Here is a 57,671-nt window from a genome sequence, read left to right as displayed (position 1 = left end):
CGGTCGAGTCGCGCCCCTCGGCCTTCTCGCGCTCGACCTCGCGCAGCCCGACGAGCGCGGTGATGGCGGACGGCGAGACGGGGTCGCCGTGCTCGTCGACGACGAAGCAGCGGTCGGCGTCGCCGTCGAACGCGAGGCCGAGGTCGGCGTCGTGCTCGACGACGGCGGCCTGCAGGTCGCGCAGGTTCTCGGGCTCGAGCGGGTTCGCCTCGTGGTTCGGGAACGACCCGTCGAGCTCCCAGTACAGCGGGACGACGTCGAGCGGCAGCGCGGGCAGGCGGGCCCCGGTCCCGAGGACGGCGGGCGCGGTGAACCCGCCCATCCCGTTGCCGGCGTCCACGACGACCTTGAGCGGGCGGATCCCCGCGAGGTCGACGAGCCCGCGCAGGAACGCCGCGTAGTCGGCGAGCGTGTCCTGGTCGCTGACCGTGCCGGGCGTGGGCGAGGCCTCGGGCAGACCGTCGTCGACGTACTGCTGCGCGAGCTCGCGCACCGCGGCGAGCCCGGTCTCCTGGCCCACGGGCCGCGCACCGGCCCGGCACAGCTTGATCCCGTTGTACTCGGCCGGGTTGTGGCTCGCGGTGAACATCGCACCGGGTCGGTTCAGGACGCCGGAGGCGTGGTAGAGCCCGTCGGTCGAGCACAGCCCGATCCGGGTCACGTCGACGCCGGCGGCGGCGACCCCCTCGGCGAACGCGTCCACGAGCGCGGGCCCGGACTCGCGCATGTCCCGCCCGATCACGATCGCCGGGCGCTCGACGTCGAGCGCGTCGTCGGTCGAGACGTCGGCCCACTCGGGGATCACGACGACGCGCGCGAACGCGGCGCCGATCGCGCGTGCGATCGCGGTGTCGAACTGCTCGGGGACGACGCCGCGGACGTCGTAGGCCTTGATGATCTGGGCGAGGTCGGTCACGAGGTCCACCCTAGTGGGCGACCACCGGGAGCACGACGGGCGCTCGATCCGCTCGGTCGACGACCCGCTCAGCTCTCGGCGCGCAGGACCCTCAGGTGTCCGCGGCGCCCGACCTCGGTCACCTCGTCCGGCTCCGCGCCGCCCACGGGCGAGCGTCCCGCCTCGCGGACGGCCTCGGCGAGCGCCGAGAGGTCGTCCGCGCTCGGGCCGGTCTCGACGAAGTGCGGCGAGAGGCGCACGACCTCCCAGCCGCGGGGCGCGGTGAGGCGCTCGGCGTGCTCGGCGCACAGGTCGTAGCTGTGGGGCTCGGCGAGGTGTGCGAGCGGACCGAGCACGGCCGTGGAGTCCGCGTAGACGTAGGTGAGCGTCGCGACCGCGGCGCGCACGCACGCGGTCCTGGAGCACTGCCGGACCGGTTTCACGCGCTGACCTTACGCCCGTGCGCCGACACCCCGGTACCGCACACGCCGTCGGGCGGTGCGCGTGACCGGCTCGTGACCTGCCGGCGGCTAGAGTCGGAGCGTGCCTCCCGCCTCGCACGGCAAGCCCCGCCGCCCCGCGCACGACCTCGCGTTCGTCGTGCCGGACGGCGCCGCGCCGCGCACCCGTCGTCGTGACCGGCGCGGTCGTGGCCTGCGCGGACCCCTGCTGCCGCAGAGCGTGCCCGCGCACGTGACCCGGGGCGAGCGTTTCGACGACTACGTCCTCGCGGCGGTCGAGCGGGTCGAGCGCCGGTGGGAGCGTCAGCTCGGGGGCACCGAGTTCGCGGTCGAGGACGTGCCTCCGTCGGACCCGGCACCGTGGGAGGACGGTGCCGTCCCGCTGGGGCGCTGCCACCCGGCCGAGTCGGGCCGCAGCGCGCGCGTCGTGGTCTACCGCCGGCCGATCGAGGCTCGCGCGGTCACGCCCGACGAGCTGCAGGACCTCGTGCGCGACGTCGTGGTCGAGCACGTCGCACAGCTCCTGGCCCGCAGCCCCGAGGAGATCGACCCGACCTACCGGGACCCCGACGACTGACGCCGTGCCGGAGCCCGTCCCGGACCGTGGCGCGCCGCTCAGGGAGCCGGGCGGACGGCGTCCGCGGGCCCGACCTGGACCGTGACCTCGGCGACGGGGTCGGGCGTGGGCGCGACCCACGAGATCAGCGACCCCTCGGTCGCCCCGGCGGCAGGCTCGCCCGCCGAGACTGCGAGCCCCCAGGCCATCTCGACGCCGGCGGGAGCGTCGCCGGTCACGAGACGCACCCCGGCGACAGGGCCGTCGTCGGCCAGGTCGGCGAGCGCGAGCGTCGTGGTGCTGCCCACGTCGAGGTCGACGTCGCGCGAGGCGAGCTCCGCGCCGTCCGCGCCGTAGGCGACGAGCGTGGCCGCGAGCGCACCGCCCGCGTCGTCGTCACGCGGGACCGCCGACGCCACGAGGGTGCCGACGACGCCCGGCGGGACGGCGACGGCGCCCGCCCCCGGGGCGGTCGCCGGGATCCATGCGCGGTCGCGCTGCAGCGCGTCGCGCGTGGCGTCCGGGTCCTGCTCGCCGTCACGGCGCAGCTCGACGCCCGCGACCACGGGCGCGGTCGCCTCGACGACGGCCGTGTAGGTGCCGGGCGGCACGCCGCCCAGGCCGAGGTCGACCACCGCGCCCGCGGGCAGGTCGACGTCGTCGAGGCCGGGGAGGTCGACCGGACCGTCCGGGCCCAGCAGCGAGACCGTGACCGCGGCGTCCGCGTCGGGCGCGAGCACGCGCAGCACGGGCGCACCCTCGTCGCCGACGTCCTCGCCCCCGCTGACGACGCCGGGGACGACCAGGCGCGTCGACGGGCCCGTGCCGGGCACGACGTCGGCGACGCCCTGCGCGACGATCCCGTCGACCGTGGAGTGCTGCAGGTACGCGCTCACGAGCGCGCCCTCGCTCGTGACGTGCACGACCGTGCGCGCGAGGCCCGGCGCGCCCGCCTCGACGAGCGTCACGACCTGGCTGCCGGGTGCCACCACGAAACGGTCCGAGCCCGAGATCTCCGTCGGCCCGGAGGGGCCCGCGACGGTCATCGTGACCGCCGCGGGGGTCACGCCGGGGTTCTGGAGCACGAGCTGCGTCGAGCTGCCGGCCTCGGTGCTCCCGCCCACGAGCCAGTGGTCGACTCCCGGACTGACGCACGCCGCGGCGGCGAGGCCGCGCAGGTCCCCCTCGAGGGTCGTCGACGCGACGGCCGCAGCGGCCGCCGCGCTCGTCGCCGGGGCGTCGAGCACCTGGGCGACGCCGACGTCGCCCGCGGTCGCGACGCCGTCGACCGTGGTCCCGTCGGCCGTTGTCCCGTCGCCCGTTGTCCCGTCGACCGCGCCCAGCGGCGCGAGGGTCGCCGGCCCGTCGTCGGCCCCCGGCACCACGAGCGCCGAGAGCGTCGTCGTCGTGGGGCTCGGCCGGGCGTCGAACTCCGCGTCGCCCACGCTCTCGGTGTCGCTGAGCCGGGCGGGCGAGGGACACACGAGCGTGCGGTCGGGCGCGGGGACGGTCACGGTCGACCGGGCGGTGCCCGTGGCCGAGGGCTCGCCCGCGACCGTCGTGGCGAGGTCCGGCCCGGCCACCACGACGCCCGCGGTCGCGGCCACGAGGATCACGGCCGAGGCCACGACCCCGGTGCTGCGCGCAAGGCGAGTACGTGCGCTCGTCGTCGTCCTCGTCATCGTCGTCCTCGTCATCGGCGTCCTCCTCGTCGACGCCCGACGGGCAGCGCGAGCAGCACGAGGACGAGCAGCACGAGGCCACCGCCGACGATCCACGGCAGCCGCCACGGCCACGCGTAGGCGATCTCGAGCCGGCCACCGTCCGGGCCGAGCGCGAAGCCCTGCCGCCCGTCCGTCGTGACCGGGGTCAGCTCGCGCCCGTCGAGCGTCGCCACCCAGCGCGGGTCCGCCGTCTCCGCGAGCAGGACGCCGCGGCCGTCGGCCCCGGCCGGCACGTCCGCGTCCACGGCCCTGTCGGCGGCCGGGAGGGACGCGAGCGCGGTCCCGGCGCCGTCGGCGAGGGTCGCCCAGGAGACCTCGACGTCGCTGTTGGCGCGCGCGACCCGCCACACGACGGCCGAACGCCCCTCGGTCGCACGCTCGAGCCCGGGCACGGTGTCGAGCCGGGCCACGAGCGCGGTGCGTGCCGCCGAGTCGTCCCCGGCGGGCAGCAGGACGCCGCCCACGCCGAGGTCGGCGAGCTCGGCCGCGACGTCGTCCGAGCCTCCCGCGGCGAGCGCCGCGACGACCGCGTCGGCGCCCGTGCGCGCGTCGGTCGGCGCGGTGAGGAGCCGGTCGCGCACCACGACCGACGACTCGAGCAGCTGCGACCCGTCGCCGTGCAGCAGCGCGTAGCCGAGCTCCCCGTCGGAGGGGTCGAGCGCGAGGACCGTCGCGAGCCGGGGCGGGGCCTGCATCTGGGCGCCGACGGGCGGGACGACGTCCGCGTCGGTCGCGACGAGCTCGCCGACCTGCCCCGCCGAGGTCGCGTCGTCGACCCACGACCACACGGCACCGACGGGGACGACGACGCACACGAGCACGAGCGCACCGGCCGCGAGGGCCGCGCCCGTGCGGCGGGCGCGCGAGCGGCCCTCGTGCCGCAGCGCCGCGCGCCGCGGGGGCGGCGCCCCGTCGTGGTGGCGGCGCAGCGCGAAGAGGGAGGCGCCCACCAGGCCGAGCAGGAGCAGCGAGATGCCCGGGGTCGCGGACGCGATCCCGGCGACCGCGGCGTCGGAGGCGGCCGTGACCACGGCCGTGACAAGACCGACCAGCACGACGGCCCAGGCGAACCTGGTCGCGCGGGCGCGCCGGGGCCGCACGAGCGAGACGAGGGCGAGCACGACGAGCAGCCCGCCGAGCGCGTAGGGCGCCCACGCGGCGACCGTGCCGAGCGTCCCGTCGGTCGCGGCGAACCACGGGGTCGGCACCGCGGCCCAGCCGAGCAGCATCTGCCACGGGGCCGCCGACGGGGCCGCCCCGCCGAGGGACGGCTCGGCGACCAGCAGGCGCAGGCCGTCGGGCCACGTGCTCGCCGCGTGCACGAGGTAGGGCGCGGCGACGACGAGAGACGGGAGGATCACGAGCACGAGCGAGCGCCGCCCCTGGCGCACGAGCAGCGCGACGACGCCCAGCAGCAGGGCCGACGGGAGCAGGAGCACGGGCTCGGCCGCGACCGCCACGGCAAGGGCGAGGCCGCCCGCGGCGGCGGCCCCGAGCGACGGCGCGGGGCGGTCTGGTCGCACCGGCTCGTCGGCGTCGTCCTCGCGCCGCGGGACGACCGCGACGACACGGTCCACGCTCTGCGCACCCACCGCACGGACCACGCCGAGCACGACCCAGGGCAGCGCTGCGTGCGCGACGACCGCGGGGAGCCGGCCGGCCGCGACGCCCTCGTGCAGCGGCGGGAGGGCGACCCACAGGACCGCCGCCCACGCGCGCAGCGCGGGCGACCGCGTGACCGATCCGGCCGCGCACCACGCACCCCACCCGGCGACGACGAAGGCTCCGACCAGGAGAGCGTCGACCGCGACCTGGAGGCTCCCGCCCGCGAGCACCGTGAAGGGCAGCAGCACGACGAGCCACGGGTCGGCCGGCCCGCGCGCGCCGAGACCCGCTTCGACGTGCCCGGACGTCGCGGCGCGCCAGACGTCACCGATCCCGCCGTCGGCGCTCAGCAGGCTGCCGCCGACCAGCCGGCCCCCTTCGCCGAGCACGCCGAGGAACGGGCCGAAGACCCAGGCGGTGAGCCCGAGCAGCACCACGAGCACGACGCCGAGCGTCGCGCGGCGACGCACCGCGAGGTCGCGCAGCTCCCGCCGCTCGATCTGCGTGGGGGCGCGGTGAGTGCGGTACCGCTCGGCGCGTGCCAGGCGGCGGTCGTGCCGGTCGACGAGCACCTCGCGCCACGTGCCGCTCAGGGGGGCGAGCGCCGCGCGGCGCACCGTGCTCGTGCGTCGTGCGGAACGCCGGGCGCGGGCGACCGCGCGCACCCGGCCGACGGCCACGACGGTCGCGAGGAGCTCGTCGGCCGCCCACCCCGGCTGCTTCTGCGCGAGCTGGTACATCGCGCGCACGGGTGCCCACAGGATCGCGGCGAGCACCGCGAACGGGAGCATCACGGCGCGCACCGAGACGAACCGCAGGTGCAGTTGCGACCGGCGGCGCGCCCGGAACGACGCGGCCACGTCGCCCGTGGGCGGCTCGTCCGGGCCGTCCTCGCTCGGCGCGGGTCGCTGGTCAGCGGTGCTGGGTTCGGATGTGCTCGGCCCGGCGCTGCTCGGCTCGGCGGCACTCGGTTCGGATGTGCTCGGCCCGGTGGTGCTCGGCCCGGCGGTGCTCGGCCCGGCGGTGCTCGGCCCGGCGGTGCCCGGTTCATGGCTCTCCCCCGCGCCGGGTGCGTCCGGACCCGGCCGGCCGCCCGCCGCCGCGCCTCCGGACGCCGCCGCGGGAGCCGCAGCGTCCTGCACGGCGCCGGCGCCGGTGCCGGTGCCGCGCAACCCCCGGAGGCCCGCCTGCGCGTGCCGCACGACGGCGCCGGGGACGACGACGACGCGGTGCCCGGCGAGCCGCACGCGCCGGCAGAGGTCCTGCCCGTCGCCGAACGGCCCTAGCTCGGGGTCCGTGCCTCCGACGGCGGTCCAGACCTCCGTCCGCACGAGGGCCCCGGCGAGACCGACGGCGAGCACGTCGACGCGTGCGTCGTGCTGGCCCTGGTCGATCTCACCGAGGTCGATCCCCGTCAGCCGCCGCCCGAGGGGCGAGACCGTGAAGCCGACCTCGAGCAGCACGTCCGGGTCGTCCCAGCCGCGCTGCTTGGGCCCGGCGACCGCGGTCGCCGACGAGTGCTCGACGGCGTCCACGAGTCGGGCGAGGGCCTCGGTCTCGGGGGCGCTGTCGTCGTGCAGGATCCACAGCCAGGTGGGTGGCCCGGCGTCCGCGAGCGCGGCGTCGACCGCCTGGCCGACGCTGCGGGCATGGGGTGCGGGGACGAACCGCGCGTCGTCGAGGTGCAGACCGCGATGGTCGCGGGTCGAGGGGGACGTGCCGACGTCGACCACGACGACGTCGTCGGGCGGGGACGTCTGGGCGCGCACCGCGGCGAGCGTCTCGGGGAGGTAGGGCGTGCGGCCGCGGGTCACGACGACCGCCGTGACGGTCACCAGTGCGGGGAGGGCTCCTGTGACCGCGGCGACGGTGTCCGAGACCGTGGCCCCGTGGGCCGTGCTGAGGGGCGGAGCCGACCCGGCAGGGGGCTGCGCGTCCGGCGCGATCGCGGGCCGGACGTCTACGGGGCTCTGCTCCTGGGTCGTCATCCTGCGAACATCATGCGTCGGTGCCGACGCGGTCCCGGGGATTTGGGCTCCGGGGTGTGTCGCGGCTCTGACGACGGTCCGGTCACCCGGGGGCGCGGCGCCGGGGGATCAGCGCAGTGATGCCGTGAAGATCAGATCGCGCGACGCTTGAGCTTGCGCCGCTCGCGCTCGGAGAGCCCGCCCCAGATCCCGAACCGCTCGTCGTTCTCGAGCGCGTACTCGAGGCACTCGGCGCGCACCTCGCAGCCCGAGCAGACCTTCTTGGCCTCGCGCGTCGAGCCGCCCTTCTCGGGGAAGAACGCCTCGGGGTCGGTCTGCGCGCACAGGGCCCGCTCCTGCCACCCGAGCAGCGTCTCCTCGAACCCGTCGTCGAACGTGCCGAAGAGCGGCAGCACAGGAGCCACCGTCTCGACCTGTTCCCTGACGTCCGTGGGGAACTCCCCGCCGTCCAGAACGTTCCACATGATGTGCCCCTCACCCTCCGTGTGGAAACTGCATTAGGGAAATTACACGCGTGTCATGCGGGTCCGTCAAGCCGAAATGTGATAGCCCGCGGCGACCGGGGGTGAAATCACGGAAAATCGGTGCGGCACGAAGCGTCGGCGGGGTCAGTAGGCTGGCACCCATGGCTCCCGCGAACCCGACACACGTCGCTGACCTGCTACGTCGACTCACGGTCGACCCCGGCCGACCCCGGCTGACGTGGTACGGGGACGACGGTGAACGCATCGAGCTGTCCGGCGCCGTGTTTGAGAACTGGGCTAATAAATCGCTCAACTTGCTGGTCGAAGAATTCGATGCTAAAGGCGCCACGACGGTCGTTCTCGACGCTCCCGCGCACTGGCGGACCGTCGTCTGGGCGACCGCGGTCTGGCGCGCCGGCGCGACCCTCGCCCCCGGGCTCGCCCCCTCGCCCACGGCGCCGGTCGACGTCGTCGTGACCACCCGCCCGACCGCCTGGGCCTGCACGCGTGCCGAGGTCGTCGCGCTGGCCCTGCCGGCGCTCGCCCGCCGGTTCGACGGCGAACTGCCGCCCGGCGCGCTCGACGCGGCGGGCGCCGTCATGACCTACGGCGACCAGATCGGGTACGTCGCAGACCTCGACCCCGCCGCGCCGGCGCTCCTCGACGGACCGACCCACGCCGAGCTCGTCGACTGGGCGCAGGCCGCGACGGACCCGCACGGCACCGCGCTGCCCACCACCGCCGAGCGCGTGGTCCTGGAGGCCGACGACCTGACCGCGACCCTCCGACGCGCGCTCCACGTCCTCGCCGCGGACGGCTCGCTCGTGCTCGTCTCCCCCGCCACCGCTGCCGCGCTGCGCGACGACCCCGCCCGCCGTGCCCGGCTCGTCACGGGTGAACGTGCGACTCTCGACCTGCTGGGCTGACCCCGACCCCCCATGATGGGGTGCCATGCGAGGAGTCATCCTGGCCGGCGGCTCGGGCACCCGGTTGCACCCCATCACGATCGGCACGAGCAAGCAGCTGCTGCCCGTCTTCGACAAGCCGATGATCTACTACCCGCTCTCGACGCTCCTGCTCGCAGGCGTCCGCGACGTGCTGGTCATCACGACGCCGCACGAGGCGCCCGCGTTCGAACGCCTGCTCGGCGACGGCTCACGGTTCGGCATCTCCATCGAGTACGCCGTCCAGCCCTCGCCCGACGGGCTCGCCCAGGCCTTCGTGCTCGGCGCCGAGTTCATCGGCACCGAGCCCGTCGCCCTCGTCCTGGGCGACAACATCTTCTACGGGCCCGGGCTGGGCACCCAGCTCCGCCGGTTCCGGCAGCTCGACGGCGGCGTCGTGTTCGCCTACCAGGTCGCCGACCCGACCGCCTACGGGGTCGTGGAGTTCGACGCCGAGGGGCGCGCGATCTCGATCGAGGAGAAGCCCGCGGCACCCCGATCCCGGTACGCCGTCCCCGGCCTGTACTTCTACGACAACGACGTCGTCGAGATCGCGCGGACCCTGACCCCCTCGCCTCGCGGCGAGCTCGAGATCACGGACGTCAACCGCACCTACCTGGCCCAGGGCCGCCTGCACGTCGAGGTGCTGCCGCGCGGTACCGCCTGGCTCGACACCGGCACCTTCGACTCCCTGCTCGACGCCTCCGACTTCGTCCGGACGATCGAGAACCGCCAGGGCCTCAAGATCGGTGTCCCGGAGGAGGTCGCCTGGCGGCAGGGATTCCTCGACGACGACGGCCTCCGCGAGCGCGCCGAGCCCTTGCTCAAGTCCGGGTACGGCGCGTACCTGCTCCGCCTGCTCGACGACCCGCGCTGATCACACCACGCCCGCAAGAACCTCGTCCGCGCCGATCACACCACGCCCGCAAGGACTTCGTCCGCGCCGATCACACCACGCCCGCAAGGACTTCGTCCGCGGCCAGCGTCCACCGATCACGCCAGTGACCGATCGGCTCGACTCCCACCGCGCGCAGCCGGTCGTGCCCGAGCACCGACCAGACGGGCCTCGTCGCCGCCCGCCCCGGCAGCTCGCCGTCGAGCGGGCGGACGACGTCCCCGGGCATCCCCGCCGCGCGGACCGCCTCGACGGCCAGGTCGTGCCACGTCGCCACCCCGGACGACGTCGCGTGGTAGACGCCGCCCGGGACCTCGGCGGCCAGGAGCCGCCGCACCAGGTCGGCGACGTCCCGCGTCCACGTCGGCTGTCCCCGCTGCCCGGTCACCACGTCGAGCCCGCCCCGCTCCCGGGCGACGCGCACGATCGTGCGCGGGAAGCACGGCCCGTGCGCACCGTAGAGCCACGCGGTGCGCACCACGACGTGGTCGGACGACGCCGCGAGCACCTCCCGCTCGCCTGCGGCCTTGGTCCGCCCGTACGCCGTGCGGGGATCCGTCGGCGCGTCCTCCGGGTACGGGACCGCAGCGCGCGCGGCGGCGTCGTCGCCCGCGAACACGTAGTCGGTCGACACGTGCACGAGCCTCGCGCCGATCACGGCGCACGCACGCGCGACCACGCCGGCGCCCGCCCCGTTGACGGCCGCCGCCTCCTCCTCGTGCGCCTCGGCGTCGTCCACCGCGGTCCACGCCGCGGCATTGACGACGTACGACGCACCCTCGACCGCAGCGGCGACGGCGCGCGGGTCGGTCACGTCCACGTCGCGGCGCACGCACGCGCGCACCTCGTGGTCGCGCGCCAGAACCGGGACCAGGTCGGCGCCCAGGAGGCCGCCCGCCCCGAGCACCACGACCTTGCCTCGCGGTCGCGGCCCGGGCGCGCCGTCCGTCGTCGTACCCCTGTCGACCTCGCCCACCGCGCACGTCCTCTCCGGAATCACCCGCTCCCGGCTGTCGCCCGGGGCTCTCGCCCGTCACGCTAGACCACCGTGGGCCGCTCGAGGCGGACCGCCGTGCGCGGCACGCACGACGACGACAGGCAGGAGACGACGGTGCAGGTGCGAGAGCTCGCGGTCCCGGGGGCGTGGGAGATCACCCCGACCCAGCACGGCGACGACCGGGGGACGTTCCTCGAGTGGTACGCCGACCCCGTCGTCGTCGAGGCGATCGGCCACCCGCTCCGTCTCGCGCAGGCCAACCTCTCGGTCTCCGCGGCCGGGGTCGTGCGCGGCGTGCACTACGCCGACGTGCCACCGGGACAGGCCAAGCACGTCACGTGCGTCCGCGGCGCGGTGCTCGACGTCGTGGTCGACCTCCGGGTCGGCTCACCGACGTTCGGCACCTGGGACAGCGTGCTGCTCGACGACGTGGACCGCCGCGTCGTCCACATCCCCGAGGGGCTCGGTCACGCGTTCTGCGCGCTCGAGGACGACTCGACGGTCGCGTACCTGTGCTCGACCGGCTACTCCCCCGGCCGCGAGCACGGCATCGACCCGCTCGACCCCGAGCTGGGCATCGCCTGGCCGGACCGGGGGCGCGACGGTGCGCCGCTCGTGCTGCGGCTGTCGGACAAGGACGCGGCCGCGCCCCGCCTCGCCGAGGCCCTCGCCGCGGGCGCGCTGCCGGACGCGGGCGAGGTCGAGGCGTTCCGCGCGTCGCTGCGTGCGGCGCGCCCCGACGCTCAGGGACCGACGGCGTAGCGGGCCTCGGTGACGGCCTTGGCGGGTCGCCACCACGGCTCGTTCGCCCGGTACCACTCGACCGTCGCCGCCAGCCCGGCAGCGAACGACGTGTACCGCGGCTCCCAGCCGAGCTCGGTGCGCAGCCGGGTCGCGTCGATCGCGTACCGCAGGTCGTGTCCGGGACGGTCCGGCACGTGGTCGAAGTCCTCGGGGTCCCGGCCGAAGATCTCGAGCAGCGCGCGCACGACCTCGAGGTTCGACGTCTCGCCGTCCGCCCCGACCAGGTAGGTCTCCCCTGCGAGCCCCCGCTCGAGGATCGTCCACACGGCGCGGTTGTGGTCGTCGACGTGGATCCAGTCGCGCACGTTGAGACCTGCACCGTAGAGCTTGGGCCGGACGCCGTCGACGAGGTTGGTGATCTGCCGCGGGATGAACTTCTCGACGTGCTGGTACGGGCCGTAGTTGTTCGAGCAGTTGGAGATGGTCGCGTGCACCCCGAACGACCGCACCCACGCGCGCACCAGGTGGTCGCTCGACGCCTTGGTCGCCGAGTAGGGCGACGACGGGCGGTACGGCGTCGCCTCGGTGAACCGCTCGACGGGGGCGGTCGCGTCCGCGGCGCGCAGCGGCAGGTCCCCGTAGACCTCGTCGGTCGACACGTGGTGCAGCCGCACGCCGTGCCGACGCACCGCCTCGAGCAGCGTGAACGTCCCGACGACGTTCGTCCGCACGAACGGTGACGGGTCGGCGAGCGAGTTGTCGTTGTGCGACTCCGCGGCAAAGTGCACCACCACGTCGACGCCCGCGACGAGGGAGTCGACGAGCTCGGCGTCGGCGACGTCGCCCTGCACCAGGCGCACGCCGTCGAGCCCCGCGAGAGATCGCTCGTCACCCGCGTAGGTCAGCAGGTCGAGCACCGTGACCTCGACGTCGGGGTGCTCGCGCACCGTGAGCCGCACGAAGTTCGCTCCGATGAAACCGGCACCACCGGTCACGAGGATCCGCATGGGTCTCAGCCTGCCAGAGTCGCCCCGGTCGTGAGGTGCGGCGCGAGGTGGTTGTCGACCATCGAGAGCGCCGAGCCGATCGCCATGTGCATGTCGAGGTACTGGTACGTGCCGAGTCGACCGCCGAACAGCACGTCCTTCTCGCCCTTGGCGAGCTCCCGGTACGCGAGCAGCCGCTCGCGGTCGGTCGCCGTGTTGATCGGGTAGTACGGCTCGTCGCCCTGCTCCGCGAAGCGCGAGAACTCGCGCATGATCACGGTCTTGTCCTTGACGTAGTCGCGCTCGGGGTGGAAGTGCCGGAACTCGTGGATGCGCGTGTAGGGCACGTCGGCGTCCGCGTAGTTCATGACCGGGGTGCCCTGGAAGTCGCCGACGGGCAGGACCTCCTCCTCGAAGTCGAGCGTGCGCCAGGACAGGTCGCCCTCGGCGTTGTCGAAGTACCGGTCGACGGGTCCCGTGTAGACGACCGGCACGTTCCCCACGACGTTCCCCTTGTTGACGGGCTGCGACGCGTCGAAGAAGTCCGTGCCGAGGCGCACCTCGATGTTCGGGTGGTCGGCCATGCGCTCGATCCACGCGGTGTACCCGTCGACGGGCAGACCCTCGTGCGTGTCGTTGAAGTACCGGTTGTCGTACGTGTAGCGCACGGGCAGGCGGGAGATGATCGACGCCGGCAGCTCGCGCGGGTCGGTCTGCCACTGCTTCGCGGTGTACTCGCGGATGAATGCCTCGTACAGCGGGCGGCCGATGAGCGAGACGCCCTGCTCGTCGAGGTTCTCGGGGGTCTTGCCGCCGAGCTCCGCCGACAGCTCCTTGACCAGCGCTCGTGCCGCGTCAGGACCATGGGCCGACCGGAAGAACTGGTTGATGGTCCCGAGGTTGATCGGCATCGGGAACACCTCGCCCTTGTGCGTCGTGTACACGCGGTGGACGTAGCTCGTGAACGCCGTGAACCGGTTGGCGTACTCCCACACCCGCTCGTTCGACGTGTGGAACAGGTGCGCGCCGTACCGGTGCACCTCGATCCCCGTCTCGGCCTCGGCCTCGGAGTAGGCGTTCCCCCCGATGTGCTCGCGCCGGTCGATCACGAGCACCTTGCGCCCGTGCTCGGCGGCGACCCGCTCCGCCACGGTCAGGCCGAAGAAGCCCGATCCCACGACCACCAGATCAACGTCCACGCGATTGCTCCCTCAGTCCTGTCCTGCATCGGTCGTACCTGGCTGGTCGGTGTGCTGGTCGGTGTGCGCCTCGCGCTCGGCGTCGCGCCGCACAGCGGCACGGTAGGCGCGGCGGCGCACCGGCTCGGGCGTGACGCGGTAGACGCCGCGGACCGCGACGTTCCGGCTGAACGACCAGAACGACGTCATCCCCGCGCGCCACATGCGCCGCTGCAGCTCGACCTCGGACTGCAGCAGCCGGGTCCCGCCGCGCCGCGCGTACGCCCCCGCGCCCACCCGGTACAGCACGAGGGGCTCGACGACGTTCTCGGCCCACGCGCCCGCGTGGATCATGCGCGCGAAGAGCCAGTAGTCCTCCATGAGCGGCAGCTCCTCGTACCCTCCGACGGCGCGCACCGCCGAGCGTCGGTACACGACCGACGGATGGTTGAAGGGCGACCGGAACCGAGCGTAGCGCTCGATCTCCTCGTGCCCCACGGGCGGGACCCGCACGAGGCCGCCGTCCCCCTCGACCACGAACTCCTCGATGGCCGACCCGACGACGTCCGCGCCGCCCTCGACGATCGGCACCTGGACGGCGAACCGCTCGGGCACGGAGATGTCGTCCGCGTCCTGACGCGCGACGATCTCGTGCGAGCAGCGCTCGAGCCCGAGGTCGAGCGCACGCGCGAGCCCGCCGTTCACGGGGATCTCGACGAGCACCACGGGGACGTCGCTGCGGTCGACGAGCCGCGCGAGCATGCGGGTCAGCTCGGGCCGCACGGGGCCGTCCTGCACGATCACGACCTCGGAGGGCGGGCGCGTCTGGTCGACCGTGACCGAGTCGAACGAGCGCTCGAGGAACTCCGGGGAGTCGCCGTCGTAGACGGGCAGCAGGACCGAGAAGCCGCTACCCACGCCTGGCCTCCCGCTCGACCGCGGCGACGTCGTCCGACACCGGGCCCAGCCCGGCCAGGACCTGCGCGGTGGGCCGGGGGCCGCGCAGCAGGCCGTCGCGCAGGCCGCGCGCCCCGGCGCGCACCAGCACGCCGCGGCCCTGCGAGCGGGCGAAGGTGCGCGCCCAGCGCACGAGCGACGAGCCCGTGTAGAGCACGCGCTCGGACGGCGAGACCGACCGGGTGCGCGTGAGCATCCAGATCTTGTTGCGCACCTCGTAGTAGAAGCGCGGTCCGGGGTCGACGTCGGTCGCGCCGAACTTGGCCGTGCGGTGCTCGACGACGCTCGCGGCCACGTGCAGGCCCGTGGCCCGGCGCAGCAGCCGGCAGGAGTACTCGAAGTCGTCGTTCCAGATGAAGTAGTCGGCCACGGGCAGGCCGTGCTCGCGCACCGCGGCCGCGTCGATCAGCATCGAGACGAACGACGACGAGCGCACGGGCGTGCCCCCGGCAGCGGCGGCCGCGGCGACGGCCGCGTCGTCGGCACCAGGTCGCCGGCGCGGGGTGTTCATGGGGTGCTCGCGCCCGTCGTGCCACTCGACGCGGCTGCCGAGCACCACGGCGTCGGACGACGCCCGGGCCCGCAGGAGCTCGGAGAGCGCGGTCGGCGTGGGGATCGTGTCGTCGTCCATGGCCCACACGAGGTCGGCGTCGAGCCGCCGCACGGCGTGCGCGATGCCCGCGGCGAAGCCGCCCGCCCCGCCGGTGTTGCGCGCGAGCGAGACGAGGTCAGGCCGTGACGGGTGCTCGACGACGACGCTCGCGGTGCCGTCCGTCGACGCGTTGTCGACGACGACGACCGCGTCGAGCGGGCGGTCCTGCGCGGCGAGCGCGTCGAGGGCCGCGCGCAGCAGGACCTCGCGGTCGTAGGCGACCACGACGGCGACCACACGGGGCGTGGTCGGGTCGCGAAGGTCTGCGGACGGCGTCGGTTCGGGCGTGGCAGGCACGGTGGAAGGCTACGCGATCGGACACCGGCCCCGGGCGGGGCCGAGCGGGGGTGGAGATGCACCCTGCACAAACCCTCCACCGCTCGGCCCCCTGGACGCCCCCGAACGACGGGCGACGCCGCCTATGCTCTACTCCCGTGACTGTCACCCATCGATCGCCTCGTGCGAAGGGGTCCGACGACCCGACACGCGGCCCCGCGCACGCCCGCGCCGCCAAGGGATCCCTGCTGCGCACGGTCGGCCTCGTCACGACCGGCGTGCTCGTGTTCGGCACGACCGCCGCGGCCGCGGTCGCCGCGACCCTCTACGACAACGTCACCGTCGGCGACGTCACCGGCCTCACGGGCGACCTCGAGAAGCCCGAGCCTGCCGACCCCAGCGCGGGCGAGCCGCTCAACGTCCTGCTCATCGGCTCCGACTTCCGCGGCGGCGAGAACACCGACTTCGCGGTCTCCGGCGTCGAGGGCATGCGCTCGGACACGTCGATCGTCGCGCACGTCTCGGCCGACCGCAGCCGCGTCGAGCTCGTCTCGATCCCCCGCGACTCGATGGTCGACCGGCCCGAGTGCACCATGAGCGACGGCACGACCGTCGCGGGCGAGCACGCGATGTTCAACACGGCGTTCGCCGTGGGCGCCGACCACGGCGACGACATCGCCTCGGCCGCCGCGTGCGCCATCAACACCGTGCAGTCGACGACCGGCGTGTACATCGACGACTACGCCGTGGTCGACTTCGCCGGGTTCGAGAAGATGATCGACGCGATCGGCGGGGTGCAGATGTGCATCCCCGAGCCGATCGACAACCCCAAGGCCGACCTCGTGCTCGAGGCGGGGAACCAGACGCTCGACGGCGCGGAAGCCCTCGGCTTCGCGCGCGCACGCTACGGGATCGGCGACGGCTCCGACCTCAGCCGCATCGGCCGCCAGCAGCAGCTGCTCGCCGCGACCATGAGCCAGGTGCTCTCCCAGAACCTGCTGACCGACGCCCCCTCGCTCGTGAAGTTCCTCAGCGCGGCGACCGAGTCGCTCACCGTGAGCCCCGGTCTGAGCTCGATCCCCGACCTCACCGGCCTGGCCTACAGCCTGCGCGGCCTCTCGGGTGGGAACATCACCTTCATGACGATCCCCAACGGCCCTGACCCGGCCGACCCCAACCGGGTCGTCTGGACCTCCGACGCGACCGACGTCTGGTCCCGCATGGCGGCCGACGAGCCGATCACGGGCGAGCCGGAGACCGTCCCCGCGAGCGACGCGCCCGCGACGGGTGACGACGCCGGGACGTCGGACGCCGGAACCGGCGACGCCGGCACGGGGACCGACGCGACCGGCACGGACGGGGCCGACGAGACCACCCCGACCCCCCAGCAGACCAAGACCGCCGGCACCGAGGCCTTCACCTCGGACGACGTCACCGCCGTCTGCTGACCATGGCGGGCGACGACAGCTCCCGGGGCGCGATGCCGCCCAGCTTCACCCCGCCGTCCGACGGTCGCGGCGACCGGCCGCGCCCCGACGGCGCGATCCCCGTGGGTGCGAGCGGCGGGCGCTCGCAGCCTCGCGTGCCGCGTCCGCCTCGCCCGGCGGACGACGCGCGCTCGGGTGCACGCATCACCCGGCAGTCGACCCGGAACACGGGCGAGCAGCCCGTCTCCCGGCCGTCGAGCGCCCCGCGCCGCACGTCGGCCGCCCCCGAGCGGACGTCGCGCCCGCCGTCGGTGCCGCCGCGCGACGACCGTCGGACCGCGGTGAGCACGACCGCCCGACCCTCGTCCCGGCCCGCCGCCGGCCAGGCGCCCCGCCCCGCCCAGCGCCCGAGCGAGCCGCCGCGCGGCGGCTCGGACGGGATCCGCATCCGCAAGGGCCGTGTCGTCGCGCTGCTCCTCGTCCTCGTGCTCGTGCTCCTGATCGCCTGGCCCGTCGGCCTGATCATCTGGGCCAACGGCAAGGTCCAGCACGTCGACGCGCTCTCGGGCGCCGCGGGCACCGACGGCGAGACCTACCTGCTCGCCGGCTCGGACGCGCGCGAGGAGGGTGTCTGGGAGGACGGCACGACGGGCGCACGCACCGACTCGATCATGCTGCTGCAGAAGCCCGACTCGGGGCCTGCCTCGCTCATCAGCCTCCCGCGCGACACGTACGTCGAGGACATCCCCGGACACGGGCCGGGCAAGCTCAACGCCGCGTACTCCTACGGCGGCCCGGCGCTCCTGGTGCAGACCGTCGAGGGACTGACCGGGATCACGGTCGACCACTACGTCGAGATCGGGTTCGGCGGTATCGAGGACATCGTCGACGCCGTCGGCGGCGTCGAGCTCTGCCTCGACTACGACGTGGACGACGAGAAGAGCGGGCTCGTGTGGGAGGCCGGCTGCCACGTCGCGGACGGCGAGACCGCGCTCGCGTTCTCCCGGATGCGCTACTCGGACCCGAAGGGCGACATCGGACGCGCCGAACGCCAGCGCCAGGTCATCGGTGCCGTCGCGGACGCGGTCGTCGAGCCGTCGCTGCTGTGGCACCCCGGACGCCAGGTCGACCTCATCGACGCGGGCACCGCGGCGCTCACGGTCGACGAGAGCTCCGGCATGGTCGACCTCGCCAAGCTCGGTCTCGCGTTCCGCGCCGCCACCGGGCCCGACGGGGTGACCGGCACCCCGCCGATCTCGAACCCGGACTACCGTCCCGGCGGGGTCGGCTCGACCGTGCTGCTCGACCCGGAGACCGTGCCGCAGTTCTGGACCGACGTGCTCGAGGGGAACTTCGAGCCCGGCGAGACGGTCGGCGGGCTCCCGGGCGCCTGACCACCCTGCGGTGCAGGCGCCCGCACCGCTCAGGCGCTGAAGCCCGTGGTGCGCGTCCGCGACGCGCGCAGCGCCGCGCCCTTGGCGTGCGCCTGGGCGCTGAGGTCGGCCTGGAACGCCTCCATGCGCTCGCGCAGCGCGACGGACGCGTCGTCGGTGCCCGCCGCGAGGATCCGCGCGGCCAGCAGGCCCGCGTTGCGGGCACCACCGATCGACACGGTCGCGACCGGGACCCCGGCGGGCATCTGCACGATCGACAGCAGCGAGTCCATGCCGTCGAGGTGGCGCAGCGGCACGGGCACGCCGACCACGGGTAGCGGGGTGACCGAGGCGAGCATGCCCGGCAGGTGCGCCGCGCCGCCCGCGCCGGCGATGATCACGCGGATCCCGCGCGACGCGGCCTGGCGTCCGTAATCGATCATCTCGGTCGGCATGCGGTGCGCCGAGACGACGTCGACCTCGACCTCGACCCCGAACTCGCCGAGCGCGGTCGCCGCGGCCTCCATGACGGGCCAGTCGGAGTCCGACCCCATGACGATGCCGACGACGGGGCTCGCGTCCGCAGGGGTGTGGTCGGTCAGGTGCTCGCTCATGCGTCCTCCGGGTGGCTCGCGGTCGTGGTCGGTCTTCTAGCTCGGGGTCTCGCCGCGCAGGATCGCTGCCGCGGCGAGGGCACGACGTCGCACCTCGTCGAGGTCGTCGCCGCTCACGTTCACGTGGCCGAGCTTGCGGCCCGGGCGCACGGACTTTCCGTAGAGGTTGACGCGGGCGTCCGGGAACGCCCCGAGCACGTCCGGGAGCGCGTCGGCGAGGTCGTCGAGGCTCGAGCCGAGCACGTTCGCCATGACGGTCCACGGTGCGCGTGCGCTCGTGTCGCCGAGCGGGAGGTCGAGCACGGCGCGCAGGTGCTGCTCGAACTGGCTCGTGACCGAGCCGTCGATGGTCCAGTGACCCGAGTTGTGCGGGCGCATCGCGAGCTCGTTGACGAGCACGTGCCGCCCGGGCGCCCCGGTCCCGTCCGCCGCGCCCGAGACCTCGAACATCTCGACCGCGAGCACGCCCGTGACCCCGAGCGCCTCGGCGACCTGCACGGCGATCGCGCGCGCCTCGGCGGCCTCTTCGTCGGTCAGGTCGGGCGCGGGCGCGACGACCTCCGCGCACACGCCGTCGCGCTGCACCGACTCGACGACCGGCCACGTGCGCACCTCGCCCGAGGGTCGTCGCGCGACCAGCACCGCGAGCTCGCGCCCGAACGCGACCTTCTCCTCGACGAGCAGCGCGGGACCGCCCTCGGCAGCACCCGCGAACCAGTCGGCGACCTCGCTGGACGACGTCACGACCCGCACGCCCTTGCCGTCGTAGCCGCCGCGCGAGGTCTTGACGACCGCGCTGCCACCGACCTCGGCCAGGAACGCGTCGAGCCGCCGCGCGGCCTCCGACGGGTCCGTCGGGAGCGTCGCCCAGCGCGGGCACGGGACGCCCAGCGCGGTCAGCCGCTCGCGCATCACGATCTTGTCCTGTGCGTGCACGAGCGCGTCCGGGCCAGGGTGCACGGGGGTGCCGTGCGCCGAGAGGTCGGCGAGCAGCGCGTTCGGCACGTGCTCGTGCTCGAAGGTGAGGACCTGCGCGTGCGGCCCGTCCGCCGGGGCGACGAGCGCACGCAGCGCCTCCTCGTCGGACGCCGCGCCCACCGGGGCGTCGACGACGACCTGGGCGGCCGACGTCGTCGGGTCCTCGACGAGCACCCGCAGGTGGACGCCGAGCTCGGCGGCGGCAGGGGCCATCATGCGGGCGAGCTGTCCGCCGCCCACGACTGCGATCACTGGTGCTGGCACGGGACAAGAGCCTAGTCGCACCAGCGCCGCGCGCCCGCACCGGGCCTGCGGCCTGTGGCACGCCTCACGGGCGCCCGAACCACCCCTTGCGGGCCCCGGTCGAGGAGATGCTGCGCCCCGGGGGCAGCACGACCTTCGGGTCGAGCGTGCGCGGCACCCCGGCGAGGAAGTACGAGAAGACCGCGGGCACACGCTGCGACAGGCTGAGCCGCCCGCCGTCCGCGGCCGCGAGGTCCCGGGCCAGGGCGAGGCCGAGGCCCGTCCCGGCGCCCGAGGTCACCTCGCGCTCGAAGATCCGCGGGGCGAGGTCCTCGGGGACGCCCGGACCCTCGTCGGCGACCTCGATGACGACGGCGCCCGACGACCCGCTCGGGCGCGAGCGCACCGTGGTGGTGCCGTCGCCGTGCTTGAGCGAGTTCTCGACGAGGGTCGCGAGCACCTGCGCCAGCGCGCCGGGCGTCGCGAGGACCTGCTCGTCCTCGGGCACCTCGATCACGAGCCGACGCTCGGCCTTGCGGAACGTCGGCACCCACTCGTCCGAGAGCTGGCGCACCACGTCGACGAGGCGCACCGCCTCGGTGGTCCCGCCGCTCGCGCGCCGCGACGAGCGCAGCAGGTCGTCGACGACCGTCACGAGGCGCTCGACCTGCTCGAGCGAGATCCGGGCCTCCTCCTGGACGTCCGGGTCGTCGGAGGCGAGCGAGATCTCCTCGAGCCGCATGCTGAGCGCGGTCAGCGGCGTGCGGAGCTGGTGCGAGGCGTCCGACGCGAACTGCCGCTCGGCCGCGAGCCGGCCCGCCATGCGGTCCGCGCTGCGCGCGAGCTCGGCCGCGACGAGGTCGATCTCCTCGACGCCCGACGGTTCGAGCCGTGGACGCACCTGCCCCGAGCCGAGCTGCTCGGCCGAGGCCGCGAGGTACACGAGCGGTGCGGCGAGCCGGTTCGCCTGCCAGACCGCCACGAGGATCCCTGCCGCGAACGCGACGAACGACGCGACGCCCACGAGCACCACGATCTGCACGACGCGGAACGTGATCTGGGCCGCCGACACCTCGACCGTGACGAGCGCGCCGCTCTCGCCGCGCCGCACCTCGGACCGTGCCTTGCCGTCGATCGGGTCGCCCGCCTCGTGGCGCACACCGTCCGGGGTGACCACCAGGATGTGCGCGGGCAGGCGCCCGGGGGCGCTCGCCGCGTTGTCGAGCGTGCTCTGCGGCACGTCCTCGCCGTTGGCGGCACGGGCGTCGACCGACCGTGCGAGCGTCTCCGTGCGGGCCGCGAGCTCGCGCGCCTCGTTGTCCCGGACATACTGCGCGCCGAAGATCGCGAGCGGGAGCCCCAGCAGGAGCACGGCGACGACGACCGCCGAGACGGTCGCCTGGAGAACCTTGCGACGCATGCGTCAGACCGTTCCTGGATCGTGGCCCGCGCGGGCGGGCCGGTCGGTCGGGGTCAGGCCGCGCCGTTCTCGAACCGGAAGCCGAGACCGCGCACCGTCGAGACGTAGCGGGGCGACGTCGCGTCGTCGCCGAGCTTGCGGCGCAGCCAGGACACGTGCATGTCGAGCGTCTTGGTCGACCCGACCGGCTCCGAGCCCCACACGTCGCGCATGAGCGCGTCGCGCACGACGACGGACCCCGCGTTGGCGACGAGCACGCGCAGCAGCTCGAACTCCTTGGTCGTCAGGTGCAGCTCGCGCTCGCCCTGGAAGGCACGGTGCGCGGCGACGTCGACGCGGACGTCCTGCGCGTGCAGCTCGTCCTCCTCGATCGCGTCGACGTGCGTGCGGCGCAGCAGCGCCCGCACGCGCGCGAGCAGCTCGGCGAGACGGAACGGCTTGGTCACGTAGTCGTCGGCGCCGGCGTCGAGACCCACGACGAGGTCGACCTCGTCGGCGCGCGCGGTGAGGACGAGCACGGGCGTCGTCAGGCCCTGGTGACGGATCTCGCGGGCGACGTCGAGGCCGTCCATGTCGGGCAGACCGAGGTCGAGCACGACGATGTCGGCGAGGTGGGCCGACTCGACCGCCCCTTGACCGGTCCCCTGCACGACGACGTCATAACCCTCACGTGTGAGCGCGCGGGCCAATGGCTCGGCAATTGCGGGGTCATCTTCCGCTAGCAGTACGTGGGTCATTCGCTCATGCTAGGGCATCAGTCTGGCCGCCGTCCCCCTCCTGGCGGAACCGGACGCGGATGTCTCCACCCGTGGACGGACGCCGTGCCCCGGCCCTCCTCCTAGGCTCGGGACATGGGATGGTTCGAACGCGCCGGGGCATGGTCCGAGCGCCACACGACACAGGTCGACGCGCTCACCGCGGCAGGTCTCGTGGTGGTCCTCGCCCCCGTCTCGGCGGTGCTCGGCCTGACGTCGCTCGGCCCCGGGGCGACGGCCCTCCTGACCGCGGTGCTGCTGGCCCCCCTCGCCTGGCGACGCTCGGCGCCCGTGGTGTCGGTCGTGGCCGTCTACGTCGTCGCGCTCGTCTGCCTCGCGCTCGGGTTCCCGGTCGTCGCGGCGGTCGTCGCGGTGCCGGTCGCGTTGTACTCGGTGACCGCCTACGGGCCGACCTGGGCGCACCGCACCGCGATCGCCGGCGCCGTCGTCGGATCGTTCCTCGCGGGCGTCCCGCTCGCGACCGCCGACGGCGTGCTGAGCGTCGCGAGGAGCATGCTGCTCACGGGCGCGTTCGGCAGCGCCGTGTACCTCGCGGTCTGGGCCCTCGGGCTCGTGCGCCGCGCACGGCACGAGACCATCGAGGCGCTGCGCGACCGTGCCCGCCGGCTCGAGGTCGAACGCGACCAGCAGACGCAGATCGCGACCGCGGCCGAGCGCTCACGCATCGCGCGCGAGATGCACGACATCGTCGCGCACTCGCTGTCGGTCATCATCGCGCAGGCCGACGGCGGTCGGTACGCGACCCGGACCGACCCCGCCGCCGCCGGCCGGGCCCTCGAGACCGTCTCCGACACCGGCCGCGCCGCGCTCGCCGACATGCGCCGGCTCCTGGGCGTGCTGCGCACCGAGAGCGCGCACGACCCGCGCACGCCCGGGCAGGTCACGACCGCCGTCCCCGGCAGGGCGCTGAGCTCGGGCTTCTCCTTCCGCGCGGGCCGCCCGGCGCGCGCGGCCGAGGTGCCGGACGACGCCCCCGCAGCCTCCCCCGGAACCCGCCCCGCGCCCGGGCCGGCTCCCGTCGACGGGCCGGCGACCCGCACCGAGCGGCTCGGCCCGATGCCCGGCAGCGAGGACCTCGACGATCTCGTGACCCGCACGCGCGCGGCGGGGCTGCCCGTCTCGCTCGTCACGGTCGGCGCGACGTCCGACCTCCCGCCCGGGCTCGGGCTCACGGTCTACCGGATCGTGCAGGAGGCACTGACGAACGTGCTCAAGCACGGCGGCCCGGGTGCGCGGGCGACCGTGCTGGTGCGCTGGCGCGAGGAGTCGATCGAGCTCGAGGTGCAGGACGACGGGCGGGGCGCGGCCGCGACGTCGAGCACGCCCGGGTTCGGGCTGCTCGGCATGCGCGAGCGCGTCGAGGTCTACGGCGGCACGGTCCGCACCGGGCCGCGGCCCGGCGGCGGCTTCGCGGTCCGCGCGACGATCCCGCGTACGCTTCCCGCGGGACGACGCCCGACGGCGTCCGACGGCACCGCACGATCGACGGAGGACTAGTGGAGCAGCCGACCGGCGTCGTGCGCGTCGCGCTCGTCGACGACCAGCAGCTCGTGCGGGCGGGGTTCCGCATGGTCATCGACTCCCAGCCCGACCTCGAGGTCGTCGCCGAGGCGGGGGACGGCGCCCAGGCGCTGCGGGCCGTCGCCGCGACGGACGTCGACATCGTGCTCATGGACGTGCGCATGCCCAACCTCGACGGCCTCGCCGCGACGGCACGGCTCACGGGCGCGCCCGCCGACCCGGCCCGGCCCACGCCGCGCGTGATCATCCTGACCACGTTCGACCTCGACGAGTACGTGCTCGAGGCCATCCGTGCCGGGGCGAGCGGGTTCCTGCTCAAGGACGCGCCGCCCGAGGAGATGCTCGCCGCGATCCGCACCGTGCACCGCGGCGACGCGGTGATCGCCCCGTCGTCGACGCGACGGCTGCTCGAGCACCTCGTGACCGCGCTGCCTGCCGAGGACGCCACCGCCGGCGTCGTGCACGAGGGCGTCGCGTCGCTCACCGAGCGCGAGCGCGAGGTGCTCGTGCTCATGGCCCGCGGGCGCTCCAACCAGGAGATCGGCGCCGACCTGTTCGTCGCCGAGGCCACCGTCAAGACGCACGTCGGGCGCATCCTCGCCAAGCTCGCGGCACGCGACCGCGTGCAAGCCGTCGTGACCGCCTACGAAGCCGGCCTCGTCCGTCCGGGCGAGTGAGCCGGCCCGGGGCCCGCCCGCGAGGCTGACCCCGCGACCCGCGGGTCCACCCACGGGAGGACACGGGCACGCGCGACGACCCTCCCGTCGTCCGACGCGGCGCGGGGGCACGCGTCCGTAGCGTCGTCCACGAGACGAACGCCGCCGCGGGACCCGCGGCACGGACAAGGAGAGAACGTGGACACCAGCGTCTACCGCCCGCTCGACCCCGAGGCGGGGATGCCCGACGGCGCCCCCGCGGTGCGCGGTCGCGCCCTCACCAAGCTCTACGGGCGCGGCGAGGCCACCGTGCGGGCGCTCGACGGCGTCGACGTGGACTTCGCGGCCGGTCACCTGACCGCGATCATGGGCCCCTCGGGCTCGGGCAAGTCGACCCTCATGCACCTGCTCGCGGGCCTCGACGCCGCGACGTCGGGCCAGGCGTTCATCGGCGCGACCGACGTGACCGCGCTCGGCGACACCGAGCTCACCCGGCTGCGCCGCGAGCGCGTCGGGTTCGTGTTCCAGTCGTTCAACCTGCTGCCGATGTTCACGGCCGAGCAGAACATCGTGCTGCCCGTCGACCTCGCGGGCGGCACCGTCGACCGCGAGTGGTTCGACACGCTCGTCGGCACGCTCGGCCTCGCGCAGCGGCTCACGCACCGGCCGTCCGAGCTCTCGGGCGGGCAGCAGCAGCGCGTCGCGATCGCGCGCGCGCTCATCACCAAGCCCGACGTCGTCTTCGCCGACGAGCCCACGGGCAACCTCGACTCGCGCTCGGGCGCCGAGGTGCTGAGCTTCCTGCGCCGCTCGGTGCGCGAGCTCGGCCGCACGATCGTCATGGTCACGCACGACCCGACCGCGGCCGCGTACGCCGACCGCGTCGTCCTCATCGCCGACGGTCGCATCGCGGGCGAGATCCAGGACCCGACGCCCGAGTCGGTGCTCGCGGGGCTCGACGCCCTGCGCACCCTCGACGACGAGCCGACGCTCGCCCCGGCGGTGCAGCGCTGATGCTCCGCCTCACCCTCGCGCAGATGCGCCGCAGCATCGGTCGCCTCGCGGGCGCGGGCGTCGCCGTGCTCATCGGCAGCGCGTTCGTCGCCGCGACCCTGCTCGCCGGCACCGCGATGACCTCGACGCTCGTCGACACCATCGCCGCCCGCTACGCCGACGCCGACCTCGTCATGGCCGACGGCGTAGGCGTCGACCAGCTCGCCGATGTGCGGGCGATCCCGGGCGTCACGGCCGCCGCCGCGACCGACACGACCTACGTCGAGCTCGCGAACGGCGGCACGAGCCGCTACGAGGCGCTCACCCCGACCCGGGGCGACGAGCGCCTCGAGCCGCAGACCCTGACCGACGGTCGCCTCCCGACGGCCGACGGCGAGATCGCGGTCTCGGTCGACGCGGCCGACGGGCTCGACGTCGCGGTCGGCGGCGCCGTCGAGGCGCACGTGTACCAGCCCGACGAGACCGGGAACTGGGTCGAGACGACCGTCCCCGTGACCGTCGTCGGGGTGCTCGACGACCCCGCGGGGGCCTACCAGGCCGACGCGGGCGCCGCCGAGGTGACCCCCGAGCAGTTCCAGACCTGGACGAACGGCGACCCCGCGGCGTGGGGCTGGTCGGAGGCCGCGGTGCTCGTCGCCGACGGCGCCGACGTCGACGAGGTCGCCGCCGCGATCACGGAGGCGGTACCGCAGGACTACGCGACGACCGTCAGCACGACCGAGCAGGCGGCCCTCGACGCGGCGGCCGCGATGACCGGCGGCAACGACGTGTTCACCGCGGTCACGCTCGCGTTCGCGGCGGTCGCGCTCGTCGTGGCGGCGCTCGTGATCGCCAACACCTTCCAGGTGCTCGTCGCGCAGCGCGCCCGGACCCTCGCGCTGCTGCGGTGCGTGGGCGCCGACAAGGCGCAGATCGGCCGCTCGGTGGTGCTCGAGGCGCTGATCCTCGGGCTCGTGTCGTCCGCCGCGGGCGTGCTCGCCGGGTTCGCCCTGGTCCAGGTGGGCCTGAGCGTCGCCGAGGGGCTCGACCTCGACGCGCCGCTGCCCGCCGTCGTCCAGCCGAGCCTCGCCGCGGTGCTCGTGCCGCTCGTCGTCGGCACGCTCGTGACCGTCGTCGCCTCGCTCGCCCCGGCGCGCAGCGCGACCCGCGTCGCGCCCCTCGCGGCGCTGCGTCCCGCCGAGGCCCCCGCGCTCGGGCGACGTGCCGGTCGGGTGCGGCTCGCGACCTCCGCGCTGCTCGTGCTCGGCGGCGCCGCGCTGCTCGGCCTGGGGCTGCTCGCCGGCTCGCAGGGCTCGGTCGAGGTCGGCCTGCTCGCGGGGATCGCCGGCGGCGGCCTGTCGTTCGTCGGCGTCGTCCTCGGTGCCGTGTTCTGGCTCCCGCACCTGGTCGCCGGGATCGGCCGCCTGCTCGCGAGCTCGGGGGCCGCCGGGCGGCTCGCCGCCGCGAACACGCTGCGCAACCCGCGCCGCACGACCGCGACCGCCACGGCCCTGCTCATCGGCGTGACGCTCGTGTCGATGATGTCCGTCGGCGCGGTCAGCGCGCGCGCCTCGATGCTCGCCGAGCTCGACGCAAAGTACCCCGTCGACCTGACGGTCGACGGGGGCCAGAGCAGCATCACGCCCGACGGGGTCGAGCCGGGCAAGGAGATCACGCCCGCGGCGCTCGGCGCGGTCCGCGCGGTCGACGGGGTCGAGGACGTCGCCGAGGTCGCGACGGCGATCGCGACCGCCCCGGACGCCGGCGATGCCGGCTGGACCCTCGACCTCGTGGCGATCGCCCCGGACGACGCGCAGCGGGTCGTCGCGGACCCCACGGGGTACGCGGGGATCGCGGACGACGTCGCGCTCGTCGCGCCCGACTGGGCCGCCGCGTACGACCTCGCCGACGGCGACGTGCTCGACGTCGCGGGCGAGTCCGGCACCGTGCCGCTCACGGTCCGGGTCGCCGACGTGGTCGAGGGGTACCGGCTGACGGCCGTGGTCTCGCCCGCGACGCTCGACGCGCTCTCCGCGAGCGCCCCCGTGACGACCCTGTGGGTCGAGATCGCGGACGACGCGGACCCGCTGCAGGTCCAGCAGGACGTGATCACGGGGCTGGGCGACGACGCGTACGTGGTGCAGAGCCCGGCCGCGGAGCGGGCGCAGGTCGAGTCGACCGTCGACACGATGCTCGCGGTCGTGGTGGGGCTGCTCGCGGCCGCGGTCGTGATCGCGGTGATCGGCGTCGCGAACACGCTCTCGCTGTCGGTCATCGAGCGGCGTCGCGAGTCGGCGACGCTGCGTGCGATCGGGCTGTCGCGGGTGCAGCTGCGGCTCATGCTCTCGCTCGAGGGCGTGCTGATCGCGGTCGTCGGGGCGGTCGCAGGGATCGGCCTGGGCCTGCTGTACGGCTGGGCCGGGGCGTTCACGGCGTTGTCGGCGATGGGTGACGTGCAGCTCGGCGTGCCGTGGCGGGACTTCGCGCTGGTGCTCGTGGGCGCGGTGCTCGCGGGGCTGCTCGCGTCGCTCGTCCCCGCGCGCGCCGCGGTGCGGACGTCTCCGGTCGAGGCCCTCGCCGCCGACTGACGCGACGCTCGACGCGGGAGTGTGGACGAGACAACTCGTCCACACCCCCGTCGTCGTCCGCCCCGGTGCGCGGGCGGTCGGGCCAGGGTGGTGCCGTGACCCTCCACGCGCCATCCGCAGGCCCGTCCCTGCGACTGACGATCCATCCCGACGAGGACGTGCTCGTCGTGCCCGGCGAGCGCGTGGGCGACCTGCGCCGACGCCTCGCGGTGCTGCTCGTGCGGCCCGAGCTCGTCGACGCGCCGCTGTGCGCCTGGGCGGGCGGCGGGGACGCCGTCGACCTCGACGACGACCACCTGACGGGCGTGCACCCGCTCGTGCCGGGGGCGACCCTCGCGGTGCGGGGCGCGCGGCCCGCGGCCGTGCCCGCGCAGGTGCTCGGGGCGCCCGCGCACCTCGCGGCGACCGACGGCCCGGGGTCCGGGCGGCTGCGTCCCGCGACCGTCCCGGGCACGGCCCCGCGCGGGCGCTCCCGGGCCGCCCGGCGGGGCGGCGTCCGGGTGCCGCGCGGGGCGCGACGTGTCGGCCGTGGCGGACGCCGCGTGCCCCGCCTCGGTCGCGCGCGCTGGCGGCCGGGGCGGGCGGTCGTCCTGCCGGGCGAGCCCACGCGCACGGTCGAGCTGCGACCGCCACCGGTCACGGCCTCCTGGACCTACGCGAGCGCGCTCGTCCCTGCCGGCGACGACGCCCGCACTCCCCCGACGCCGGCGGTCTCGCTCGTCACCACGCTCGTCCCCGCGGGCGGGTCGCTCGTGCTCGCGGTGACGCTGCACCAGCCGATGTTCCTGCTGCTCGCGCTGCTCGGCCCGCTCGCGATGCTCGCCCCACGGGCGCTCGCGGCCGTGCGGCGACGCCGCGATCGACGCACCGCGCTGCGTCCGCCCGCGGTCGCGCCTCCCGCGACCAGCCCCCGGCCGGCCGACGACCTCCTGCGCGCGCTCGTCTCGCTCCACGTGCCGACGGCGGACGCCGTGCCCGCCACCGGGCGCCCGGACCTCCCGGAGCCGCTCGCGCACGGCCTGCCCGACGGGGTCGTCGCCGTCGTGGGCGGCGGCGCCCGTGCTGGTGCCGCCGCGATCGTCGCGCACCTCGCCGCGACCGGGCACGCGCTCGATGTGGTCGGGGCCGGGGCGTCCGCGTGGGCGTGGTGCCGGTGGCTCGACGCGCGCGCCCACCGCGCCGTCCCGGCGGCGGGGGCCGGTCGGCGGGCGCTCGGGCCCGGTCCGGACGCGGTGCCTGTGGTCGTGGTCGTCGACGCCCTCGGCGACGCACACGCGCTGCGTGCCCCGGCCCTCGCCCGTGTCTGGTCGCAGCGCACCGCCGCGACGTGCCTCGTCCTCGTCGCGGACGACGCGCGCGCCGTGCCGCCCTGGTGCCGGACCGTGCTCCCGGTCGGATCCCTCCCGCAGGTCGACGAGGACTGGTGCGAGACGTTCGCCCGGACCCTCGCCGGGTGCGAGCACGCCGGGACGGGACCGCGTGCCGCACGAGCAGCCCTGGCCCGGGCGGCCGACGTGGCGCACGACGGGCCCGCGGGACCGGGACGCACGACGGGCCGGGCGGCCGCAGGACGCACAGGGGCCGACGAGGCGGACGACCCGGCGAACGCCCGGCTCCCCGGCGCGGTCGCTCTCGCCGACCTCGTGCACGCCCCGCCCGCGCCCGACGCAGCCTGGGTGCGCGGGCTCTGGGCGCTCGAGCGCACGTCGCTCGCGACGCCGATCGGTCAGGCCGCCGGCGGGACCGTGACGATCGACCTCGTGCGCGACGGCCCGCACGCGCTCGTGGCGGGGACCACGGGCTCCGGGAAGTCGGAGCTGCTGCGGTCGCTGCTGCTGGGCCTCGCGGTGCGGCACCCGCCGGACCGCCTGGCGATCGTCGTCGTCGACTTCAAGGGCGGGACGAGCCTCGGACGCTGCGCGACGCTGCCGCACGTCGTGGGCACCGTGAGCGACCGCGAGCCCGGCACCGCGGCGCGGGCCCTCGACGGCCTGCGCGCGGAGCTCGGCCGTCGGGCACGGCTGGTGGCCGACGCCGGGGTCACGCACGTCGACGACCTCCCGCCGGGCAGCGTGCCGCGACTGCTCGTGGTCATGGACGAGTTCCGTGCGGTCGCCGACGACCTCCCGCAGTTCCTGCCGGGCCTGCTGCGCGTCGCCGCGCAGGGGCGGTCCCTCGGCATCCACCTCGTGCTCGCCACGCAGCGGCCCGCGGGCGCCGTGACCGCGGACATCCGCGCCAACGTGCCGCTGCGCGTCGCGCTGCGGGTGGTCGACCCGGTCGACTCGGCCGACGTGGTCGACGCCCCGCACGCCGCCCGCATCCCGCCCGTCCCGGGTCGCGCGGTGCTCCGCGCCGACGACGCGCCCCTCGTCGCGTTCCAGTGCGCGAGGGCGGACGGCGCCCGCGGGCCACGCGCCGACGGCGTCCGGCGGGCCGACGTCTGGGCCGTCGACGCCCCGACGGAGCCCGGCGTCGCGTGCGACCTCGTCGCGCTCGTGCACGCCGCCGCGCAGGACCTGCCCGCGCCCCGACCGCTGTGGGCCCCTGCTCTTCCGGACGTCGTCGCCCTCGACGACCTCCCCCGCGAACCGCGCGCGGGCGTGACGTTCGCACTGACCGACGTGCCGACCGAGCAGCGGCACGGCACCGCCACCTGGGACCCGGCCGACGGCATGCTCGCGGTGCTCGGGCCGGCGCGCACGGGGCGCACGGGCACGCTGCGCGCGGTCGTGCGCGGCCTGCTCGCCGCGGGCGTCACCGTCCACGTGCTCGGCAGGCCGCACGAGTTCGCCGACCTCGGGCACCCGCTCCTCGGCACGGTCTGCGGCGCCGACGACCCGGTGCGCGCCGGCCTCGTGCTGCGGCACGTCCTGGACGAGCACACGGCCCGCGCGTCGGCCGGTCCGGTGCTCGTGATCGACGACCTCACTGCTCTTGCCGCCGCGCTCGACGGCTCCACGGGCCGCGCGGGGCTCCTGGCGGAGGTGCTTCGCCGGGGCGTGCCCGTCGTGCTCGCGGGCGACCCGGTGCCGCTCGCCCGCTGGACGGGCCGGGCCGCGCACCGCCTGGTGCTGCGCTCCGGGGACCGCCACGACGACGTCGCCGCCGGCGTGCCCGCCGCGTTCGCCGGGCATGCCCGCCTCCCGGGTCGCGGCGTCTGGCTCTCCCCCGGGAGCACGCCCCTCGAGTGCCAGGCCGCCCACGTCGCCGTCCGACCGGACGGAGACCACATCGCGGTCCGCCCGGACGGGAAGCCGCGCGCGACCGCGCCAGGACGTCCGGGGACGGCCCTGCGGATCGCAGCACTGCCCCGGCACGTCGAACGCGAGTCGTTCCCGCCCCTCGACGAGCCACCCCACGAGCACGCCGTGCTGCTTGGCCCCGGCGGCGACCACGCAGCACCGCTGCGAGTCGCGACCGCGGGCGGGCTGCTCGTCGTCGGGCGGCCGGGCAGCGGGCGCAGCGCGGCGCTCGCGACCGTCGCGCTGGGCCTCGCCGAGCTCGGGCTGCTCGCAGGCGTCGTCAGCCGTGACCCGCTCTTCGCCCGGATCGGCCTCCCCGTGCTGGACCCGGACCGGACGAGCGACGACGGCCGGCCGCCGAGCGGCACCGCGGGGACCGACGAGGCCGTGCCGGACGTCGTCGACCTCGCCCGCGCCAGCTCCCGGTGCGTCGTGGTCGACGACCTCGACGCCCTCGCGGTGCAGCACCTCGGCCTCGTCGCGCGCCTCGCGGGACTCTGGCTCGTGGCCGGCGCGACGGTCACGGGGGCGCTCGGGGCGCACCGGGGGCCGCTCGCGGACCTGCGCCGGCGTCGCACGGGAGTCGTGCTGGGCCCCGCGGAGCGCGGCGTCGACGAGATCTTCTCCGCGCCCGTCGAGCACCTGCTCGCGCCGGACGCGATCGCGGGACGAGGGGCCGTGGTCGTGCGCGGCAGGGCCGAGCGCGTCCAGGTCGCGCGGGCCACGACCTCGGTCCGTCAGGCCGGACCGATCGAGCCGGTCGAGCCGGTCGGGCCGGTGGAGACCGTGGAACCCGTCGCGCTGGTCGAGACGATCGAGCCGATCGCGTCAGTGGGTCGTGTGCTCCACGACGGTGCGCAGCATGAGACCCACGACCACGACGACGGAGAGGACGAGCAGCGGCACGCCCCAGAGCGGGTTGCCGGCCTGCAGCGCGCCGACGCCCAGCACGATCTGGAACAGCTGCCACGTCATGACCGGTGCCCGGCCGATCCGGAGCCCACGCACGAGGCCGCGCGAGCCGGCGACCAGGAGCGCGGCGATGGCGAGCGCGAAGACGACGAGGCCGATCGAGAGCCCGACCGCGGCCTCGTGCGTCAAGAGATTGACCACCACGGCACCCGCGCCGACGACGAGGGCGAGCGCTTCGACGAGCACGATGCCCACGATCACACGGACGGCGGTCGGCGCCGGCGCGCTCGGCGCGCCGTCGTCGGGAACGGCGGGGCGGTCGTCGGCGGACATGGAGAGACACGATACGCCTGACCAGCACCGTTACTGAAGTGTGATGAATGCCTCAGGCGTCATACGCAGGAAACCTCCCCGAAACCCCTTGTGCGGGCCTTCACGAGGTGTGAACCTTGAGAGAGCAAACCCCCCGAACGACGAGCCCGAACCTCGGAGCGCTTCCCCCCGTACTGCGCCCAGGATCTCGGTCGCTCGACCCTGCCCTAGGAGACGAAGATGGACTGGCGCCACCGCGCAGCATGCCTCGACGAGGACCCTGAGCTGTTCTTCCCGATCGGGAACACGGGCCCCGCGATCCTCCAGATCGAGGAGGCGAAGGCCGTGTGCCGTCGCTGCGACGTCGTCGACACCTGCCTCAAGTGGGCCATCGAGTCCGGGCAGGACGCCGGTGTCTGGGGCGGCCTGTCCGAGGACGAGCGCCGCGCGCTCAAGCGCCGCACGGCCCGCGCCCGCCGCGCCGGCTGACCGAGCGTCGATCGAGAGGCCGCCACCCCTGGGGTGGCGGCCTCTCGTGCGTCCGGGGGCGGCTCGTCGCCGCACGAGCGCCGCGCCGGGCAGGTCAGGGCGTCCCCCTGTACGCCCGGGGCGGCTCCCTGTACGCCCGGGGCGGCTCCCGGGAGGCCTCAGCCGTGCGCGGCCGCGTTCTCGCGCCGCGGGTCCCGGAGCGTGACCTCGATGCGCACCTCGGTGCCGCCACCGTCGCGGGGCACCCAGTCGATGCTCCCGTGCAGCTCGTTGGTCACGAGCGTCGAGACGATCTGCGTGCCGAGGCCTCGCTTGCTGCCGCGGGGGCGGGGCTCGGGCGCGGCGACCATGCCGGTGCCGTCGTCGGCGACCACGACGCGCGCCTGCGCGCCGTCCCGCTCGACGCTCACGGTCACGGTCCCGGACTCGCGACCGGAGAAGCCGTGCTCGACCGCGTTGGTCACGAGCTCGGTGAGCACGAGCGCGAGCGGCGTGGCGACCTCGGCGGGGACGAGCCCGAACGAACCCTCGCTCACGGTGCGCACCTTGGTGCCCGCGGACGCGACGTCGGCGGCGAGGCGCAGCGCCCGGCCGACCATGTCGTCGAACTCGACCTCCTCGTCGAGGGTCTGCGAGAGGCTCTCGTGCACGAGCGCGATCGTCGCGACCCTGCGCATCGCCTCCTCGAGCGCGGCCCGCGCCTCGGGCATGTCCATGCGCCGCGCCTGCAGGCGCAGGAGCGCGGCGACCGTCTGCAGGTTGTTCTTGACGCGGTGGTGGATCTCGCGGATCGTCGCGTCCTTGGTGATCAGCTCGCGCTCGCGGCGGCGCAGCTCGGACACGTCGCGGCACAGCAGCACCGCACCGATCCGCTGACCCGACTCGGTCAGCGGCATGGCGCGCAGCGAGAGCGCGACGCCGTGCGCCTCGAGGTCGGTCCGCCAGGGTGCGCGGCCCATGACGACGAGCGGCAGCGACTCGTCGACGGGGTTCTGGTGCTCGACGAGGTCGGTGGTCACCTCGGCGAGCGACCGCCCGACGAGCGGGCCGATCACGCCGAGCCGGTGGAAGCAGCTCAGCGCGTTGGGGCTCGCGTACAGCACCTCGCCCTCGGAGTTGAGGCGGATCAGGCCGTCCCCGACGCGCGGCGCCCCGCGGCGGGGACCGGTCGCGGCGTGCGCCATCGGGAACTCACCGCGCGAGATCATCGCGATCAGGTCGTCGGCCGCCTCGACGTAGTTGAGCTCGAGCCGGCTGGGCGTGCGTCCGCTGCCGAGGTTGGTCTGCCGCGCCACGACGGCGATCGCGCGGCCCTCGTGGACCACGGGCACGGCCTCCTCGCGCACGGCGTACGCACCGAACCACCGGGGCTCGCGCGAGCGTTGCGGCGCGACCTCGGACAACGCGCGGCGCAGCTGCGCGAGCTGGCCCTCGGGCGCGCGCGAGCCGACGATGTCGTCGTAGTGCACGGTGGCGCCCGTGCTCGGCCGGCACTGGGAGACCGCGACGAACCCGTGGTCGGCCGTCGGCATCCACAGCACGAGGTCGGCGAACGCGAGGTCGGAGATCACCTGCCAGTCACCGACGAGGAGGTGCAGCCACTCGTTGTCCGCGGCGGACACTTCGGCATGGCGGGAGATGAGATCACTCATGGCGGACACCCGACCAGCGTACGCACCGGCGCGCGCCCCCGCGGATCCGGCCGGTCACGGATAGAGTGCCTGCGGACCGCACGACCGAAGGGCGAGCATGGAGCTGACCGTCACACTGACCTTCGACGCGGCGCCCGACGCCGTCGCCGCGATGCTCGCCGACGCGGAGTTCGTCCGCTGGCGCGCCGCGTGGTCGAGCGGCGAGGGCACGGTCGAGCAGGCCGACGTCACGCGGGCCGCCGACGGCGGGTTCACGGTGTCGGTGCGTCGCACGCTCCCCAGCGCCCTGATCCCGCCGCAGGCGCGGGCGTTCGTGGGCGACCGGCTCGAGATCCGCCAGGTCGAGGTCTGGGGGCCGCCGGTCGAGGGCGTGCGCAGCGGGACGGTCGCGATCGAGATCACGGGAGCCCCCGTGCGCGTGACGGGGACGGTCCGGCTCGCGGCGGGCGCGGACGGTGGCTCGGCGCAGACCTACACGGGCGAGGTGCGCGCCACGGTGCCCCTGTTCGGGTCGATGGTCGAGCAGGCCGCAGCGTCCGCGGTGCGGGACGCCCTGCACGCCGAGGAGTCGGCCGCGCGCGCCTGGCTCGACGCGCCCGCGGAGGCCTGACGCCGGACACGGCGCCATAACGATTCGGAAACACGCCGGATACACGCACGCCCCTGACCTGCACAGACGCTCGCAAGGGAGCGCTCCCACTCCTCCGGGACGGCCTCGCGGCTTGACGCTCGGACACCCGGGCGGGTTTGATCCCCCCATGGGTGGGAGCGCTACCACCTCCCAGGGATGGGAGCGCTGCCACCTACGTCCACCCATCGACAAGGGAGTCATCGTGCAGAGCAGCACTCGCCCCACCCGCCGGTCGCGGAAGGCCTTCGCGGCCACCGCGGGCATCGCGGCACTCGCCCTCACCCTCACCGCCTGCGGCTCGTCCGACGACGGTGACGACGCCGCGGACGGCGGCGACAGCGACGCACCCGTCACGCTGACGATCGCGACGTTCAACGACTTCGGCTACACCCAGGACCTCCTGGACGCGTACACCGAGGAGCACCCGAACGTCACGATCAAGCACACGATCGCCGCGACGTCCGACGACGCGAAGGCGAACTTCACGACCAAGCTCGCCGCCGGCGGCGCCGGCCTGGCCGACATCCAGGCCGTGGACATCGACTGGATGCCGATCGTCCAGCAGTACGAGGACCTCTTCACGGACCTCTCGGACCCGTCGCTCGACGGCCGCTGGCTCGACTGGAAGACCACGCAGGGCTCGAGCAACGACGGCAGCAAGCTGCTCGGCTACGGCACCGACATCGGCCCCGAGGCGATCTGCTACCGCCAGGACCTGTTCGAGGCCGCAGGCCTCCCCTCCGACCCCGACGGTGTCGCGGAGCTGCTCGGCGGCGCCGACGCCACGTGGGACAAGTACTTCGAGGTCGGCAAGGACTTCGTGAGCAAGTCGGACGGCGTCGCGTGGTTCGACAGCGCCGAGGGCGTCTACCAGGCCATGGTCGGCCAGATCGAGGAGCCTTACGAGAACGCCTCGGACGGCACCGCCAAGGACCTCGCGTCCAACACCGACATCAAGGACCTGTTCACCACGGTCGCCACGATGTCCAAGGACGAGGGCCTCGCGGCCCCGAACCAGCAGTGGAGCGACGACTGGAACAAGGCGTTCCAGAACGACGGCTTCGCCACGATGGCCTGCCCCGCGTGGATGACCGGTTCGATCGAGACCAACTCCGGCGGCGTCGACGGCTGGAACATCGCCAACGTGTTCCCCGGTGGCGGCGGCAACTGGGGCGGTTCGTTCCTCGTCGTGCCCGCCTCGGGCGCGCACACCCAGGCCGCGAAGGACTTCGCCGCGTGGCTGACCGCTCCTGAGCAGCAGACGGCCGCGTTCAACAACTCGGGCAACTTCCCGAGCCAGGTCGAGGCGGAGGCCTCCGAGGAGGTCACGAGCGCGACGAACGACTTCTTCAACGACGCACCGGTCGGCAAGATCTACACCGACCGCGCCGCGGCCGTGACCGTGACCCCGTTCAAGGGTCCGAACTACTTCTCGATCAACTCGGCCGTCACCAACGCGCTCGTCGCGTACGACGTCCAGGGCAAGGGCAGCATCGAGAGCAACTGGGACGACGCCGTCAAGGCCTACGAGGCCCTCGGCATCGGCTGATCCACCTCCGACGGCCCGGCCCCACGACCGGGGCCGGGCCGTCGGTCCGCCAGGCCCCGGCGCCCCCGGGCGCCGCCCCTGCTCGTCTCCAGCCCTGAGGAATCGACCATGTCTGTCCAGACCCACGCGCTGCCCCCGACCGGGCTCGGCGAGCGCGACCCCCGGCCGCCGCGCCGCGTCGGCTTCAGCCAGCGCCTCGGCCGGTGGGACGTCAAGCTCTCGCCCTACCTCTACATCTCGCCCTTCTTCCTCCTGTTCGCGGTCACCGGGCTCTTCCCGCTGCTGTACACCGCGTGGGTGTCGGTCCACGACTGGTCGCTCATCGGCGGCCAGGGCGACATGGTCGGGCTCGAGAACTACACCGCGGTGCTGCAGCAGGAGGAGTTCTGGCTCTCGCTGCGCAACACGTTCGCGATCTTCCTGATCTCGTCCGTGCCGCAGGTCGTCATGGCGATCTTCCTCGCGGCGCTGCTCGCCCAGAACATCCGCGCCAAGACCTTCTGGCGCATGGGCGTGCTGCTCCCCTACGTCGTCGCCCCCGTGGCCGTCGGCATGATCTTCGGCCAGCTGTTCGCCGACCAGTACGGGCTGATCAACGCGATCCTCAACGCGGTCGGCCTGCCGTCGGTCGGCTGGCACTCGTCGACCTTCGCCGCGTGGTCCGCGATCGCGACCATGGTCAACTTCCGCTGGACCGGCTACAACACCCTGATCTTCCTCGCGGCCATGCAGGCCGTGCCGAGCGAGCTCTACGAGGCCGCGGTGCTCGACGGCGCCGGCCGCGTGCGCCAGTTCTTCTCGGTCACCGTGCCGCAGATCCGCTCGACGATCATCTTCGTGATCATCACCTCGACCATCGGCGGGCTCCAGATCTTCGACGAGCCGCGCGTGTTCGACGTCAAGGGCGTCGGCGGTCCGACCCACCAGTGGGAGACCACGACCCTCTACCTCTACAACGTCGGCTGGGGCCCGCAGATGAACCTCGGCCGCGCCTCCGCGGTGGCCTGGATGCTGTTCCTCGTCATCGTCGCGATCGGCCTGCTGAACTTCCTCATCACCCGCCGGATCTCCTCGACCGCCGACCAGCGCGCCCAGACGCGCAAGGAGCGCCGCGCGTACAAGGACGCGGTCCGTCGTCTGCGCATGCCGCTCGCCGCCCGCGAGGCCGACCCCGGGTCCGTCGCGGCGACCATCACCGCCGACCGTGCGACGTCCGGCACGTCCGCCGAGGACGAGTCCCCCAGGAGGACCTCATGAGCTCGATCCCCGTCATCGCGAACACCGCCGGCCCGGGTGCCGCGCGGGCCGCGCGACGCCGCGCGTCCCAGTCGTTCGGCTCGACGCAGCGCCGCCCCCGGTGGGTCACGTACACGATCCTCGGGATCGTGCTGCTGATCTCGGTCTTCCCGCTGTACTTCACGCTCATGCTGGGCTCGTCGACGCAGACCGAGATCTCGCAGTCGATCGTGCCGCAGTGGTTCCCCGACCTGAGCATCTTCGACCGCTTCGGCGACATCATCACCTCGGGGGCGTTCAACTTCCCCAAGGCGCTGCTGAACTCGATCATCATCTCGACGGTCGCCGCGGCGAGCACCGTGCTCTTCTCGACCATGGCCGGCTACGCGTTCGCCAAGCTCCGGTTCCGCGGACGGCGCGCGCTGCTCGTGTTCGTCATCGCGACCACGGCCGTGCCGACCCAGCTCGGCGTCATCCCGCTGTACATCGTGATGGCGAAGGTCGGCTGGATCGACACCATCCAGGCCGTGCTCCTGCCGGTGCTGGTCAGCGCGTTCGGCGTATTCTGGATGACCCAGTACCTCGAGAACGCTCTGCCGTACGAGCTCATCGAGGCGGCGCGGGTCGACGGTGCCTCGATGTTCCGCACGTTCTGGTCCATCGCGCTCCCGGCGGCACGCCCCGCCGCGGCGATGCTCGCACTGTTCACGTTCGTCCAGCAGTGGACGAACTTCTTCTGGCCGTCGATCGTGCTCAGCCAGGACAACGCGACCCTGCCGGTGATCGTCAAGCTCCTGCAGGGCAACTACCACACCGACTACTCGCTGGTCATGGCGGGCGTGTTCCTCACGACCGTCCCGCTGCTGATCGTCTTCGCCTTCACCGGCCGTCAGCTCGTGGCCGGCATCATGCAAGGAGCTGTCAAGGGATGAGCCCCTACGTCCCCACCACCCCGCTCGGTCCCGGGCCCAACGCCACGGGCGCCGTCCGCTTCCCCGAGGGCTTCCTCTGGGGCTCGGCGACCGCGGCCTTCCAGGTCGAGGGCGCGAGCCACGTCGACGGACGTGAGGACTCGATCTGGGACGCGTACTGCCGCGTCCCGGGGACCGTCGTCGGCGGCGACGACGGCACGCAGGCCTGCGAGCAGTACACGCGCTACGTCGACGACGTGCGGCTCATGGCCGACCTCAACCTCGCGACGTACCGGTTCTCGACGTCCTGGTCGCGCGTGCGGCCGGGCGGCGGCGCCGTCAACCCGCAGGGCGTCGACTACTACTCGCGCCTGGTCGACGAGCTGCTCGCCCAGGGCGTCATGCCGTGGCTGACCCTCTACCACTGGGACCTGCCGCAGGCCCTCGAGGACAAGGGCGGCTGGGCGAACCGCGACACCGCGTACCTGTTCCAGGAGTACGCCGTCACGATGCACGAGGCGCTCGGCGACCGCGTCGGCGTGTGGACGACGCTCAACGAGCCCTGGTGCTCGGCGTTCCTCGGCTACACCGGCGGCCAGCACGCGCCCGGCCGCCGCAGCCCCGCCGACGGCCTCGCGGCCGCGCACCACCTGATGCTCGGGCACGGCCTCGCGGTGCAGGCGCTGCGCGAGCGGGCGCCCGAGGCAAACCTCGGCATCACGCTCAACTTCGAGGTCGAGGACCCGAAGGACCCGTCGAACCCCGCCGACGTCGACGCCGCGCGCCGCCTCGACGGGCAGTTCACCCGGATCTTCGCCGACCCGATCTTCCGGGGGGCCTACCCGCTCGACGTGCTCGAGGACGTCGCCGGGCTGGGTCTCGAGGAGGTCGTCCAGGACGGCGACCTGGAGATCATCTCGACGCCCATCGACTCGCTCGGCGTGAACTACTACCACGGCAACCTCGTCGCGGCGACGCCCCCCGAGCACCCGCTCGGCGGGAACGCGCCCACGACGTACCCGACGCGCTCGCCCTTCCCGGCGGCGGACGGCGTGCACGTGCACCCCCGCGGCCTGCCCGTGACCGACCAGGACTGGGAGATCCAGCCTGAGGGCATGACCCGCCTGCTGACCCGCCTGCAGGAGGAGTACACCGGCCCCCGGGGCGTCGCGCTGTACATCACGGAGAACGGCTGCGCGTTCGACGACGTCGTCGAGCCCGACGGGTCGGTCGACGACCAGAACCGGCTCGAGTTCTTCGACGCGCACCTGCGCGCCGTCAAGGACGCGATCGACCTCGGTGCCGACGTGCGGGGCTACTTCGCGTGGTCGCTGCTCGACAACTTCGAGTGGACGTGGGGCTACGGCAAGCGGTTCGGCATCGTCCGGGTCGACTACGAGACCCAGGAGCGCACGGTCAAGGCCAGCGGTCGCTGGTACGCCGAGGTCGCGCGCGACAACACCGTCCCCGCGCGGGACTGAGACCACCTTCCTGACGGCCCTGTCCGTGTCTCGGCCGTCAGGAAGGTTTCCCAACAAATTCGAGACGGCGCCGCACCGGCCACCGACGTTCGGGCAGGATGACCCCATGACGACCACGCACGGCGGAGCAGCGTCCGCCCCCACGCTCGACGAGGTCGCCCAGGCGGCGGGCGTCTCCCGCTCGACGGCGTCGCGCGCGATCAACGGTGGTCTGCGCGTCTCGCCCGAGGCCCAGGCCGCGGTCGACGACGCGGTCGCACGCCTCGGCTACACCCCCAACCGCGCCGCCCGCTCGCTCGTGACGCGGCGCACCGACTCGATCGCGCTCGTGCTCCCCGAGCCCGACGAGCGCATCCTCAACGACCCGTTCCTCACGGGCACCCTGCGCGGCGTGAGCGCCGCGCTCGGCAGCTCCCAGCTCCAGCTCGTGCTCGTCATGGCACGCCCGGGCGAGCAGAACGGGCGCATCGCGCGCTACCTCGGCAGCGGGCACGTCGACGGCGCGATCGTCGCGTCGCACCACCGCGAGGACGGGCTCGAGGAGGCCCTCATGGGCTCCCGCCTGCCCGCGGTGTTCGTCGGGCGCCCGTTCCACGGCCCGGCCTCGGGACTCGTGTACGTCGACGTCGACAACCTCGACGGCGGCCGCCTGGGCGCGCAGCGCCTCGTCGACGCCGGCTGCCGCCGCGTGGCGACCATCACCGGACCGCTCGACATGACCGCCGGCATCGACCGGCTCGAGGGCTGGCGCACCGCGGTCACCGCGGCCGGCCTCGCGGACGACCTGGTCGACGGCGGGGACTTCACGACCGACGGCGGCGCGGCCGCGATGGCGCGGCTGCTCGACCGCGACCCGACGATCGACGGCGTGTTCGCCGCGTCCGACGTCATGGCCGCGGGGGCGCTGCGCGTGCTCGCCGAGCGCGGGCGATCGGTGCCCGACGACGTCGCGGTGGTCGGCTACGACGACCTCGGCATCGCCGCGGCGGCCACCCCGCCGCTGACGACGCTGCGCAACCCCGTGATCGACATGGTGCGCGCCGCGACCGACGTGCTGCTCGACATGATCGCGGGCGACGCCCCGCCGACCGAGCCCCGGCTCTTCCCGGCCGAGCTCGTCGCGCGCGCGTCCGCCTGACGCCGGCGCAGGGCCGGGCCACTGCCCCGGGCGTGGCGTCCGCGCCGGGCACGGGCCCTCAGTCGCGCGTCGCCGCCTGCTCGGTGATCCACGCGTCGACCTGGCGCCACTGGTCGTAGAGCCAGGTCTCGCGCGCGGCGGGGTCGCGCGGCAGGTCCGCGGCCCGCGTGACCCAGCGCCGCGTCACGATGCGCTTGTCCATGGGCAGCTCGCGCCAGATGTCGCGCGGCGTCACGAGCTTCTCGAGACCCGTGTGCGCGACCACGACGACGTCCGCCTCGGGCGCCTCCTCGACCGCGGCGAGGAACCCGCCGATGTGCGGCGCCATGACGTGCGGCATCGCCTCGGCCTGGTCGGCCAGCTCGTCGCTGCCGGCGGCACGCAGCGCCTCGATGCGGCGCGCGCGGCGACCCGGCGTCACGTTGCCGCCCTCGGGGAACAGCAGCACCGCGCCGCGCGGACCCATGCCGTGCGCGAGCGCGCCGACCGCGGCGCTGCCGCCCGGGGCGTCCGCGCGACGCCGCGAGCGCGGCGCGACGAACTGGGTCGGGATCCGGTGCAGCAGCGTGTCGATCGCCGGGTCCCACTGCAGCGTGTCCTTGAGCACGATGCGCGGCTCGCGCCCGAACAGGTTGAGCATCGCGTCGACGATCACGAACGAGTCGCCCGGCCCGGCGTGCCGGCTCACCACGATCGCGGGCCGCTGCGCGGGAGGCCGCGCTTCGCCGCGGACGTCGGGTCCGGCGTCCGACTCGTGCTCGATGCGCAGGCGCAGCGTCCAGCGCACCTGCCAGAAGAAGATGCCGATCATGCCGGCCGCGAGCCGGTAGTGGGCGCGCTGCGCCCACCGGCGCTGCATCGCCCAGCCGCACCCCGTCGCGATCCACAGGCCGAACAGCGCGAGCACGGCCGCGGCGTCCCACAGCACGTAGAAGCTCGCCATCCACAGCACGCGCGGCGTGCGCAGGCGACCCGGCCACGCCCACGTCACGATGCCCACCACGAGCAGGACGAGCATGAGGCTCGTGGGCACGAGCAGCAGCGCCGCGAGCACGATCGCCGGGGCGAGCACGAGGCGGCGGAACCACCGGGGAGGGATCACGCGGGCAGTCCGGCGAGATACGCCGACGACGCCTCGTACGCGACCGCGATGCGCCGGGCGGTCGCGTCGAGCTTGCGGAACGCGCCGAGCTTCGCGTCGCCCGGCAGCGACCCGCCGGTCGGGAGCACGTGCACCGTGACGCCGTCCGGCACGTCGGCCAGCTCACGGAAGAACCGGTGCCGGCGCGCGATCTCGAAGCTGATCCGGGCGACGTCCGCGGGGTTCTCCGGCGGGGTCAGCGGCTCCTCGATGCGCCCGACCTGCAGCACCCAGATCGTCGTCGCCCCGCGCCGGACGGCCTCGCCGAGCGGGATCGAGCTCACGAGCCCGCCGTCGACGTAGTGCTCGCCGTCGATCACGGTCGGCGGGAGCGCGCCCGGCACCGACGCCGAGGCCAGGACGGCGTCGACGAGCGGCCCCGCGTCGAACCACTGCTCGGTCGCCCGCTCGATGCTCGCGGCCGCGACGACGAGCGGCACCTCGAGGTCCTCGAAGGTCGCGTGCGACCCGAGCGAGCCCTCGATCAGCGTCCGCAGCGCGTCCGAGCTGTACAGGTGGGTACGCGAGCGGGCCAGGCGCCGCACCTGGCGGTACCAGGCTTCGCCGTACACGGCCGCCGCGGTGGGCGACGCCCACACCTCGTGCAGCTTCTCGACGACGCCGGACGTCGGGTCCGCGGCCACCGCGGCGCCCGTGATCGCGCCGATCGAGGTGCCGACCACGAGGTCGGGCGTCACGCCGTGCTCGAACAGGGCCTGCAGCATGCCGACGTGCACCGCGCCGCGCACGCCCCCACCACCGAGCACGAAGGCGGCCGTCGGTCCGGCCGTGGTGCCACTGCTCGTCGCGTCGTTGCTCGTCATGCCACCGCTCGCCATGGCACCGATCGTGCCACGGGCACCTCGGCGGACGCTGGACGGCGCACCGGCCGGTGCGCCGTCGTCGCGGCCCTGCGCCCGGCGCTCAGCGCATCACGTGCCCGTACCGGTGCAGCGTGCGGCTCACGGCCTGCTCGCGCAGCACCGTGAGCAGCTCGCGCCGCCCGCTCGCGAGCACCGGGTGGTCGAGCACCGTGACGAACCCGGTGCGTGCGGCCGCGGCCTCGCGCAACCCGGGCGCGGTGCCGACCACGCGCACGCGGCCCGTGACCCGGCCCGTGGCGACCGCGCGCGCGAACTCCTCGTCGCCCGTGGCGCCCGCCCCGCGGGCGGGACGCAGCTCGACCGTGACGCCCGCGCGCCGGGCCGCGGCGAGCACGCGCTCGACCTCGACGTCGCTCGCGTCGTGGCCGGCGCGCACCGTGAGCCCGTCGACCGGGCGGTACCGGAACACGTTCGACTCGGCGACCAGCCCGGACGGGTCGTGCTCGACGCCGAACTCCTGCGCCCAGGCGCGCGCGTCGTCGGCCTCGGCCCACGCGAGCCAGCCCGCGGGGTCGACGGTCCGGTCGGGCACGTCGTCCGCGTCGGCCCAGCGTCCGAGCTCGGCGACGTAGTTGGGCCCGCCCGCCTTGGCGCCCGGTCCGACGGCCGAGGCCTTCCAGCCGCCGAACGACTGGCGCTGCACGATCGCCCCGGTGATGGCCCGGTTGACGTACGCGTTGCCGACCTCGACGTGCTCGAGCCAGTGCTCGACCTCGTCCTGGTCGAGCGAGTGGATACCGCCCGTGAGCCCGTAGTCGGTCGCGTTCTGCAGCGCGAGCGCCTCGTCGAGCGTCGCCGCGCGCATGATCCCGAGCACCGGCCCGAACACCTCGGTCGTGTGGAAGAACGACCCGGGCGCGACGCCCTCCTTGAGCCCCGGGCTCCACAGCCGCCCGTCGTCCGACAGCCGCCGGGGACGCACGAGCCAGGACTCCCCCGGCTCGAGGCGCGTGAGCGCGCGCTCGAGCTTGTCGGACGGCGCCTCGGTCAGCGGGTTCATGACGCTCGCGAGGTCCGTGCCGGGCCCGACCACGATCGAGCGGACGGCGTCCACGAGCTGCGTGCGCAGGCGCCGCCCGGTCGTGGTGCGCGGGTCGCCCGCCGAGCCGACGAGGATCGCGAGCGACGCGGCCGAGCACTTCTGCCCCGCGTGCCCGAACGCCGAGCGCACGAGGTCCGCGACCGCGAGGTCGAGGTCGGCCGCGGGCGTCACGACGAGCGCGTTCTTGCCCGACGTCTCCGCGAGCAGCGGGCGCTCGGGCCGCCACGACGCGAACGTCTGGGCGGTCTCGAGGGCGCCCGTGAGGATGACCCGGGCCACGCCGTCGTGCGTCACGAGGTGCCGGCCGAGGTCGCCGTCGGGCACCCGGACGAACTGCACGACGTCGCGGGCGAGCGCCTCGTCGAACCCCGTGTCGGTGCTCCCCTCGGCGCACTCGCGCGCCACGTCGAGCAGGCCCGCGTGGATCGCCTCGACCGCACGCTCGAAGCAGCGCGGCGTCGGCGGGGCGGGCTTGGCGATCACGGGCGACCCGGCCGCGAGCGCCGCGACGACCCCGCCGACGGGGATCGCGACGGCGAAGTTCCACGGCGGCGTCACGAGCGTCACGCCGTCGGGGGTGAACCGCGCGCCGGGCACCGCGTCGAGCTCCTCGGCGGCGCGCGCGTAGTAGTTCGCGAAGTCGATGGCCTCGCTGATCTCGGGGTCGGCCTCGGCGACGGTCTTGCCGGGCTCGTGCACGAGCGCCGTGACGAGGTCGGTGCGGGCCTCGGCGAGGCGGGACGCGATCGCGCGCAGGGCGCGGGCGCGCGTGACCGGGGAGACCTGGGACCAGACCGCGGCGGCGCTCCGGGCCCGGGCGACGACGTCGTCGACCTCCTGGGTGCTCGTGAGCTCGGGCGTGCGCACGGGCACGTACCCGTCGCCGGCGGCGACGCGCCGCGCCCAGGACCGGTGCGCGGCGACCGCCGGGTCGGTGTCGGCCGCGTTGACGAAGCCCTCCACCAGCGGGGCGCCGTCGCCCGGCACGTCGGCGGTCGCGCCCGGCCCGGGGACGCTCGTGTCGGTGCGCGCGGTGCGTCGCGGCTCGACCGCCTCGGGCCGGTAGTGCGTGCCGAGCGTGACCGAGGCCCGGAACGCGGCCTCCTGCCGCCCCATCGGGTCGTCGGCGTCGGCGGGCGCGAACATCGAGTGCACGAAGTTCTGCACCGCCGAGTTCTCCTCGAGGCGCCGCACGAGGTACGAGATCGCGACGTCGAAGTCCTCGTCGCGCACCACGGGCGTGTAGAGCACGACCCGCCCGCCGTCCTTCGCGACCTCGTCACGCACCGCGCGCGACTCCGCGGGCGCCATGCCCTGCAGCATCTCGACGTCGAGCGCCTCGCTCACGCCGCGCGCACGGCCCAGCAGCACCGCGAGCGCCACGTGGAACAGGTTGTGGCTCGCGACGCCGAGACGCACCGCGTCGGTGCGGGGCGCGGTGAGCGCGTGGTCGAGCAGGCGCACGTAGTTCGCGTCGACGTCGGGCTTGGTGTCGTACGGGGCGACGGGCCAGCCGTGCAGCTCGGCCTCGACGTGCTCCATCGCGAGGTTCGCTCCCTTGACGAGCCGCACCTTGACGCGCGCTCCCCCGGCCGCGACGCGAGCCGCCGCGAACTCCGTGAGCTCGTCGAGCGCCCCGAGCGCGTCGGGGAGGTACGCCTGCAGCACGATCCCCGCCTCGAGGTCGCGGAACTCCTCGCGCTCGAGCACGGTGCGGAACACTGCCGTGGTCAGGGCGAGGTCGCGGTACTCCTCCATGTCGAGGTTGAGGAACACGCCGTGGTCGCGGGCCGCCCGGTACAGCGGCAGGAGGCGCTCGACCACGCGGTCGCGCGACCCCTCGAGGTCCCAGGTCACGAGCTGCGACGCGACCGACGACACCTTGACCGAGACGTAGTCGACGTCGGGCCGCTCGACGAGCGCGATCGTGCGCGCGAGGCGCGCCGTGGCCTCGTCCTCGCCGAGCACGGCCTCGCCCAGCAGGTTCACGTTGAGCGTGTACCCCTGCTCACGGGTGCGGGCCAGGTGCGGGCCGAGGCCCTTCCCGGCGTCCGCCACGAGGTGCCCGACGAGCTGGCGCAGCCGGACGCGGGCCGCCGGCACCACGACGTGCGGCAGCACGGGAGCGACCAGCGCCCCCGTGCGCATCAGAAGGCGGTCGACCGGGCCGAGGAACCCGTGGGCGTCGCCCGCGAGCTCACCCAGGCGGTGCAGCTCCTTGGCGGCGACACGCACGTCGTGCGGGCGGGCCACGTCGTCGACGAACCGGACCGCGAGCTCGAGGCCCTTCGGGTCCGAGACGAGCGCGCCCAGACGGCGGGCGGTCGACTGCTCGGCCGCGTCCTGGTCGGCGTCGGCGGCGGAGATCCACGTGCGGGCGAGGGTCACGGCGGACTCGACCAGGTCGTGGTCGATCGCCGTGCTGCTGGTGCTCCCCGGGTCGGGGAGGGTCTGGCTGCTCATCCCCCCACTGTGCGCCCGCCCCCGACGTGCTGTCTTGTACGAACCGGGCTGGAATGGGCACCGTGCACGACAACCCGACACCCGCCGCGGAGCCGGCCCTCCCCGAGCTCGCGGGACCCGCCCGCCTCGTCGCCGCGCTCAGCCCCGTCATGGTCGCCCTCATGGACGAGCTCGCCCAGACCATGTTCTGCGCCAAGGACCTCGACGGCCGCTACGTCGCCGTCAACCGCGTGTTCGTCGCGCGCACCAGCGCCCGCTCGCGCCGCGACGTCGTCGGGCGGACGGCGCACGACCTGTTCGTCCCCCAGCTGGCCGAGCGCTACGCCCGGCAGGACGCCGAGGTGATCCGCACCGGCCGGCCCCTGCGCAACGAGCTCGAGCTCATCCGCCGGCTCGGCGGGACCCCCGGGTGGTTCCTCACGTCCAAGCACCCCGTGCGCGACGCACGCGGCCTCGTCGGGCTCGTGTCCGTCTCGCAGGACCTGCACGAGTCCGACGCCGACGACGCGACCATGGACTCCATGGCGCGCCTCGTCGCCGCGGTCGAGCAGCACCTCGACGGGCCGCTGCCCACCACGGCGCTCGCGGCGCTCGCGGGCTGCACGCCCGACGTGCTGACCCGCCGCGTGCGCCGCGTGTTCTCCCTGACGCCGCGCCAGCTCGTGCTGCGCGCCCGCGTCGACCGCGCGACCACCCTGCTGACCGAGACCGACGTGCCCGTCTCGGCGGTCGCCGCGCAGGCGGGGTTCTACGACCAGCCGTCGTTCACGCGCACGTTCGCGCGGCTCACCGGCGAGACGCCGGCGTCGTTCCGGCGGCGGTCGCGGGCATAGTCTCGACGCATGACCGCGACCATCCCCACCGCACCCCTGCCCGGCGGCGACGTGCCGCTGCTCGGCCTCGGCACCTGGCAGTCCGAGGGCGACGACGCGTACCGCTCCGTGCTCACTGCGCTCGAGATCGGCTACCGCCACGTCGACACCGCGACCGGCTACCGCAACGAGGGTCAGGTGGGCCGTGCGCTCGCCTCGTCCGGCGTCGCGCGCACCGACGTGTTCGTCACCTCCAAGCTCCCGCCCGACCGCGCCGGCCGCGAGCGCGAGACGCTCGAGGCGTCGCTCGAGCTGCTCGGCGTCGAGCAGCTCGACCTCTGGCTCATCCACTGGCCGCCCGACGGCGTCGCGTCGCCGTGGGTGTGGGAGCGGCTCGTCGAGCTGCGCGACGAAGGGCTCGTACGGTCGATCGGGGTCAGCAACTACTCGGTCGAGCAGGTCGACGTCCTGTCCGAGCAGGTCGGCGAGACGCCCGCGGTCGACCAGATCCCATGGAGCCCCGCCGACCACGACAGCGCCGTCGCGCACCAGCTCGCGCAGCGCGGGGTCCTGCTCGAGGGGTACAGCCCGCTGCGGCGCACCGACCTCGACCACCCCGTGCTCGCGACGATCGCCGCCGCCCACCAGGTGACCCCCGCGCAGGTCGTGCTGCGCTGGCACCTCGACCACGGGTACGTCGTGATCCCGAAGTCGGTCACGCCCGCGCGCATCGCCGAGAACTTCGCGGTCACCGCCTTCGCGCTCACCGCCGACGAGCTCGCGCAGGTCGACGGCCTCGCCGGCTGAGGCACGACGACGCGGGCGCGCCCCCGCGGGTGCGCCCCCGCGGGGCGACGCCGGGTGCGCCCTGCGGAGGGCGCACCCGGCGTTGTACGTTGGGCGCACCAGCGGTGCCGCTGACCCCGTGGCACCGGTCGCTCTCCACACCCCGGAGGACCCGTTGTCCACGCACGACGCCGTACCCGGCCACGCGCCGTCCGCCCCCCACCCGGCACCCGAGGCATCCAGCGGACCGCTGAGCACCGCGCTCGCCCAGCTCGCGGGCGCGGTCGACATGCTCGGCCTCGACGCGGGCGTCCACGAGATGCTCGCGACGCCCCGCCGCGAGGTCCACGTCGCCGTCCCGCTGCGACGCGACGACGGCTCGACGGTGCTGTTCCGCGGCTACCGCGTGCAGCACAACGTCTCGCGCGGCCCGGGCAAGGGCGGCCTGCGGTACCACCCGAGCGTCGACATCGACGAGGTCCGGGCGCTCGCGATGTGGATGACCTGGAAGTGCGCGATCGTCGACCTGCCGTACGGCGGGGCCAAGGGCGGGGTCACCATCGACCCGCGCGAGCACTCGACCGCCGAGCTCGAGCGCGTGACGCGCCGGTACACGACCGAGATCAAGCCCGTGATCGGTCCGTCGCGCGACATCATGGCGCCCGACATGGGCACCGACGAGCAGACCATGGCGTGGGTCATGGACACCTACTCGGTCTCCGAGGGGTACACCATCCCGGGCGTCGTGACCGGCAAGCCCATCGCCGTGGGCGGATCCCTCGGCCGTGCGACGGCAACCTCGCGCGGCGTCGTGCACTCGACCAAGGCCGCGCTCAACGAGGCCGGCGTCGACCTCGCGGGCGCGAGCGTCGCCGTCCAGGGCTTCGGCAAGGTCGGCGCGCACGCCGCCACGATCTTCGCCCAGGAGGGCGCCCACGTCGTCGCCGTGAGCGACCAGTACGGCGGCGTGCGCCACCCCGACGGGCTCGACATGGAGGCGCTGACCGCGCACGTCGCCGAGACCGGCTCGGTCGTCGGGTTCGACCGGGCCGACCCGATCAGCAACACCGAGCTGCTCGCGCTCGAGGTCGACGTGCTCGTGCCCGCGGCCGTCGAGGGCGTGATCGACGAGACCACGGCGCGCGACGTGCGCGCCCGGTTCGTCGTCGAGGGCGCGAACGGCCCGACCACCGGCGCGGGCGACGCGATCCTCGCCAAGAACGGCGTCATCGTGGTGCCCGACGTGCTCGCCAACGCCGGCGGCGTCGTCGTGTCGTACTTCGAGTGGGTCCAGGCGAACCAGGCGTACTGGTGGACCGAGTCGGAGATCGCGGAGCGGCTCGAGCACCGCATGCACTCCGCGTACGCCGACGTCTCGGCGCTCGCCCGGCGCGAGGACGTGTCGCTGCGCGACGCCGCGCTCGCGATCGGGGTGCAGCGCGTGGCCGAGGCGCACGAGATCCGGGGCCTGTACCCCTGACCTGCGGGCCCACCGGCCCACGGGCCCACGGGCCCACGGGCCCACGGGCCCACGGGCCCACGGGCCCACGGCCGAGCGCAACCTTTCGCACCACGATCAGCTCGTTCCTGGTGCACAAGGTTGCGTTCGGCCGTGGGTGAGACCGTGCTCGACCGCTAGGGTGCCGGCATGATCCGTGAGCACGCGCTGCTACCCGTCCGGCCCGGCACCGAGGCCGCGTTCGAGGCCGCGTTCGCGCAGGCCAAGGCTCTGATCGAGGTCCAGCCCGGGTTCGGGAGGCTCACGCTCTCACGCGGCGTCGAGTCGCCGTCGACCTACCTGCTGCTCGTCGAGTGGGAGTCGGTCGAGGCGCACGAGGAGGGTTTCCGCCGATCGCCCGAGTACGCGCGCTGGCGCGAGCTGCTCCACCACTTCTACGACCCGTTCCCGAGGGTCGAGCACTTCGTCGACGTCAACTGAGGCCCCACCGCCGACCGCAACCTTTCGCACCACGATCAGCTCGTTCCTGGTGCACAAGGTTGCGCTCGGCCGTGGGCACCGTCACCCGTGGGCCCGGTCGGCAGGGGACCTGTCGGCAGGGGGCGGACGACGGTCAGCCGGGTTCGCCCGGGATGACGACGGTCGCGCCGCGGCGCTGCGGGCGCGGCGGCCGCGAGACGACCGCGACGATCGGTGCGCACAGCGCGATCGCGGCGGCCGTCGAGGCGGCGATCGCGACCGTCTCGTCGACGAGCGGGCCCTGGAAGCGCCCGTACGCGATCCACCCGAGACCCCACGCGGCGGCGAGCCCGGTCGCGACGATCAGCACGCCGCGCGTGCGGGCGTACACGGCGAGCGCGACGATCACCACGGCTCCCAGGCCGACCAGCACGACGCCCCAGACGGTCGCGCCCAGACCCAGCTCCCCGACGTCCGCGGCCGAGAGGGTCGCCGCGACGTCGGCGAGCGTGGCGACGCACACCCAGCCGAGGTAGAGGCCCACGGTGCCCTGGTAGAGCCACGCCTCGAGGCCGCGCGCGGGGCGCAGGCGCACGTAGCGGACCACGACCACGCACAGCACCGCGACGAGCGCGGCGATCACGGCGACGCTCGCCCACAGCCACCCGGCCTGCACGACGCCGATCCACGCGGCGTTGAGCAGCATCGACGCGAGCACCCACCAGGACGTCGCGCGCAGGCGCGGGTTGGTCGCGTGCCGGGGCAGCGCCTGGTGCACCGCGGCGGCGAGCAGCCCGAGGTAGATCACCGACCAGATGCCGAACGCCGGCCCCGCGGGGGCCACGACCGTCGCGTCGGCGGACAGCGCGCCGTCCGCCGCCTCGGCGATCGGGGTGCCGCCCGCGGCGCCCGAACCGACGGCCGCGCCCGCGACCGCGACGAGCGCCCCGACGAGCACCACGACCTGCCGCACGTGATCGCCGCGCGTCGCGAGCGCACGGTGCCGGCCGGTGGTCAGGGCGAGGGGTTCGGAGGCCATGAGGTCATGGTGCCCGACCGCGCCGGATCGGGCCGAGCGGCGCGCTGGGCTGCGGCGATGCCCGGCGTCAGGCGAGCGGCTGGCGGTCCGCCCAGGCGTCGAGCGTGGTGCGCGGCCCGGTGAAGAACGGCACCTCCTCGCGCACGTGGCGGCGCGCCTCGGTGTTGCGCAGGTCGCGCATGAGGTCGACGATCCGGTGCAGCTCGTCGGCCTCGAACGCGAGGATCCACTCGTAGTCGCCGAGCGCGAACGCCGAGACGGTGTTCGCGCGCACGTCCTTGTAGTCCTTGGCCGCGAGCCCGTGGTCGCGCAGCATGACGCGGCGGTCCGACTCGGGCAGCAGGTACCAGTCGTACGAGCGCACGAACGGGTAGACGCACACGTAGTCGCGCGGCTGCTCGCCCGCGAGGAACGCGGGCACGTGCGCGCGGTTGAACTCGGCCTGACGGTGCAGGGCCGCGACCGACCACACGGGTTCGAGCCCGCGCCCGAGCGACGACGCGCGCAGACGCTGGTACGCGCCCTGCACGGCCTCGATCGACGAGCCGTGCGTCCACAGCATCAGGTCGGCGTCCGAGCGCAGCCCGCCGACGTCGTACCAGCCACGGACCACGAGGTCGGCGTCGGTCGAGGCCGGGTCGACGCCGTCCGCCACCGCACCGCCGACGGCGCGCTCGGCCGCCGCGACGAGGTCAGCACGCTCCGCGGCGTCCTCGGGCAGGGTCTCGGTCAGGGAGAACACCGACCACATGGTGTAGCGGATGGTGTCGTTGATCGCCGTCGTGTCGACGACGGCCCCGGTGTCGCCGTGGACGTGGCCGGTCGCGTGCTCGCTCATGAGGTCCTCTCGCAGGTGGTGGTCGGGAAGGTCAGACCGCGAGGCCCGAGCCGCACAGCGCGGGCACGCCGGACGGCTCGCCGTCGCGGCGCAGGCAGCAGTTCGGTGCGCACACCGAGCGGAACGGCGGGAGCGTGCCGACGACGGCCTCGTCGACGTCCTCGCCGCGGGCGATCGCCGCACGCTCGAGCACGAGGTCGACCAGGCCGCGCACGAACGGCTCGCGCGTGCCCACGGTCCCGGCGCGCACCGCCGTCATGCCGAGCTCGGTCGCGGTCGCCATGGCCTCGGTGTCGAGGTCGTAGGCGACCTCCATGTGGTCCGAGACGAACCCGATGGGCGCCATGACGACGTCGCGCAGGCCCTCGCCCGCGCGCTCGGTCAGCAGGTCGTTGATGTCGGGCTCGAGCCACGGCTGGCTCGGCGGGCCCGAGCGCGAGCAGTACGCGAGCTCCCACTCGACCGGGTGGCGCAGGATCGCCGAGGCGCGCGACGCGATGAGCTCGCCCACGTCGAGGTGCTGCTGCGAGTACGTCGCCTGCGACACGCGCGAGGCGGCCTCCATGGTGTCGGGGATCGAGTGCGTCACGAAGATCAGCTTCGCGGCCGCGGCGTCGCCGCCCTTGTCCGCGAGCGCCCGGTAGCCGTCGAGGACTGCGTCGACGTTCGCCTCGACGAAGCCCGGGTGGTTGAAGTACGAGCGCACCTTGTCGAACTCGACGCCGGTCGAGCCCTCCTCGCCGAGCTGACCGCGCTTGTCGAGCACGACCGCGAGGTCCTCGCGGTACTGGCGGCAGCCCGAGTACGACGAGTAGGCCGACGTCACGAGCGCGACGGCGCGCTTGGCGCCGATCTCCTCGAGCTCGGTGATCGCGTCGTCGGTGTACGGCGCCCAGTTGCGGTTGCCCCACACGACGGGCAGCTCGATCCCGCGCGCGGCGAGCTCGGTCTCGAGCGCGGTCTTGAGCGCGAGGTTCTGCTCGTTGATGGGGCTCTTGCCGCCGAACCCGTAGTAGTGCTCGCCGACCTCCTCGAGGCGGGCGTCGGGGATCCCCTTGCCGGCGGTCACGTTGCGCAGGAACGGGACGACGTCGGCGGGCTCGTTGGGCCCGCCGAACGAGTAGAGCAGGAGGGCGTCGTAGGGCAGCGCGGGGGACGGCTGCGTCGGGATCGTGGCGGGGGCTGCGGGCGAGACAGACATGTCATGCATCATCGCACCGCCGGGGCGTGCGCATCGTGGTCGAGGCGGAGGTCGGGGACGTGACATGGAACGGACACAGCGTCAGATCGTGAGGAGGCGCAGCGTCAGATCGCGAGGAGGCGAAGCGTCGGATTGCTCCCCACCCCGCCGAGCGCCACGTTCTGGCCCCTTCCGGGCGTTCGAGGGGGCCAGAACGCGACGCTCGCGCACGAGAGGGCCAGAACGTGACGCTCGCGCACGCCCGGGGGACGAGGCGCGGGAGTCATGCCGGCAGATGGATCGTGTACCCGATGCCGAGCTCGTCAAGGAGATCGAGGGTCTGCGGCGACGCCCCGACCGTGTTGCTGGTGCCGCTCGCGAAGAAGTGCCAATGCGCCCCCTGGATGTCACCGTGCTCGACGAGCCAGGCGTCCGAGCGGATCTGGCGCTCGACCCCCGCGGTGAGGGTCACGTAGCCGACCTTCGACTCGTGCGCCACGCCGTCGACGAGGACGTCGAACACGCGGACGTGGGCGTTGCACACCGCGATGCAGTCGGCGGTCAAGGCGCGAACCTGGACGTCCTTGCCCCTCGTCGCCGCGCCGTAGAAGTTCGCGAGTGCGCGCTCGCCGTCCAGACCGCTCTCGAAGAAGCGCGAGGGGAATCCCTTGATGGGAATCGATCGTTCGAGCGACGCAGCGAGGGCGTCGAGGTCGTGTCGACCCGTTGCGAGCCTGAGCAGCGTCTTCTCGCTCACGCCCGCCGCACGAAGGCGATCCGACTCTTTCCAGACGACCTTAGAGACGGCGATCTTGACCCGGTCAGGGACCTTGAGCGTCACGATCTTCGCGGCCACCGCGGCCACGAGCTTCGGGTTCCGGGCGAGGAACTTCGAGACCTTGGCCGTGATCGACACCTCGTCGCCCGCGACCGGCACGAGCCCGGTCGCGTTGAACCCTGCACCCACCCAGTCGCCGTGGATGGCGGCGCCGACGACGTCGCGGACGTCGGCCGCTCCGCCGACCAGCCATCCGACACCAGGGATGAAGCTGGCCCCGCCCGAGGCGAGGTTGCCGGTGAGCCACGCGAGCGAGTCCCCCGGCGAGAGGTCGCCGAGGACGAACCCACGAGCGACGTCGGTCGCGTACTCGGCCGTGCTGACCTTGACGTCCGCGACGAGAGGATCGAGCCCCTGCGACTCGCGGTGCCCGTCCTCGTACCCGTCGTCGAAGCCGTCACCGTCCGTGTCCGCGACCTCGGGGTCGCTGCCGACGACGTCGACCTCCGTCCCGTCGGGGAGCCCGTCGCCGTCGGTGTCGGGTGCGAGCGGGTCCAGGCCGAGGTCAGCCTCGTCGCCGTCGCCGAGCCCGTCACCGTCGGTGTCGGGCACGAGCGGGTCCGCGTACCCGTCGTAGGTCGTGCGCGTCAGCGCGACGCGCACGGCGCCGGTCACCGCACCCGCCAGAGTCCGGGCCGGACCGACGCCGCGTCGGGCCACCACCTCGACGGCGGGGCCGCCGGCGACCACGGTCGTCGTGCGCGGGGCACCCGCCTCGTCGAGATCGGTCAGCCCGTCGCCGTCGGAGTCCGCGAGGGCCGGGTCGGTGCGGTGCGACCGGCCGTCCTGCGTGACCCACCCGGCGATCTCGATCTGGTCCGGGAGACCGTCACGGTCGGTGTCGACGGGGATCGTCCGGGTCACGGGTTCGCCGGCACGTGCGACGTCGGCGGGGACCTGGACGAGCCCGTACGCACCGGCGACGGCGAGGACCGCGGCAGCGGCGACGACGCCCGTGATGCTGCGCCGTCGGGGCGCGACCGACGTCGCTCGGGCCGGCGGGGTCGGATCCGCGTCCCCCGTCGCCCCGGTCACCTCGTTCGCTCCCACGCCTGGTCCCTCCCTCGTCGGACAGTGCGACCGAGCGTCACGTCCGGGCCCCCTCGACGGCGTTCGAAGGGGCCCGGACGTGACGCTCGAGGGGTCAGGCGGCCAGGCTCTCGAGCGCCGAGGGGTTCGTGGCCTCGCCGATCCACCGCTGCGGGTCGGACGCACCGGTGCCGAGCGCGAGGAGGCTCGAGACCTCGTTGCCCGAGAGCACGCGCGCGTCGAGCTGGGCTGCGACCTGCCCCGGCATGAGCGCCGCGCGCGCCTTGATCTCGAGCGTCTGGCCGGGCTTGACGTCCTTCGTCGTCGAGGAGAGCACGGTCACCGTGAGCTTCTGCCCGGGCTTGCCCTCGACCTTCTCGGCGGCCATCGCCGTGACCTGGAGGGTGAGCACGGGCGCGCTGTCGAGGTCGGCGTTCTTCACGCGGGACCGCTTGCGCACCGCCCAGACGCCGTTGACGATCGCGATCACCCCGAGGCCCAGCATGAGGACGACCGCCGCCCAGCCCCCGAAACCGGGGCCGTCGGGCTCCACGGCGACGAGGCGGTCGTCCCGGCTGTCACGGAGGACCGTCGCGGTCTCGCCCACGGCCAGGTCGTCGCTCATGACCGAGTCGGTGCTGCCGTCCGGCAGGGTGACCGACACGACCCGCACGTCCTCCATGTGCCGGGCCCGACGCGACCCGCGGGACTGCAGCTCGGTGTGCTCCTCGGTGACCGTGACCTGCACGGGCTCGTACGACGCGAGCATGCTATCGACGTTGTCGTAGGCCATCACGGCCCCGGCGACGGCGAGGATGCTCCCGACGACCAGCAGGAGGACGGCGACGCGCGCCTTGGCCCGCAGGTACGCGGTGACGAGGGGGGAACGTGTGGCGCTGGACATCGCGGCCTCCGGGACTGGCGGGGGTCGTCGGCGACCCCGGGCGAGGTGGCGCCCGAGCGGCGCCGTCGGGACTGTAGCCGCGGGCGACAGCGCTGACGAGGCCTGCCCGCATCGCGGATGCTCCACGCCGCGACTCGGCCCCGGGGCGCGGACGCCCGGCCATGAATAGCGACAATTCGACTAGTCTCGTCGGGTGCCTACTCCGACGCCGCCAGGGCTCGTCCCTGCCCCTGTCCACGTCGACCTCGCGGACGGCGCATGGTCCGCCGGTCCGACCGTCACGGTCTCGGCGACCCTCGGCCTCGCCCCGGCAGCACGCCGTTGGGGTCGGACGACGGAGGTGGCCTTCGACGTCGTCGTGCACCTGGTCGTGGACGGGCCCACGTCCGCCGACGCGGCCCCGGGACGCGCGACCGGCACCGACGCGTCCAGCACCGCAGCGACCGGCACCGACGGGGACGCTCCCGCGACGGACGCCGCCCCGGCCACGCGCCGCGCCCGTCGCCTCGCCGACGCGCACGACGCGGACGCCCGCTGGGCCGACGCGCCCGCGGCCGACGTGACGTTCCGCCGGGAGGCCGCGCTCCCGGCGGGCGGCTACCGCCTCACGATCACCCCGGAGGCGGTGCGCGTCGACGCGGCCGACCTCGACGGCGCGCACGCCGCGACCCAGACCCTGCGCCAGCTCGCGGGCCCGCAGGCGTACCGCGCGGCGTCCGGCACCGCGGGCCTGACCCTGCCGGCGCTCACGGTCACGGACCACCCCCGCTTCGGCTGGCGCGGCGTGCTGCTCGACGTGGCCCGGCACTTCCTGCCCAAGGCCGACGTTCTGCGGTTCGTGGACCTCGCCGCGGCGCACAAGCTCAACGTGCTGCAGCTGCACCTCACGGACGACCAGGGCTGGCGCGTCGAGATCCAGCGGTACCCGCGGCTGACGAGCGTGGGCGGCTGGCGCACCGAGTCGGGCGTCGGCACCTGGCGTGCGGGCGTGTACGACGGGCGGCCGCACGGCGGGTTCTACACCCAGGCCGACCTGCGCGAGATCGTCGCGTACGCGCGCGAGCGCGGCATCACGGTGGTCCCGGAGATCGACGTGCCGGGTCACGTGGAGGCCGCGGTCGCGGCCTACCCCGAGCTCGGCACGCGCAAGGAGCCGCACGCCGTGCGCACCACGTGGGGCGTGAGCACCGAGGTGCTCGACCCGTCCGAGGAGTCGCTCGCGTTCTTCGCGGGCGTGCTCTCGGAGGTCATGGACGTGTTCGACGGCCCGTGGGTCGCGCTCGGCGGTGACGAGGTGCCGACGGCGCTGTGGCGCGCGAACCCGGAGATC

At 74.5% G+C, this 57,671-nt stretch carries 46 protein-coding genes (2 of these 46 cut by a window edge); 23 read left to right on the top strand and 23 right to left on the bottom strand.

The annotated features are described in order from the left end of the window. Both CLV28_RS12260 and CLV28_RS12255 read right to left on the bottom strand, forming a co-directional pair. Nucleotides 1-916: the 5' portion of a phosphomannomutase/phosphoglucomutase gene (locus CLV28_RS12260; protein WP_239073225.1), read on the bottom strand. It extends 578 nt beyond the left edge of the window; 916 of the gene's 1,494 nt are visible here — the first part of the coding sequence; its start codon is at nucleotides 914-916; its stop codon lies beyond the left edge, outside the window. Between the two features lie 68 nt (nucleotides 917-984). After that, nucleotides 985-1,338, bottom strand: a complete 354-nt coding sequence (locus tag CLV28_RS12255) for a DUF3499 domain-containing protein (protein WP_100423607.1) — start codon at nucleotides 1,336-1,338, stop codon at nucleotides 985-987. Between the two features lie 100 nt (nucleotides 1,339-1,438). On the opposite strand from CLV28_RS12255, the gene CLV28_RS12250 reads away from it, so the two are divergent. Next, nucleotides 1,439-1,933 (top strand): metallopeptidase family protein, encoded by a 495-nt coding sequence (locus tag CLV28_RS12250; RefSeq protein ID WP_308440385.1) that lies wholly within the window; start codon nucleotides 1,439-1,441, stop codon nucleotides 1,931-1,933. A 38-nt stretch (nucleotides 1,934-1,971) separates the two neighbouring features. On the opposite strand, the gene CLV28_RS15575 is transcribed toward CLV28_RS12250, so the two are convergent. From CLV28_RS15575 to CLV28_RS12235, 3 genes are all read right to left on the bottom strand, one after another. Beyond that, on the bottom strand, nucleotides 1,972-3,609 hold the full coding sequence (locus CLV28_RS15575) for a DUF5719 family protein (RefSeq protein WP_157802633.1): 1,638 nt from the start codon (nucleotides 3,607-3,609) through the stop codon (nucleotides 1,972-1,974). After that, nucleotides 3,606-7,229 (bottom strand): glycosyltransferase, encoded by a 3,624-nt coding sequence (locus CLV28_RS16100; protein ID WP_239073224.1) that lies wholly within the window; start codon nucleotides 7,227-7,229, stop codon nucleotides 3,606-3,608. The genes CLV28_RS15575 and CLV28_RS16100 overlap by 4 nt, the downstream gene beginning before the upstream one ends. Before the next feature lie 131 nt (nucleotides 7,230-7,360). Beyond that, entirely contained in the window at nucleotides 7,361-7,693 is a 333-nt protein-coding gene (locus CLV28_RS12235) for a WhiB family transcriptional regulator (RefSeq protein ID WP_100423606.1), read from the bottom strand. A 161-nt stretch (nucleotides 7,694-7,854) separates the two neighbouring features. On the opposite strand from CLV28_RS12235, the gene CLV28_RS12230 reads away from it, so the two are divergent. Both CLV28_RS12230 and rfbA read left to right on the top strand, forming a co-directional pair. Continuing rightward, nucleotides 7,855-8,619, top strand: coding sequence for a TIGR03089 family protein (locus tag CLV28_RS12230; RefSeq protein WP_100423605.1), 765 nt, complete (start codon nucleotides 7,855-7,857; stop codon nucleotides 8,617-8,619). Nucleotides 8,620-8,644: 25 nt separating this feature from the next. Further along, entirely contained in the window at nucleotides 8,645-9,514 is an 870-nt protein-coding gene (gene rfbA, locus CLV28_RS12225) for a glucose-1-phosphate thymidylyltransferase RfbA (RefSeq protein WP_100423604.1), read from the top strand. A gap of 70 nt (nucleotides 9,515-9,584) precedes the next feature. On the opposite strand, the gene rfbD is transcribed toward rfbA, so the two are convergent. Beyond that, nucleotides 9,585-10,508 carry a dTDP-4-dehydrorhamnose reductase gene (gene rfbD / locus CLV28_RS12220; RefSeq protein ID WP_203968174.1) on the bottom strand — a complete coding sequence of 308 codons (924 nt, stop codon included), beginning with the start codon at nucleotides 10,506-10,508 and terminating at the stop codon, nucleotides 9,585-9,587. Between the two features lie 135 nt (nucleotides 10,509-10,643). Here rfbD and CLV28_RS12215 point away from each other — a divergent pair, with 135 nt between their 5' ends. Beyond that, nucleotides 10,644-11,291, top strand: coding sequence for a dTDP-4-dehydrorhamnose 3,5-epimerase family protein (locus CLV28_RS12215; protein ID WP_100423746.1), 648 nt, complete (start codon nucleotides 10,644-10,646; stop codon nucleotides 11,289-11,291). Here CLV28_RS12215 and rfbB read toward each other — a convergent pair. From rfbB to CLV28_RS12195, 4 genes are read right to left on the bottom strand one after another with little or no spacing between them, the layout of a single operon-like run. Continuing rightward, nucleotides 11,273-12,280 carry a dTDP-glucose 4,6-dehydratase gene (gene rfbB / locus CLV28_RS12210; RefSeq protein WP_100423603.1) on the bottom strand — a complete coding sequence of 336 codons (1,008 nt, stop codon included), beginning with the start codon at nucleotides 12,278-12,280 and terminating at the stop codon, nucleotides 11,273-11,275. The genes CLV28_RS12215 and rfbB overlap by 19 nt on opposite strands. Nucleotides 12,281-12,285: 5 nt before the next feature. Continuing rightward, nucleotides 12,286-13,458 carry a UDP-galactopyranose mutase gene (gene glf, locus CLV28_RS12205; RefSeq protein ID WP_100423602.1) on the bottom strand — a complete coding sequence of 391 codons (1,173 nt, stop codon included), beginning with the start codon at nucleotides 13,456-13,458 and terminating at the stop codon, nucleotides 12,286-12,288. Nucleotides 13,459-13,470: 12 nt separating this feature from the next. Next, complete coding sequence (locus tag CLV28_RS12200) at nucleotides 13,471-14,355, bottom strand: glycosyltransferase (RefSeq protein ID WP_100423601.1); 885 nt, start codon at nucleotides 14,353-14,355, stop codon at nucleotides 13,471-13,473. Beyond that, a complete protein-coding gene (locus tag CLV28_RS12195) occupies nucleotides 14,348-15,343 on the bottom strand; it encodes a glycosyltransferase (RefSeq protein WP_239073223.1) in 996 nt (331 codons plus the stop codon). The genes CLV28_RS12200 and CLV28_RS12195 overlap by 8 nt, the downstream gene beginning before the upstream one ends. 137 nt (nucleotides 15,344-15,480) lie before the next feature. Here CLV28_RS12195 and CLV28_RS12190 point away from each other — a divergent pair, with 137 nt between their 5' ends. After that, nucleotides 15,481-16,770 carry an LCP family protein gene (locus CLV28_RS12190; RefSeq protein ID WP_239073222.1) on the top strand — a complete coding sequence of 430 codons (1,290 nt, stop codon included), beginning with the start codon at nucleotides 15,481-15,483 and terminating at the stop codon, nucleotides 16,768-16,770. A gap of 134 nt (nucleotides 16,771-16,904) precedes the next feature. Next, on the top strand, nucleotides 16,905-18,143 hold the full coding sequence (locus CLV28_RS12185) for an LCP family protein (protein ID WP_239073221.1): 1,239 nt from the start codon (nucleotides 16,905-16,907) through the stop codon (nucleotides 18,141-18,143). Between the two features lie 29 nt (nucleotides 18,144-18,172). Here the strand turns inward: CLV28_RS12185 and purE are convergent, their stop codons facing one another. The 4 genes from purE to CLV28_RS12165 form a co-directional block, all read right to left on the bottom strand. Then, nucleotides 18,173-18,736, bottom strand: coding sequence for a 5-(carboxyamino)imidazole ribonucleotide mutase (gene purE / locus CLV28_RS12180; protein WP_100423599.1), 564 nt, complete (start codon nucleotides 18,734-18,736; stop codon nucleotides 18,173-18,175). A gap of 36 nt (nucleotides 18,737-18,772) precedes the next feature. Next, nucleotides 18,773-19,978, bottom strand: a complete 1,206-nt coding sequence (locus tag CLV28_RS12175) for a 5-(carboxyamino)imidazole ribonucleotide synthase (RefSeq protein ID WP_100423598.1) — start codon at nucleotides 19,976-19,978, stop codon at nucleotides 18,773-18,775. A 64-nt stretch (nucleotides 19,979-20,042) separates the two neighbouring features. Then, nucleotides 20,043-21,377 carry an ATP-binding protein gene (locus CLV28_RS12170; protein WP_100423597.1) on the bottom strand — a complete coding sequence of 445 codons (1,335 nt, stop codon included), beginning with the start codon at nucleotides 21,375-21,377 and terminating at the stop codon, nucleotides 20,043-20,045. Nucleotides 21,378-21,430: 53 nt separating this feature from the next. After that, nucleotides 21,431-22,114, bottom strand: coding sequence for a response regulator transcription factor (locus CLV28_RS12165; protein ID WP_100423596.1), 684 nt, complete (start codon nucleotides 22,112-22,114; stop codon nucleotides 21,431-21,433). 114 nt (nucleotides 22,115-22,228) lie between these two features. On the opposite strand from CLV28_RS12165, the gene CLV28_RS12160 reads away from it, so the two are divergent. The 6 genes from CLV28_RS12160 (at nucleotide 22,229) to CLV28_RS12135 (ending at nucleotide 32,869) form a co-directional block, all read left to right on the top strand. Further along, nucleotides 22,229-23,650 (top strand): sensor histidine kinase, encoded by a 1,422-nt coding sequence (locus CLV28_RS12160; protein ID WP_100423595.1) that lies wholly within the window; start codon nucleotides 22,229-22,231, stop codon nucleotides 23,648-23,650. After that, nucleotides 23,650-24,351: a response regulator gene (locus CLV28_RS12155; RefSeq protein WP_275405065.1), complete on the top strand. Its 702-nt coding sequence runs from the start codon at nucleotides 23,650-23,652 to the stop codon at nucleotides 24,349-24,351. The genes CLV28_RS12160 and CLV28_RS12155 overlap by 1 nt, the downstream gene beginning before the upstream one ends. A gap of 219 nt (nucleotides 24,352-24,570) precedes the next feature. Further along, nucleotides 24,571-25,344, top strand: coding sequence for an ABC transporter ATP-binding protein (locus CLV28_RS12150; RefSeq protein ID WP_100423742.1), 774 nt, complete (start codon nucleotides 24,571-24,573; stop codon nucleotides 25,342-25,344). Further along, nucleotides 25,344-27,911, top strand: coding sequence for an ABC transporter permease (locus CLV28_RS12145; RefSeq protein ID WP_100423594.1), 2,568 nt, complete (start codon nucleotides 25,344-25,346; stop codon nucleotides 27,909-27,911). Before CLV28_RS12150 ends, CLV28_RS12145 begins: the two co-directional genes overlap by 1 nt. Nucleotides 27,912-28,006: 95 nt before the next feature. Next, a complete protein-coding gene (locus tag CLV28_RS12140) occupies nucleotides 28,007-32,422 on the top strand; it encodes an FtsK/SpoIIIE domain-containing protein (RefSeq protein WP_157802632.1) in 4,416 nt (1,471 codons plus the stop codon). Nucleotides 32,423-32,620: 198 nt separating this feature from the next. After that, nucleotides 32,621-32,869 (top strand): WhiB family transcriptional regulator, encoded by a 249-nt coding sequence (locus tag CLV28_RS12135; RefSeq protein WP_100423592.1) that lies wholly within the window; start codon nucleotides 32,621-32,623, stop codon nucleotides 32,867-32,869. A gap of 158 nt (nucleotides 32,870-33,027) precedes the next feature. On the opposite strand, the gene CLV28_RS12130 is transcribed toward CLV28_RS12135, so the two are convergent. After that, complete coding sequence (locus CLV28_RS12130) at nucleotides 33,028-34,521, bottom strand: sensor histidine kinase (protein ID WP_100423591.1); 1,494 nt, start codon at nucleotides 34,519-34,521, stop codon at nucleotides 33,028-33,030. A 97-nt stretch (nucleotides 34,522-34,618) separates the two neighbouring features. Here CLV28_RS12130 and CLV28_RS12125 point away from each other — a divergent pair, with 97 nt between their 5' ends. The 6 genes from CLV28_RS12125 (at nucleotide 34,619) to CLV28_RS12100 (ending at nucleotide 41,467) form a co-directional block, all read left to right on the top strand. Next, a complete protein-coding gene (locus CLV28_RS12125; RefSeq protein WP_100423590.1) occupies nucleotides 34,619-35,131 on the top strand; it encodes a DUF2505 domain-containing protein in 513 nt (170 codons plus the stop codon). A gap of 223 nt (nucleotides 35,132-35,354) precedes the next feature. Next, nucleotides 35,355-36,701, top strand: a complete 1,347-nt coding sequence (locus CLV28_RS12120; RefSeq protein WP_239073220.1) for an ABC transporter substrate-binding protein — start codon at nucleotides 35,355-35,357, stop codon at nucleotides 36,699-36,701. Between the two features lie 108 nt (nucleotides 36,702-36,809). Further along, complete coding sequence (locus CLV28_RS12115) at nucleotides 36,810-37,958, top strand: carbohydrate ABC transporter permease (protein WP_100423588.1); 1,149 nt, start codon at nucleotides 36,810-36,812, stop codon at nucleotides 37,956-37,958. Beyond that, nucleotides 37,955-38,869 (top strand): carbohydrate ABC transporter permease, encoded by a 915-nt coding sequence (locus CLV28_RS12110; protein ID WP_100423587.1) that lies wholly within the window; start codon nucleotides 37,955-37,957, stop codon nucleotides 38,867-38,869. Before CLV28_RS12115 ends, CLV28_RS12110 begins: the two co-directional genes overlap by 4 nt. Then, complete coding sequence (locus CLV28_RS12105) at nucleotides 38,866-40,329, top strand: GH1 family beta-glucosidase (RefSeq protein ID WP_100423586.1); 1,464 nt, start codon at nucleotides 38,866-38,868, stop codon at nucleotides 40,327-40,329. The genes CLV28_RS12110 and CLV28_RS12105 overlap by 4 nt, the downstream gene beginning before the upstream one ends. A gap of 106 nt (nucleotides 40,330-40,435) precedes the next feature. Further along, a complete protein-coding gene (locus tag CLV28_RS12100; protein WP_100423585.1) occupies nucleotides 40,436-41,467 on the top strand; it encodes a LacI family DNA-binding transcriptional regulator in 1,032 nt (343 codons plus the stop codon). A gap of 58 nt (nucleotides 41,468-41,525) precedes the next feature. Here CLV28_RS12100 and CLV28_RS12095 read toward each other — a convergent pair whose 3' ends face one another. The 3 genes from CLV28_RS12095 to CLV28_RS12085 form a co-directional block, all read right to left on the bottom strand. Next, on the bottom strand, nucleotides 41,526-42,569 hold the full coding sequence (locus CLV28_RS12095) for a 1-acyl-sn-glycerol-3-phosphate acyltransferase (protein ID WP_203968173.1): 1,044 nt from the start codon (nucleotides 42,567-42,569) through the stop codon (nucleotides 41,526-41,528). Continuing rightward, nucleotides 42,566-43,432, bottom strand: coding sequence for a patatin-like phospholipase family protein (locus CLV28_RS12090; RefSeq protein WP_100423740.1), 867 nt, complete (start codon nucleotides 43,430-43,432; stop codon nucleotides 42,566-42,568). Before CLV28_RS12090 ends, CLV28_RS12095 begins: the two co-directional genes overlap by 4 nt. Nucleotides 43,433-43,532: 100 nt before the next feature. Continuing rightward, nucleotides 43,533-46,997, bottom strand: a complete 3,465-nt coding sequence (locus CLV28_RS12085) for a proline dehydrogenase family protein (RefSeq protein WP_100423584.1) — start codon at nucleotides 46,995-46,997, stop codon at nucleotides 43,533-43,535. A 53-nt stretch (nucleotides 46,998-47,050) separates the two neighbouring features. Here CLV28_RS12085 and CLV28_RS12080 point away from each other — a divergent pair, with 53 nt between their 5' ends. The 4 genes from CLV28_RS12080 (at nucleotide 47,051) to CLV28_RS12065 (ending at nucleotide 50,534) form a co-directional block, all read left to right on the top strand. Next, a complete protein-coding gene (locus CLV28_RS12080) occupies nucleotides 47,051-47,830 on the top strand; it encodes an AraC family transcriptional regulator (protein WP_100423583.1) in 780 nt (259 codons plus the stop codon). Between the two features lie 9 nt (nucleotides 47,831-47,839). Further along, on the top strand, nucleotides 47,840-48,616 hold the full coding sequence (locus CLV28_RS12075; RefSeq protein WP_100423582.1) for an aldo/keto reductase: 777 nt from the start codon (nucleotides 47,840-47,842) through the stop codon (nucleotides 48,614-48,616). 118 nt (nucleotides 48,617-48,734) lie between these two features. Then, nucleotides 48,735-50,075 carry a Glu/Leu/Phe/Val family dehydrogenase gene (locus tag CLV28_RS12070; protein ID WP_373314286.1) on the top strand — a complete coding sequence of 447 codons (1,341 nt, stop codon included), beginning with the start codon at nucleotides 48,735-48,737 and terminating at the stop codon, nucleotides 50,073-50,075. A gap of 168 nt (nucleotides 50,076-50,243) precedes the next feature. Beyond that, nucleotides 50,244-50,534 carry an antibiotic biosynthesis monooxygenase family protein gene (locus CLV28_RS12065; RefSeq protein ID WP_100423581.1) on the top strand — a complete coding sequence of 97 codons (291 nt, stop codon included), beginning with the start codon at nucleotides 50,244-50,246 and terminating at the stop codon, nucleotides 50,532-50,534. 133 nt (nucleotides 50,535-50,667) lie between these two features. Here CLV28_RS12065 and CLV28_RS12060 read toward each other — a convergent pair whose 3' ends face one another. The 5 genes from CLV28_RS12060 to CLV28_RS12040 all read right to left on the bottom strand — a co-directional run bounded on the left by CLV28_RS12060 (nucleotide 50,668) and on the right by CLV28_RS12040 (nucleotide 56,341). Next, nucleotides 50,668-51,552, bottom strand: coding sequence for a tryptophan-rich sensory protein (locus CLV28_RS12060; protein ID WP_100423580.1), 885 nt, complete (start codon nucleotides 51,550-51,552; stop codon nucleotides 50,668-50,670). A gap of 67 nt (nucleotides 51,553-51,619) precedes the next feature. After that, nucleotides 51,620-52,390: a hydrogen peroxide-dependent heme synthase gene (gene hemQ / locus CLV28_RS12055; protein ID WP_100423579.1), complete on the bottom strand. Its 771-nt coding sequence runs from the start codon at nucleotides 52,388-52,390 to the stop codon at nucleotides 51,620-51,622. Nucleotides 52,391-52,421: 31 nt separating this feature from the next. Next, nucleotides 52,422-53,591: a ferrochelatase gene (locus CLV28_RS12050; RefSeq protein WP_100423578.1), complete on the bottom strand. Its 1,170-nt coding sequence runs from the start codon at nucleotides 53,589-53,591 to the stop codon at nucleotides 52,422-52,424. Nucleotides 53,592-53,853: 262 nt separating this feature from the next. Next, nucleotides 53,854-55,458, bottom strand: a complete 1,605-nt coding sequence (locus tag CLV28_RS12045) for a hypothetical protein (protein ID WP_100423577.1) — start codon at nucleotides 55,456-55,458, stop codon at nucleotides 53,854-53,856. A gap of 94 nt (nucleotides 55,459-55,552) precedes the next feature. Continuing rightward, a complete protein-coding gene (locus CLV28_RS12040) occupies nucleotides 55,553-56,341 on the bottom strand; it encodes a hypothetical protein (RefSeq protein ID WP_100423576.1) in 789 nt (262 codons plus the stop codon). A gap of 193 nt (nucleotides 56,342-56,534) precedes the next feature. Between CLV28_RS12040 and CLV28_RS12035 the strand changes: the two genes are divergently transcribed. Beyond that, nucleotides 56,535-57,671 carry the 5' portion of a beta-N-acetylhexosaminidase gene (locus tag CLV28_RS12035; RefSeq protein ID WP_100423575.1) on the top strand. It continues 756 nt past the right edge of the window, so 1,137 of the gene's 1,893 nt are visible here — the first part of the coding sequence; it begins with the start codon at nucleotides 56,535-56,537; the stop codon falls past the right edge of the window.

This window comes from Sediminihabitans luteus, assembly GCF_002797595.1.
GTDB classification, from domain to species: Bacteria; Actinomycetota; Actinomycetes; order Actinomycetales; family Cellulomonadaceae; genus Paraoerskovia; species Paraoerskovia lutea.
This window is presented reverse-complemented; position numbering and strand designations above follow the sequence as displayed.

What these genes read in the sequence shown, in the direction of transcription:
- hemQ (WP_100423579.1), bottom strand. Translation starts at nt 52,390, where the DNA reads ATGAGCGAGCACGCGACCGGCCACGTCCACGGCGACACCGGGGCCGTC.
- CLV28_RS12115 (WP_100423588.1), top strand. Translation starts at nt 36,810, where the DNA reads ATGTCTGTCCAGACCCACGCGCTGCCCCCGACCGGGCTCGGCGAGCGC.
- CLV28_RS16100 (WP_239073224.1), bottom strand. Translation starts at nt 7,229, where the DNA reads ATGACGACCCAGGAGCAGAGCCCCGTAGACGTCCGGCCCGCGATCGCG.
- CLV28_RS12050 (WP_100423578.1), bottom strand. Translation starts at nt 53,591, where the DNA reads ATGTCTGTCTCGCCCGCAGCCCCCGCCACGATCCCGACGCAGCCGTCC.
- CLV28_RS12040 (WP_100423576.1), bottom strand. Translation starts at nt 56,341, where the DNA reads ATGTCCAGCGCCACACGTTCCCCCCTCGTCACCGCGTACCTGCGGGCC.
- rfbA (WP_100423604.1), top strand. Translation starts at nt 8,645, where the DNA reads ATGCGAGGAGTCATCCTGGCCGGCGGCTCGGGCACCCGGTTGCACCCC.
- CLV28_RS12230 (WP_100423605.1), top strand. Translation starts at nt 7,855, where the DNA reads ATGGCTCCCGCGAACCCGACACACGTCGCTGACCTGCTACGTCGACTC.
- CLV28_RS12060 (WP_100423580.1), bottom strand. Translation starts at nt 51,552, where the DNA reads ATGGCCTCCGAACCCCTCGCCCTGACCACCGGCCGGCACCGTGCGCTC.
- CLV28_RS12235 (WP_100423606.1), bottom strand. Translation starts at nt 7,693, where the DNA reads ATGTGGAACGTTCTGGACGGCGGGGAGTTCCCCACGGACGTCAGGGAA.
- purE (WP_100423599.1), bottom strand. Translation starts at nt 18,736, where the DNA reads ATGAGCGAGCACCTGACCGACCACACCCCTGCGGACGCGAGCCCCGTC.
- CLV28_RS12125 (WP_100423590.1), top strand. Translation starts at nt 34,619, where the DNA reads ATGGAGCTGACCGTCACACTGACCTTCGACGCGGCGCCCGACGCCGTC.
- CLV28_RS12130 (WP_100423591.1), bottom strand. Translation starts at nt 34,521, where the DNA reads ATGAGTGATCTCATCTCCCGCCATGCCGAAGTGTCCGCCGCGGACAAC.
- CLV28_RS12150 (WP_100423742.1), top strand. Translation starts at nt 24,571, where the DNA reads ATGCCCGACGGCGCCCCCGCGGTGCGCGGTCGCGCCCTCACCAAGCTC.
- CLV28_RS12065 (WP_100423581.1), top strand. Translation starts at nt 50,244, where the DNA reads ATGATCCGTGAGCACGCGCTGCTACCCGTCCGGCCCGGCACCGAGGCC.
- CLV28_RS12135 (WP_100423592.1), top strand. Translation starts at nt 32,621, where the DNA reads ATGGACTGGCGCCACCGCGCAGCATGCCTCGACGAGGACCCTGAGCTG.
- CLV28_RS12110 (WP_100423587.1), top strand. Translation starts at nt 37,955, where the DNA reads ATGAGCTCGATCCCCGTCATCGCGAACACCGCCGGCCCGGGTGCCGCG.
- CLV28_RS12105 (WP_100423586.1), top strand. Translation starts at nt 38,866, where the DNA reads ATGAGCCCCTACGTCCCCACCACCCCGCTCGGTCCCGGGCCCAACGCC.
- CLV28_RS12080 (WP_100423583.1), top strand. Translation starts at nt 47,051, where the DNA reads ATGGGCACCGTGCACGACAACCCGACACCCGCCGCGGAGCCGGCCCTC.
- CLV28_RS12090 (WP_100423740.1), bottom strand. Translation starts at nt 43,432, where the DNA reads ATGACGAGCAACGACGCGACGAGCAGTGGCACCACGGCCGGACCGACG.
- rfbB (WP_100423603.1), bottom strand. Translation starts at nt 12,280, where the DNA reads ATGCGGATCCTCGTGACCGGTGGTGCCGGTTTCATCGGAGCGAACTTC.
- CLV28_RS12165 (WP_100423596.1), bottom strand. Translation starts at nt 22,114, where the DNA reads ATGACCCACGTACTGCTAGCGGAAGATGACCCCGCAATTGCCGAGCCA.
- CLV28_RS12085 (WP_100423584.1), bottom strand. Translation starts at nt 46,997, where the DNA reads ATGAGCAGCCAGACCCTCCCCGACCCGGGGAGCACCAGCAGCACGGCG.
- CLV28_RS15575 (WP_157802633.1), bottom strand. Translation starts at nt 3,609, where the DNA reads ATGACGAGGACGACGATGACGAGGACGACGACGAGCGCACGTACTCGC.
- CLV28_RS12075 (WP_100423582.1), top strand. Translation starts at nt 47,840, where the DNA reads ATGACCGCGACCATCCCCACCGCACCCCTGCCCGGCGGCGACGTGCCG.
- CLV28_RS12145 (WP_100423594.1), top strand. Translation starts at nt 25,344, where the DNA reads ATGCTCCGCCTCACCCTCGCGCAGATGCGCCGCAGCATCGGTCGCCTC.
- CLV28_RS12170 (WP_100423597.1), bottom strand. Translation starts at nt 21,377, where the DNA reads ATGCGTCGCAAGGTTCTCCAGGCGACCGTCTCGGCGGTCGTCGTCGCC.
- CLV28_RS12160 (WP_100423595.1), top strand. Translation starts at nt 22,229, where the DNA reads ATGGGATGGTTCGAACGCGCCGGGGCATGGTCCGAGCGCCACACGACA.
- CLV28_RS12100 (WP_100423585.1), top strand. Translation starts at nt 40,436, where the DNA reads ATGACGACCACGCACGGCGGAGCAGCGTCCGCCCCCACGCTCGACGAG.